This window comes from Anabaena sp. 4-3, from assembly GCF_001597745.1.
In the GTDB taxonomy this organism is placed as follows: Bacteria; Cyanobacteriota; Cyanobacteriia; order Cyanobacteriales; family Nostocaceae; genus Trichormus.
The window spans coordinates 76,451-134,121 of record NZ_LUHJ01000017.1 but is presented as its reverse complement, the minus strand read 5'-3'; the positions used below and the strand labels follow the sequence as shown (position 1 = coordinate 134,121).

At 42.3% G+C, this 57,671-nt stretch carries 56 protein-coding genes, 2 tRNA genes, 2 pseudogenes and 1 other annotated feature (2 of these 61 running past the window's edge); of the genes and pseudogenes, 37 read left to right on the top strand and 23 right to left on the bottom strand.

Annotated features, from left to right (window positions below):
* Together A3775_RS05085 and A3775_RS05080 are read left to right on the top strand one after the other, a co-directional pair.
* Positions 1-1,523, top strand: partial view of a hypothetical protein gene (locus tag A3775_RS05085; RefSeq protein WP_066378749.1) — the 3' portion only. 1,507 nt of this gene lie to the left of the window's left edge; only the last 1,523 of its 3,030 coding nucleotides appear in the window; its start codon lies beyond the left edge, outside the window; its stop codon occupies positions 1,521-1,523.
* Between the two features lie 76 nt (positions 1,524-1,599).
* Positions 1,600-3,168, top strand: coding sequence for a sodium:proton antiporter (locus A3775_RS05080; protein ID WP_066424101.1), 1,569 nt, complete (start codon positions 1,600-1,602; stop codon positions 3,166-3,168).
* A gap of 78 nt (positions 3,169-3,246) precedes the next feature.
* Here A3775_RS05080 and A3775_RS05075 read toward each other — a convergent pair whose 3' ends face one another.
* Positions 3,247-4,029, bottom strand: a complete 783-nt coding sequence (locus tag A3775_RS05075) for an ester cyclase (RefSeq protein WP_066378761.1) — start codon at positions 4,027-4,029, stop codon at positions 3,247-3,249.
* Between the two features lie 376 nt (positions 4,030-4,405).
* Between A3775_RS05075 and A3775_RS05070 the strand changes: the two genes are divergently transcribed.
* Positions 4,406-4,819: a CAP domain-containing protein gene (locus tag A3775_RS05070; RefSeq protein ID WP_066424100.1), complete on the top strand. Its 414-nt coding sequence runs from the start codon at positions 4,406-4,408 to the stop codon at positions 4,817-4,819.
* Here the strand turns inward: A3775_RS05070 and A3775_RS05065 are convergent.
* The 3 genes and pseudogenes from A3775_RS05065 to A3775_RS05055 all read right to left on the bottom strand — a co-directional run.
* Positions 4,778-5,767, bottom strand: coding sequence for a transposase (locus A3775_RS05065; RefSeq protein ID WP_231866946.1), 990 nt, complete (start codon positions 5,765-5,767; stop codon positions 4,778-4,780). The two genes, A3775_RS05070 and A3775_RS05065, sit on opposite strands and share 42 nt — an antisense overlap.
* Complete coding sequence (ltrA, locus tag A3775_RS05060) at positions 5,760-7,478, bottom strand: group II intron reverse transcriptase/maturase (protein WP_066424121.1); 1,719 nt, start codon at positions 7,476-7,478, stop codon at positions 5,760-5,762. The genes A3775_RS05065 and ltrA overlap by 8 nt, the downstream gene beginning before the upstream one ends.
* 598 nt (positions 7,479-8,076) lie before the next feature.
* Positions 8,077-8,388, bottom strand: a pseudogene (locus A3775_RS05055) (RNA-guided endonuclease TnpB family protein); the annotation flags it as partial.
* Positions 8,389-8,594: 206 nt separating this feature from the next.
* Here A3775_RS05055 and A3775_RS05050 point away from each other — a divergent pair.
* The 4 genes and pseudogenes from A3775_RS05050 to A3775_RS05035 form a co-directional block, all read left to right on the top strand.
* Positions 8,595-8,759 (top strand): annotated as a pseudogene (locus A3775_RS05050) (CAP domain-containing protein); the annotation flags it as partial.
* 103 nt (positions 8,760-8,862) lie between these two features.
* Positions 8,863-9,339 (top strand): TspO/MBR family protein, encoded by a 477-nt coding sequence (locus tag A3775_RS05045; RefSeq protein ID WP_066378772.1) that lies wholly within the window; start codon positions 8,863-8,865, stop codon positions 9,337-9,339.
* Between the two features lie 44 nt (positions 9,340-9,383).
* The gene (locus A3775_RS05040; RefSeq protein WP_066424098.1) at positions 9,384-10,511 is read left to right on the top strand and encodes an HhoA/HhoB/HtrA family serine endopeptidase; all 1,128 of its coding nucleotides are present in this window, start codon (positions 9,384-9,386) and stop codon (positions 10,509-10,511) included.
* A gap of 162 nt (positions 10,512-10,673) precedes the next feature.
* Positions 10,674-11,801 (top strand): site-2 protease family protein, encoded by a 1,128-nt coding sequence (locus A3775_RS05035; protein ID WP_066378780.1) that lies wholly within the window; start codon positions 10,674-10,676, stop codon positions 11,799-11,801.
* 7 nt (positions 11,802-11,808) lie between these two features.
* Here the strand turns inward: A3775_RS05035 and A3775_RS05030 are convergent, their stop codons facing one another.
* Positions 11,809-12,198, bottom strand: coding sequence for a hypothetical protein (locus A3775_RS05030; RefSeq protein WP_066378783.1), 390 nt, complete (start codon positions 12,196-12,198; stop codon positions 11,809-11,811).
* Between the two features lie 621 nt (positions 12,199-12,819).
* Between A3775_RS05030 and A3775_RS05025 the strand changes: the two genes are divergently transcribed.
* Both A3775_RS05025 and A3775_RS05020 read left to right on the top strand, forming a co-directional pair.
* Entirely contained in the window at positions 12,820-13,170 is a 351-nt protein-coding gene (locus A3775_RS05025) for a phage holin family protein (protein WP_066378785.1), read from the top strand.
* Between the two features lie 158 nt (positions 13,171-13,328).
* The gene (locus tag A3775_RS05020; protein WP_066378789.1) at positions 13,329-14,123 is read left to right on the top strand and encodes a superoxide dismutase; all 795 of its coding nucleotides are present in this window, start codon (positions 13,329-13,331) and stop codon (positions 14,121-14,123) included.
* Between the two features lie 9 nt (positions 14,124-14,132).
* On the opposite strand, the gene A3775_RS05015 is transcribed toward A3775_RS05020, so the two are convergent.
* The 5 genes from A3775_RS05015 to rpaB form a co-directional block, all read right to left on the bottom strand.
* Positions 14,133-14,651, bottom strand: a complete 519-nt coding sequence (locus A3775_RS05015; protein ID WP_066378791.1) for a DUF456 domain-containing protein — start codon at positions 14,649-14,651, stop codon at positions 14,133-14,135.
* 156 nt (positions 14,652-14,807) lie between these two features.
* On the bottom strand, positions 14,808-15,086 hold the full coding sequence (locus A3775_RS05010; RefSeq protein ID WP_066378794.1) for a hypothetical protein: 279 nt from the start codon (positions 15,084-15,086) through the stop codon (positions 14,808-14,810).
* Between the two features lie 4 nt (positions 15,087-15,090).
* A complete protein-coding gene (locus A3775_RS05005) occupies positions 15,091-15,597 on the bottom strand; it encodes a hypothetical protein (protein WP_066378796.1) in 507 nt (168 codons plus the stop codon).
* A gap of 268 nt (positions 15,598-15,865) precedes the next feature.
* Positions 15,866-16,510, bottom strand: coding sequence for a cofactor assembly of complex C subunit B (locus A3775_RS05000; protein ID WP_066378798.1), 645 nt, complete (start codon positions 16,508-16,510; stop codon positions 15,866-15,868).
* Positions 16,511-16,629: 119 nt separating this feature from the next.
* Positions 16,630-17,358: a response regulator transcription factor RpaB gene (gene rpaB, locus A3775_RS04995; protein WP_038087821.1), complete on the bottom strand. Its 729-nt coding sequence runs from the start codon at positions 17,356-17,358 to the stop codon at positions 16,630-16,632.
* Between the two features lie 180 nt (positions 17,359-17,538).
* On the opposite strand from rpaB, the gene radA reads away from it, so the two are divergent.
* Together radA and A3775_RS04985 are read left to right on the top strand one after the other, a co-directional pair.
* Positions 17,539-19,107 carry a DNA repair protein RadA gene (gene radA, locus A3775_RS04990; RefSeq protein WP_066378801.1) on the top strand — a complete coding sequence of 523 codons (1,569 nt, stop codon included), beginning with the start codon at positions 17,539-17,541 and terminating at the stop codon, positions 19,105-19,107.
* Positions 19,108-19,469: 362 nt separating this feature from the next.
* Positions 19,470-20,363, top strand: a complete 894-nt coding sequence (locus A3775_RS04985) for an SDH family Clp fold serine proteinase (RefSeq protein WP_066378804.1) — start codon at positions 19,470-19,472, stop codon at positions 20,361-20,363.
* An 8-nt stretch (positions 20,364-20,371) separates the two neighbouring features.
* Here A3775_RS04985 and A3775_RS04980 read toward each other — a convergent pair whose 3' ends face one another.
* A complete protein-coding gene (locus tag A3775_RS04980) occupies positions 20,372-21,130 on the bottom strand; it encodes a peptidoglycan-binding protein (protein ID WP_066424097.1) in 759 nt (252 codons plus the stop codon).
* A 433-nt stretch (positions 21,131-21,563) separates the two neighbouring features.
* Between A3775_RS04980 and A3775_RS04975 the strand changes: the two genes are divergently transcribed.
* The 8 genes from A3775_RS04975 to A3775_RS04940 all read left to right on the top strand — a co-directional run bounded on the left by A3775_RS04975 (position 21,564) and on the right by A3775_RS04940 (position 32,064).
* A complete protein-coding gene (locus A3775_RS04975; RefSeq protein WP_197480089.1) occupies positions 21,564-23,024 on the top strand; it encodes a hypothetical protein in 1,461 nt (486 codons plus the stop codon).
* Positions 23,025-23,259: 235 nt separating this feature from the next.
* Positions 23,260-23,721, top strand: a complete 462-nt coding sequence (gene rimP / locus A3775_RS04970) for a ribosome maturation factor RimP (protein ID WP_066384660.1) — start codon at positions 23,260-23,262, stop codon at positions 23,719-23,721.
* A gap of 181 nt (positions 23,722-23,902) precedes the next feature.
* The gene (gene nusA / locus A3775_RS04965; RefSeq protein ID WP_197480088.1) at positions 23,903-25,183 is read left to right on the top strand and encodes a transcription termination factor NusA; all 1,281 of its coding nucleotides are present in this window, start codon (positions 23,903-23,905) and stop codon (positions 25,181-25,183) included.
* A 147-nt stretch (positions 25,184-25,330) separates the two neighbouring features.
* Complete coding sequence (locus A3775_RS04960; protein WP_066384474.1) at positions 25,331-25,606, top strand: YlxR family protein; 276 nt, start codon at positions 25,331-25,333, stop codon at positions 25,604-25,606.
* Positions 25,607-26,072: 466 nt separating this feature from the next.
* Complete coding sequence (infB, locus tag A3775_RS04955; RefSeq protein WP_066384476.1) at positions 26,073-29,174, top strand: translation initiation factor IF-2; 3,102 nt, start codon at positions 26,073-26,075, stop codon at positions 29,172-29,174.
* Positions 29,175-29,290: 116 nt separating this feature from the next.
* Positions 29,291-29,902 carry a low-complexity tail membrane protein gene (locus A3775_RS04950; protein WP_066384478.1) on the top strand — a complete coding sequence of 204 codons (612 nt, stop codon included), beginning with the start codon at positions 29,291-29,293 and terminating at the stop codon, positions 29,900-29,902.
* Between the two features lie 6 nt (positions 29,903-29,908).
* Positions 29,909-30,088, top strand: coding sequence for a hypothetical protein (locus A3775_RS04945; RefSeq protein ID WP_066384480.1), 180 nt, complete (start codon positions 29,909-29,911; stop codon positions 30,086-30,088).
* 308 nt (positions 30,089-30,396) lie between these two features.
* The gene (locus A3775_RS04940) at positions 30,397-32,064 is read left to right on the top strand and encodes a DUF1565 domain-containing protein (RefSeq protein WP_066424095.1); all 1,668 of its coding nucleotides are present in this window, start codon (positions 30,397-30,399) and stop codon (positions 32,062-32,064) included.
* A gap of 373 nt (positions 32,065-32,437) precedes the next feature.
* On the opposite strand, the gene A3775_RS04935 is transcribed toward A3775_RS04940, so the two are convergent.
* Entirely contained in the window at positions 32,438-32,752 is a 315-nt protein-coding gene (locus A3775_RS04935) for a DUF3493 domain-containing protein (RefSeq protein ID WP_066384485.1), read from the bottom strand.
* Positions 32,753-32,785: 33 nt separating this feature from the next.
* Between A3775_RS04935 and A3775_RS04930 the strand changes: the two genes are divergently transcribed.
* Positions 32,786-32,857 (top strand) — tRNA-Thr (locus A3775_RS04930).
* 47 nt (positions 32,858-32,904) lie between these two features.
* Here the strand turns inward: A3775_RS04930 and A3775_RS04925 are convergent.
* Positions 32,905-33,447, bottom strand: coding sequence for a phycobiliprotein lyase (locus A3775_RS04925; protein ID WP_066384488.1), 543 nt, complete (start codon positions 33,445-33,447; stop codon positions 32,905-32,907).
* Positions 33,448-33,979: 532 nt separating this feature from the next.
* Between A3775_RS04925 and A3775_RS04920 the strand changes: the two genes are divergently transcribed.
* Both A3775_RS04920 and A3775_RS04915 read left to right on the top strand, forming a co-directional pair.
* Positions 33,980-35,416 (top strand): efflux RND transporter periplasmic adaptor subunit, encoded by a 1,437-nt coding sequence (locus A3775_RS04920; protein ID WP_066384491.1) that lies wholly within the window; start codon positions 33,980-33,982, stop codon positions 35,414-35,416.
* A gap of 34 nt (positions 35,417-35,450) precedes the next feature.
* Positions 35,451-38,684: an efflux RND transporter permease subunit gene (locus A3775_RS04915; protein ID WP_066384494.1), complete on the top strand. Its 3,234-nt coding sequence runs from the start codon at positions 35,451-35,453 to the stop codon at positions 38,682-38,684.
* A 104-nt stretch (positions 38,685-38,788) separates the two neighbouring features.
* Here A3775_RS04915 and A3775_RS04910 read toward each other — a convergent pair whose 3' ends face one another.
* Positions 38,789-39,733, bottom strand: a complete 945-nt coding sequence (locus tag A3775_RS04910; RefSeq protein ID WP_066384496.1) for a glycosyltransferase family 2 protein — start codon at positions 39,731-39,733, stop codon at positions 38,789-38,791.
* A gap of 212 nt (positions 39,734-39,945) precedes the next feature.
* Between A3775_RS04910 and rplS the strand changes: the two genes are divergently transcribed.
* The 8 genes from rplS to rplL all read left to right on the top strand — a co-directional run bounded on the left by rplS (position 39,946) and on the right by rplL (position 44,165).
* Positions 39,946-40,308 (top strand): 50S ribosomal protein L19, encoded by a 363-nt coding sequence (gene rplS, locus A3775_RS04905; protein ID WP_066384498.1) that lies wholly within the window; start codon positions 39,946-39,948, stop codon positions 40,306-40,308.
* A 141-nt stretch (positions 40,309-40,449) separates the two neighbouring features.
* Positions 40,450-40,522 (top strand) — tRNA-Trp (locus A3775_RS04900).
* A 194-nt stretch (positions 40,523-40,716) separates the two neighbouring features.
* Positions 40,717-40,938 (top strand): preprotein translocase subunit SecE, encoded by a 222-nt coding sequence (secE, locus tag A3775_RS04895; RefSeq protein WP_066384500.1) that lies wholly within the window; start codon positions 40,717-40,719, stop codon positions 40,936-40,938.
* The gene (nusG, locus tag A3775_RS04890; RefSeq protein WP_066384503.1) at positions 40,938-41,570 is read left to right on the top strand and encodes a transcription termination/antitermination protein NusG; all 633 of its coding nucleotides are present in this window, start codon (positions 40,938-40,940) and stop codon (positions 41,568-41,570) included. Before secE ends, nusG begins: the two co-directional genes overlap by 1 nt.
* Positions 41,571-41,576: 6 nt before the next feature.
* Complete coding sequence (gene rplK, locus A3775_RS04885) at positions 41,577-42,002, top strand: 50S ribosomal protein L11 (protein WP_066384506.1); 426 nt, start codon at positions 41,577-41,579, stop codon at positions 42,000-42,002.
* A 98-nt stretch (positions 42,003-42,100) separates the two neighbouring features.
* The gene (gene rplA / locus A3775_RS04880; RefSeq protein ID WP_066384509.1) at positions 42,101-42,817 is read left to right on the top strand and encodes a 50S ribosomal protein L1; all 717 of its coding nucleotides are present in this window, start codon (positions 42,101-42,103) and stop codon (positions 42,815-42,817) included.
* Positions 42,818-42,914: 97 nt separating this feature from the next.
* Positions 42,915-43,080: a sequence feature (ribosomal protein L10 leader region), on the top strand.
* Between the two features lie 59 nt (positions 43,081-43,139).
* Positions 43,140-43,688, top strand: a complete 549-nt coding sequence (gene rplJ, locus A3775_RS04875; RefSeq protein WP_066384511.1) for a 50S ribosomal protein L10 — start codon at positions 43,140-43,142, stop codon at positions 43,686-43,688.
* Positions 43,689-43,766: 78 nt separating this feature from the next.
* Positions 43,767-44,165 (top strand): 50S ribosomal protein L7/L12, encoded by a 399-nt coding sequence (gene rplL / locus A3775_RS04870; protein WP_066384512.1) that lies wholly within the window; start codon positions 43,767-43,769, stop codon positions 44,163-44,165.
* A gap of 378 nt (positions 44,166-44,543) precedes the next feature.
* Here the strand turns inward: rplL and A3775_RS04865 are convergent, their stop codons facing one another.
* The 3 genes from A3775_RS04865 to xth all read right to left on the bottom strand — a co-directional run bounded on the left by A3775_RS04865 (position 44,544) and on the right by xth (position 47,964).
* Entirely contained in the window at positions 44,544-46,040 is a 1,497-nt protein-coding gene (locus tag A3775_RS04865; protein ID WP_066384522.1) for an HlyD family efflux transporter periplasmic adaptor subunit, read from the bottom strand.
* 166 nt (positions 46,041-46,206) lie between these two features.
* Entirely contained in the window at positions 46,207-47,082 is an 876-nt protein-coding gene (locus A3775_RS04860) for an SDR family oxidoreductase (protein WP_066384524.1), read from the bottom strand.
* A gap of 96 nt (positions 47,083-47,178) precedes the next feature.
* Entirely contained in the window at positions 47,179-47,964 is a 786-nt protein-coding gene (gene xth, locus A3775_RS04855) for an exodeoxyribonuclease III (protein ID WP_066384526.1), read from the bottom strand.
* A 458-nt stretch (positions 47,965-48,422) separates the two neighbouring features.
* On the opposite strand from xth, the gene A3775_RS04850 reads away from it, so the two are divergent.
* The 7 genes from A3775_RS04850 (at position 48,423) to A3775_RS04825 (ending at position 53,379) form a co-directional block, all read left to right on the top strand.
* Positions 48,423-49,490 (top strand): glycosyltransferase family 4 protein, encoded by a 1,068-nt coding sequence (locus tag A3775_RS04850; protein WP_066384529.1) that lies wholly within the window; start codon positions 48,423-48,425, stop codon positions 49,488-49,490.
* Between the two features lie 53 nt (positions 49,491-49,543).
* Positions 49,544-49,729: a hypothetical protein gene (locus tag A3775_RS23400; RefSeq protein WP_082803675.1), complete on the top strand. Its 186-nt coding sequence runs from the start codon at positions 49,544-49,546 to the stop codon at positions 49,727-49,729.
* 201 nt (positions 49,730-49,930) lie between these two features.
* Complete coding sequence (locus A3775_RS04845) at positions 49,931-50,953, top strand: zinc-binding dehydrogenase (RefSeq protein WP_066424116.1); 1,023 nt, start codon at positions 49,931-49,933, stop codon at positions 50,951-50,953.
* A gap of 92 nt (positions 50,954-51,045) precedes the next feature.
* Complete coding sequence (locus A3775_RS04840) at positions 51,046-51,441, top strand: heavy metal-responsive transcriptional regulator (protein WP_066424093.1); 396 nt, start codon at positions 51,046-51,048, stop codon at positions 51,439-51,441.
* Between the two features lie 2 nt (positions 51,442-51,443).
* On the top strand, positions 51,444-51,677 hold the full coding sequence (locus A3775_RS04835) for a thioredoxin family protein (protein ID WP_066384533.1): 234 nt from the start codon (positions 51,444-51,446) through the stop codon (positions 51,675-51,677).
* 28 nt (positions 51,678-51,705) lie between these two features.
* The gene (locus A3775_RS04830; protein WP_066424091.1) at positions 51,706-52,701 is read left to right on the top strand and encodes a permease; all 996 of its coding nucleotides are present in this window, start codon (positions 51,706-51,708) and stop codon (positions 52,699-52,701) included.
* A 66-nt stretch (positions 52,702-52,767) separates the two neighbouring features.
* Positions 52,768-53,379, top strand: a complete 612-nt coding sequence (locus tag A3775_RS04825) for a hypothetical protein (protein ID WP_066384538.1) — start codon at positions 52,768-52,770, stop codon at positions 53,377-53,379.
* Positions 53,380-53,507: 128 nt separating this feature from the next.
* On the opposite strand, the gene A3775_RS04820 is transcribed toward A3775_RS04825, so the two are convergent.
* The 6 genes from A3775_RS04820 to crtD form a co-directional block, all read right to left on the bottom strand.
* Complete coding sequence (locus A3775_RS04820; protein ID WP_066384541.1) at positions 53,508-53,867, bottom strand: Dethiobiotin synthetase; 360 nt, start codon at positions 53,865-53,867, stop codon at positions 53,508-53,510.
* A 60-nt stretch (positions 53,868-53,927) separates the two neighbouring features.
* Positions 53,928-55,040 (bottom strand): transposase, encoded by a 1,113-nt coding sequence (locus A3775_RS04815; RefSeq protein ID WP_255363851.1) that lies wholly within the window; start codon positions 55,038-55,040, stop codon positions 53,928-53,930.
* A 70-nt stretch (positions 55,041-55,110) separates the two neighbouring features.
* A complete protein-coding gene (locus A3775_RS24920; RefSeq protein ID WP_231866944.1) occupies positions 55,111-56,106 on the bottom strand; it encodes a group II intron maturase-specific domain-containing protein in 996 nt (331 codons plus the stop codon).
* Entirely contained in the window at positions 56,093-56,941 is an 849-nt protein-coding gene (locus A3775_RS24915) for a reverse transcriptase domain-containing protein (RefSeq protein WP_231866943.1), read from the bottom strand. Before A3775_RS24915 ends, A3775_RS24920 begins: the two co-directional genes overlap by 14 nt.
* Positions 56,942-57,483: 542 nt before the next feature.
* Positions 57,484-57,639, bottom strand: coding sequence for a helix-turn-helix domain-containing protein (locus tag A3775_RS23395; RefSeq protein ID WP_231866942.1), 156 nt, complete (start codon positions 57,637-57,639; stop codon positions 57,484-57,486).
* Positions 57,640-57,667: 28 nt separating this feature from the next.
* Positions 57,668-57,671: the end of a C-3',4' desaturase CrtD gene (gene crtD, locus A3775_RS04805; RefSeq protein ID WP_066424089.1), read on the bottom strand. It continues 1,511 nt past the right edge of the window; the window shows 4 of its 1,515 coding nt (coding positions 1,512-1,515); its start codon lies off the right edge, out of view; the stop codon is at positions 57,668-57,670.

The window sequence follows — 57,671 nt, the reverse complement described above, 5'->3', positions numbered from 1 at the left end:
TTTTAGCCGGATTACTTTATAAGTTAGCTCCCGATTTGCAGCGTCACAGTTTAGAAGTGATGCTAGCAGCCGGTGCTAAGGCTGAATATGTCTCAGAAGTGCGGTGGTTATTAGAACGTCCTCCGGGGGTTGTCAATCCAGAAGTGTTCGCTTTAGCCTTGCGTTATGTCTGGCTAGCAGAAGCTAATCCTAATCTCAGCCTCCTAGAAGAATATTTACACTCACGACACCATTCACTCATTCGTGCCACGGCGGCGGCTGTGCTACTACGTCAAGGAACACCAATGCAAAAAGTAGCAGCAACCAAAACCCTGCGACGGATGCTGACACACAAACAAGAACAAGAACGGATGAATGGAGTCAAAGCTTTAAGAGAAGCTGTTTATCTACAAGCATTAAGGATTCACATTCCCAACTTATTGCAAGATGAATCTTTGCGGGTACGCTGCGCTGTCTTAGAAATGATTGCCGCCACTCGCATGGAAGAATATTATCCAGCATTGCTGAAAGCACTATATTACAAATCCACCCGTGCCACGGCGATGCGTGCCTTGATTAAAATGGAAAATGAAGCCTTAGATATGCTGCTACAACTGGCTACCGACGTTTACAAACCAGAAGTATTACGGATGTATGCTTGGCGGACAATAGCGCAAATCTCAACTTCAGAAGCAGTAGAAAGTTTATGGTTACATCTAGAATCTTCCTGGGGTGCGACTAGATATCATATTCTTCGTAGTTTATTGAAAATCCAAAAGCAATCAGAAATTACTAATTTAGTAGATAAATTCCAGCACAGTCGAGTAGAAATTTTAATTGATCAGGAACTACGATTTTTAGGTGAAATTTACGCGGCTTATCTAGATTTACAACCTCATTTAACTTACAATAATCATCTTACTAACCAGCGAGTTGTGATTATTCATGAGTTGCTGCAACGGGCATTGCAAGAAATAGAATGGGATGTGAGAGAAAGATTATTGCTGCTGTTGCGACTATTGTATTCACCAGAAAAAATGCAAGCTGCGGCGTTTAATTTACGGTCTGAGTCTGGGGTAAACTTAGCACGGGGGTTGGAAATTTTAGAGCATACAGTGAATTTACCCACAAAATCATTATTGTTGAATATTTTAGATCAGCGATCGCCCCAAGAAAAGCTACATTATTTAATTGAAACTGGACTGATCGAATATCAACAGTTAGCAATCGGTGATAGACTACGCCGAATGCTTGCCTTGGGGAATTTTCTCTCTGATTGGTGCTTGGCTTGCTGTTTCCATTTTGCTCAAGTTAACCGGATTCGCCTGACAATTGAAGAGATTTTGTTAGCTTTACACCATCCTACCGCCTTTGTGCGAGAAGCAGCGATCGCTTATTTAAATGTGGTTTCCCAACGTGTGCTTCAAGAACTTCTACCCTATCTGCAAAAAGATTCTCATCCTCTAGTAGCAGCACAAGTACAGGAATTAATCCAAAACACCACCAGAGAAATTTCCCCAGACTCACAAACTATCAAAGCTTAATCAAAACGTCCGTTTGCATCATTCCTGGGAAAATGTTCAGATGAGAATAGTGCAGAATTCTACCAGGAATTTTCTTATGGTAATAGAATCAGCAATTGCAGAAGAAGCGATCGCCTCTAATCTCAAGCAGTTTCTTTTAGTTCTGTCGGTATCTTTAGGGGTGGCGACTCTACCCCAAATATTTAGTTGGTTTCGTCAGATACCCTACACATTACTACTGGTAATAGTAGGTTTAGGTTTGGCGTTGGTGGATGTGCGTTTAGTCACACTTTCCCCAGCCTTAATTCTGTTCATTTTTTTACCCCCCCTATTATTTGAAGCGGCATGGAATCTCAAATGGGGAGACTTAAAGCAGGAATTTGTCCCCATTTGTCTGTATGCGGTGTTAGGAGTCTTAATTTCCATCGCTGGGGTAGCAATTGGATTGCATCAACTCGCGGGATTATCGATAACTACAGCTTTACTCATCGGTGCGAGTTTGTCTGCAACTGATCCTGTTTCCGTCACCGCTTTATTTCGGGAATTAGGTGTAAGTAAACGCCTAGTCACCCTCATGGAAGGTGAAAGCTTATTTAATGATGGCATGGCAGTAGTTGCCTTTGGTTTTTTGGTAGCCTTGCCTTTAGGAAATGCTAAATTAGGATTTCAGCCTGTCGTGCTGGAATTATTTCAAGTTGTCGGTATTGGTTTAGCGGTGGGAGGCTTGATTGGCTATGGTATTTCTTACCTCACCCAACGCTTTGATTTACCAATGGTAGAACAATCTCTGACCTTAGTATCGGCTTATGGTACTTATTTGATTACCGAAGACTTGGGTGGTTCTGGGGTGATTGGAGTTGTCACCACAGGTTTAATTTTAGGTAACTTTGGTTCTCGCATTGGGATGAATCCCCGCACCCGGATTATTGTCTCCGAATTTTGGGAGTTTTTAGCGTTTTTTGTGAATTCCATTGTATTTTTGCTAATCGGCGATCAAATACGCTTCGCTAGTTTAGGAGAAAATCTAGACACGATTTGGTTGACAGTAGCAGCAATGATTTTAATGCGCGCGATCGCCCTTTGGATTCTCAGCTACTTTAGTACCACCATCACCAAATCAGATATTTCTCTACCCGAACAAACTATCCTGTGGTGGGGTGGGTTACGCGGTTCTGTCTCTATAGCTTTAGCCTTGAGTGTACCAACAGTTTTACCACAACGAGAAAAAATCATTGCTATCGTCTTTGGAGTAGTTCTATTTACTCTCCTCGTTCAAGGATTAACTATTAAACCGCTAGTCAAAAAGCTCAATTTACTAGGTGATGCACCCCTAAAAGAAGAATATTTAGAAATGGTGGCTCGTCATCTGGCCTTAGAAAGAGTTTTGCAATATCTCCAAACAGAAGCACATCCCGGCGTTAATCCAGAGTTTGTTCGTTACCAAGGGCAACTGATCAAAGGTGAAATTGAAGATTTGCTCCTAGAAATTGACAAATTACAAAATGAGCATCCCAATCTCCAAAATTTTACCAGTGAAAAGTTTCGAGAGAAACTACTAGCAATTGAAGCCGATACCTATGCAGAATTTGTCAAATCAGGCCGATTAAATAAAGAATTAGCACCTATGCTAGAAAATGTTTTGCAACAAGAGAAACATTTAACCTAGAGGTTAGGAAGAGACAAGGGTGCAGGGTAAAATAACTTTCACCCAGTACCCAGTCACCATCATCAAGATGAACCACTTTCAGCGAAATCTAAAGTTTTTGATTAGTTTTCCCCATGACCAAAGTTTCTTCATCCAACCCCATAAAATTCGCAATATAGAAAGAGTAGTGTTTCTACCTTCTACTTGCTGCTGTGGTTGCTCAACTTTTGGTAATTTACCACCAGATTTAAGCTGTTCTAGCAACTGGTTATTGTCGTAATAATGTTCCAACGCCAGAATTTTGAAGTTCTCGTTGACATGAATCACACTTGTACCGATGATTTCAATAGTTTCACCTGTTGGTGCATAGTCTTTATATGCACCGTTAAATCTTCCCCACTGTCGCCATTTCACAACAATAGTTGGCAAACTAGAATAAACTTCCACAACTTCCCATAAAAAACCATCAGGAAATGCCAGATTTAAGAGAGGATTTGAGATGACAAACTTCTCCTCAGTAGCTGTATAATGTTTTGTGTTGCCGATAAATAGTTTATAAGTACCAGAATTAATTAAATCTGTGATGGTGTAGCCATAACCAGCATTGGTACTCATGCGAAACTTATCTTGCACAACAGAAAGCCACTGCGCCGGATTGGTTTTAAAATTCGCCTCAATTTCAAAATTCAGCAATAAATTTTGTACCAATCTTTCCAAGGAATTTTCAGGATGATTCTTGGTTCTTTCTGGGGTTAAACTTTGATGAGATTTGGTAATGTCTGGCTTTTGTCCATAACGCCAATCGATATTATTGCTGTATTGCAGAAATGTCTCTCTATCTTGTACCCAAAGATTAAGCTTACTGATGTCAATGAAAATCATAAATGCCTACGGGAAAATGACGAAATGACTGGAAATTCATGATCAACCTCAGAATTACGCAGCGATAACCCTTAGAATTTGCAGCTAGTTATACAGCTTTTTGTAGATTTCATCTCTGATTGTTTTGTAGCGTCAGAGATTTTCAAATATATCGACTTGCATCTTTTAGTATTATGCAAGTCAGTACAAAAAAAGGTGATTAATATAGTAATTTTAGATAAATTTTGGCAAGGATTTATTTACATTTTTAACAGGAATATCATAAAATAAATATGAAACTGGTAGGTTGTGTTACACTGCGTTAATGCACCAGTTATTATATAAAACTGTAATCATAATAACTAAAAAATAACTAATAGTTTATTTATATTTTGAGATGAATTACTTAACTCAAAAACTATGTTTAGTATGGGTAGCGATCGCCCTATTATCTACTGGGTGTGAACAAGTCACCAAACAATTACCATCTAGGCAACCACCACAACCGTCACTATCTCCTAAATCTGCCACAACCGCCCAAATAGAGGCAGAGATTCGCCAAGAAATTAACCAAGTACGACAAAAAAATGGTCTTCAACCATTAAAAGATCATCAAAATTTAGCGCAAGTAGCCCGTAAATATAGTCGCCAAATGGCACAAAAAAACTTCTTTAGCCATACTGGTGCAGACGGTAGTACACCACAGGAAAGAGTGCTAAAAGACGGTATTCTTTACACCGCAGTCGGTGAGAACTTATTCATGAGTAAACTACCCACACTGTACCCGCTCAGGGTCAGTGTGGGCTTTTAGTAGCCCTGAACTGTCTGTGCTGAGATGGCAACACAAACAGTTCGAGCCTCTGGGCTGGTTTACAAAAACAGCCCCAATAGCAGATATATTTTTGCTACCGTTATCATCGGCATCCCCACTCCAAGAACAAGCTTCATTAGTACATTTGAAACTCTTGTCAGAACGCAATCCAATATGTAGGCATTGATGGCAAGTTTGACTTGTCCAAGCGGGAGGAACAGCAATTATTTCTACTCCAAATCGGATGGCTTTGTATTCCAAAAAAGACCTTAATTGATAGAAAGACCAAGAGTTTGAACGTCTACGTTCTGTTTTACTTCTTGGCTTCTGGTTAGTTCTTTCACGAATACCCGTTAAGTCTTCAATTGCCAATGCTGCATGATTTTTTAATGCGTCCTGAATAATGGACTTGCTAATGTTGTGGTTTAACCATTGTTGAAATCTTCTCTCCTTGCCCGACAGCCGTTTCAAGATATTTCTAGCTCTACGTCTAGTTGACTTTGTGCCTTTCGTAGCTTTTTTCTGGAGAGAACCTCTCACTCTAGAAAACTTGTCTCTAGCATCGTTGATTTGCTTTCCATCCCATTTATCGCCATTGCTAGTTACAGCAATGTCTCGCCTTCCAAAATCAACACCAATTACATTAGTTGATTTGATTGGTTCTGGTGCTTCATCTTTAATTTGAATGTGGATGTAGTAGTTGCCATCACGATGTTTACATAGCTGCGCTGATGTAGGTTTTCTACCTTTTAATTTACCTCTTTGATAATTACCAGCATCAATTTTGATATGTTCTCTGCCATTCATCAAAGTGAGGCTAACAGTCCAGTCTTTCTCTCTAAATGAATTAAACTCAACGAGATTGTCACCAATCCCGTTGGTCTTCAAAACCGGACGTGAGACTTTCACCTCATCCGGCTCCTCAATAATGTAGTGTTTGTCACACATACTTCAAGGTACTGCTATCTCTAGCTGTCTTAGTATCATGGCAATGTCTGTGTAGAAGTTGAAGATTTTTATAATCATCCTTTCCACCTTGCGATTTAGGGATGATATGGTCAACTTCCAACACATCGTTTTCACGAATATACAATCCGCAGTAAGCGCATTTACCCTTTTGCCGTTTAAGTAGTGTAGTCACCCTCATTGGCATTTCAGGACTTTTTCCCAATCTTGTACTCCAGTAAATCAGGTTGCCGTCGTATGGAGACGATTCGCCTTTAACTTTTACATGACGAACTATGGGAAAGTCGGCATGGTCAAGTAACCGAAGAGGATTTTTACCTTCTTTCCTGGTTGCGAATACCCAATTATCGCCGCCTATAGTGTGCCAATAATTGTTTTTAATCCATTCCCACGATTTTCGCGCGTGGCGGCGTTTTGCCCAAGCAACCAGCTTTTGATACACAAGGTTATCTAAATCTGTGTAAGCTACCTTACTTACTACAGTCGCGTAATAGTTAGCCCATCCCCTGATAATGGGGTTTATATGCTTAATCAGTGTCGCTTGCGACACAGCTTTATGAGCCGTAATGACTTCCGCGATTCGGTCGTAATGTATCTTAAGCTTCTCTTTACTTGGGGTGATGATAGTTTTAAAGCCAAGTTTTTCACCGTTAGTTGATTTTCCCGTCTGATATTTTCCTACGGGATATTGTTTGATGGTGAACCCCAGGAAATTGAACCCTGGTTTTTCTTGTTGGTATTGTTTAAGTGTATGAACCAGTTTTGTTTTGCTTGGCTTTAGTACCAATCCCATATCATTTAACCATTCAGAGATTATTTCTCTGCACTTTTGGACAACGGTTATATCTTCGTGAAGAATCACAAAGTCATCGGCGTATCGGATTAGATTTAGGGAGTTTCGGTTATCCCTCTTGCTACCTGGTAAGGTTTCCGCAAATTGTTTAATCCGTTCTTCCATCCCGTGGAGGGCTATATTTGCCAATAGTGGAGATATGACCCCACCCTGCGGAGTACCCTCAAGTGTTGGAAACAACTGCTTACCATCCATCACTCCCGCTTTCAACCAAGCCTTTATTTGATGGCGAAGGGTAGGGAATGTATTTAATTTTCTCAGCAGTGCTTTGTGGTTGATACGGTCAAAGCATTTAGCAATGTCGGCATCTAACACATATTTGGCTTTATACCGGATGGCGTTAAAGATTGCTTCAACCGCATCATGACATGAGCGTCCTGGTCGAAACCCAAAACTATTAGGCTCGAATCGCGCTTCCCATTCTGGTTCTAACGCCAGTTTGACAAGTGCTTGCAGTGCGCGGTCTTTCATTGTGGGTATACCTAAAGGTCTTTTCTCATCCGTACCGGGCTTGGGAATCCATACTCGCCTAGTTGGGTTGACCTTAGAACTCAGTTTTAATTCTTTTACAAGACGCAAACGTGCTGCTGGGGATAGAGACTTTACCCCGTCCACTCCTGCCGTTTTCTTGCCTGTATTATCCTGAGTCACCCTGCGAACCGCAATCAACTTTGCATACCAGGACTTCATCAACATCTTCTGGAGTCTACGAACTGCTTTTACATCACCACGATTTGAAGCTCTGTAGATGCGCTTTTGTAGCTTGAAAACCACCCTTTCAATTTTCTTCCAGGGTATGTCTTTCCATTCCACCGTAGTCTTTAAACTCGTTTTAGACATATTTACTACTACTTGTACCTCTACAATCTGCACTATTGTGAGTCCGTCTGCATATCCCTGGCATTACTCAGGGCGTTCGCTTCTGACTCAATCTTTCCAATTCGCAGCATCCGGTTAGCACCTACTCAATCATCGACCTGACTGAGAGCATACGAATGGTTACTTCGTTCTGAGAGTTCATACTATGTGTCTTTAGAGTTCCACTTTCCACCGGGTTTGTTGGGAGTGCAGATTGGTCAAATTTTCAGTTGCCAACCCCTTTATCCTCTGACTTTTGTCTCCAGCGTGTCAGCCTGATTTCGCTGGTTTACCATAACGATGGTTCTAACGTAGATTCAGTTACCTTACTCATGGACGCTTCGCTCGACGGGTACTTACATGGGCTTGAAGTAGAGCCGCCTTTCACCCCCGCTTCAGGGATTGATGGCTAGTCGCTACCCTGGGGGACATGGTTTATAACCATGCTCTGTGTGCCGTCAACGCTGCACCTGCGCGGTAGGTCTTTCACCTACATGAAACTCTCAGTTGTCAAGGTTCAGTTTCCTTACGGGTAATCCTCCACCCATTTCAGGGTTAGTTTCTACCCAACGAATCGCACGAAAATCCTGGCATCATAATCAGCCGATGTTGGCTTGAATGCTTTAACCGGCTTGTCTTTTTGTTTGGCAGCTTTGCGATTAGCCCCAACCCTAGCGCAAGCACGCACAGCTAAATTTGCACTCAACCCAAACAAAGCACGAATCTCGTTATAGACCATGTTTTGAATAGTAGTCTTACTGGTTATCTGAGGCTTAACTTTTTGGTTAGCGTAATTACACGCCGACTCAAAAGCTTTCAATACCAGTTCGATTTCTTCTGCTTGTTTTTGAGAGGGGTTGAGTTTGCAAACTAGCGTCAATACTTGTTCCATGACTTCGACCTAATCACAGATGAACATAATACATCAAAACAATCGTGTTGTATCAAAGATTTATTTGGGAAAAGCTCCACTATCCCTCTCCCTAGCTTCGCTCACGCTCAGTATTGGTCAAGGGATGTTTCGCTTTTCCCCCGCAATTCCTCTCGACACTGACCCTATCGGGTGAGCGTGTGAGCCTCCTTACGGAAATAGGTGAAAATATACCTCAACCAGTACCAACCGCCATTGATGGCTGGATGAAAAGTCCCGGACATCGAGACAATATTCTGCGTCCCATATTCACTCAAACAGGTGTAGGAGTCTGGCAAGAAGGTGATAAATACTACATTACTCAATTATTTTTACTGCCATTTCCGTTTTAGGGAGGAGGGTAGGAAAGATTTTACTCTCATCCCCAGATAGGTGCAGCGATCGCCTGAAATTATCTACACTGCAAATATCAGGCCACTTTAACAGGAAACCATCGTGAAAGCTAAATGGATAATTACAGCAGTTTCAGCAGCATTATTTTTTGGTGGTAGCCTGTTTACCTCATTACGCGATCCTTGGTTTCAGAACTTGCAACGTCCCGACTGGTTAACTTTTGAGTTAATCATCCCATTTATTTGGACGTTAATTTGGGCTTGTCTCACCATCTCAGCGATTATTGTCTGGGAAAAACGCACAAAACAAGGTTTTAGACCTGGAAATTTAATGATGATTTACGCGGCGATCGCTCTACTCACATCCGCTTACAGCCCCATCGTAGTAGAACTTCGCAGTCTCACAGGTGGAATCATTATTGGTGGAGTAGCTACCCTTCTCGTCTATATCTTGGCGTTTATCGTCAAACCCATCTCACAAACAGCCGCTTGGCTGTTCCTGCCCTATGCTCTCTGGGGCCCCTTCGGTACATACTTAACTTGGTTATTACTGCAACTCAATCCTGGCGTAGCTGGTTAAAAGATTGCACCACAAAAAAAACTGTGTAAGCCACCGCCAAAACCATGAAACGACTTGTTCTACAACCTGCACTGTACCTAGCTTTTTTGATAACTGGATGTATTGCCACTCCAGGAGCTAGGAATACTCAATCCTTACCAGCAAACCAACCACTAATTCCCCATAATCCCACAGATCCTAACTATGTAACACGAGTTGTTCAGCAGGTAGGCCCCGCAGTAGTGCGAATTGATGCCACTCGCACCGTATCCGTATCCCCTAATCCTGTATTAGAGCGGTTTTTTGGGGAAGATTTGCCCAGTCAAGAACAAGTACAACGGGGTATAGGTTCCGGGTTTATTACCAGTGCTGACGGATTAATTTTTACCAATGCTCATGTAGTCGCAGGTGCGGATAATGTTTCCGTATTATTAAAAGACGGTCGTCGTGTTCAAGGTGACGTTTTAGGAGTTGACCGGGTTACAGATGTCGCCGTCGTCAAAATTCCAGCCTCGGACTTACCAGTAGTAAAATTAGGTAACTCTGATAATCTGACACCAGGACAGTGGGCGATCGCTATTGGTAATCCCCTCGGACTAGATAACACCGTCACCCAAGGCATCATCAGTGCTACTCAGCGTTCCGTCGCGGATTTAGGTGTACCAGCCGAGCGCGTTGACTTTATCCAAACCGATGCCGCTATTAACCCCGGCAACTCTGGCGGCCCTTTGCTCAATAGTCAAGGCGAAGTTATTGGCATGAATACCGCCATTATCCGAGGAGCGCAAGGCTTAGGTTTCGCGATTCCCATTAATACAGTGCAACGTATCGCCACACAACTAGCCACCAAAGGCAAAGTAGATCACCCCTACATTGGCGTTCAAATGGCTCAATTGACACCTGAATTGCAATCAAAAATTAATCAGAGTGATGCTGGCGTGAAAATTAACCAAGATTCAGGTGTAATTATTCTGGGAGTTGCCCGTAATTCTCCGGCTGCTCGTGCCGGCTTGCGTCCTGGTGACATTATCGAAAGTATTGATGGCGTTGCTATCACAGATACACAGCAAGTACAACAACAAGTAGAAGCCACCAAAATTGGTGATGCTATCCCATTGACTATCAATCGTAATGGTAATCAGCAAACAATTACAATCCGACCCGCCGCTTTACCCCAAAAAGAACCAACTTAAAGCCAGCAAATAAAACACAAAAGTTCTCATCTTTCTTCGGGTGCATATCTGATTAACACCTTTCTATCATTTGCTAGAGGCAACAATAATTACCATTGTCTATGCTTTTGGTGATTTAGCGTTAAGCTTTTTCACTCAAATTGCTGGAAACAATAACAAGTTATGCAAGGCTTTCGCATAGGTTCGATTTTCGGGTTTGAAATCCGAATAGATTTGTCTTGGTTGCTCATATTCTTTCTCGTTCTCTGGACTTTAAGCGCGGGTTTATTTCCAGAAAATTATCCCGGATTAAGCAATGCTACTTATTTTGGGATGGGTATAGTAGCAACATTGCTGTTTTTCGTTTCATTACTCACTCATGAACTTTCTCACTCGTTTGTAGCTAGAGCTAAAGGCATACCTGTAGAGGGAATTACGCTGTTTATTTTTGGTGGAGTTTCCCGCACTCGCATGGATGCAGAAACCCCAGGCGATGAGTTTCAAATTGCCGGAATTGGGCCTCTGATTAGTGTGGTACTTGCTGCCTTATTTGGTGTGTTGTGGTATGTAGGTAAAAATGCAGGGTGGAGCGTTGTAGTTAATGGTGTGACTTCTTATTTAGCCTCTATTAACTTGGCATTGGCTATTTTTAATATGTTACCCGGATTTCCTTTAGATGGCGGGCGTGTTTTTCGTTCTCTAGTGTGGAAATACACGGGTAACATCAAAACAGCGACAAAAGTTGCTTCTACAGGCGGAAAATGGCTTGGTTATTGCCTGATTGCGGTTGGTTTGTTGCAAATGTTCGCTGGTGCAATTATAGGCGGACTCTGGTTTATCCTGATTGGTTGGTTTTTGAATAACGCCGCCACTGCTAGTTATGAGGAAATTTTGCTACGTACCAGTTTAGAAGGAGTACGAGCCAGAGAAGTGATGACACCCTATCCAGAAACCGTCAACGCTGACTTAACACTCCAAGAATTAGTGGATAAATATTTTCTCAGTCGTCGCTATCAATCTTTTCCAGTCATTCAAAATGATAACCTGATAGGAATTATTACTTTAAATCAGGTGAAGGATATCCCGCGAGAAGAATGGATGTACCGCACTGTTAAAGAAACTATGATTCCCTCAGAACAAGGAGTAACCACGCGCCCAGAAGAACAGATGACTCAGGTACTACAAAAAATGCAAGATTCAGGGGTGCGGCGCGTGTTAGTCACTCAAAATGGTTTGCTCAAAGGTATTATCACCGCTAATGATATAGCTAACTGGCTACAGCGACGACGAGAATTTGGTGAGGTTACTTAAGTATCTCTTATTTAAAAATATTTTTAGGAGAGAATTTATCATTTTTGGGGGAATAATCCGAGCAATCTTTAGCTTCTTCTGTCATCACAATAGAAGGTTGCACAGCACACTTCATATAGTGGTTATTTGCATAAAATCGACAGTTTCTACAAGGTAATTGATTTATTCCTTTAACTGTCTCTACCATCTTATATTCTAAAATCGACCTGATTTTTCGCAAGATCAGGAAAAATATCACCCAACTAAAAACTAAACCGATAGGAGTTAAGGATATAGCTATATTAGGTATGTCTAAGTTATTAACTTGCGGTTGGTTGTTTTTAACTTCATTCTGAATCACCTGCTTGATAGATTGATTCAATGTTAATTTATTGTGCATTCCTTGATTAAATGACATATTGATTAGCCTGAGTTATATATATTGACAAGTTGAATGTTTGTGAAAAATGCGTGTTGTTTTATGAGCAAAATATTTCATGTGTCTGTGAGAATATATGCTAAAAACAGCGTGAAATAATCTATTATTTTTTTATAGAGAAAAATTTGGCTTTATGATGAATGGCTGTGTATTTAAACCTTAACATTTGGCTTATGTAGTCATTACCCTAACTAGCTTATTAATTTATTCATACTGAAGCTTTAATAATAATTCAATTATATATAGGTTTAGCAAAACTCTATATGTTCCATCTCTGCCAATAGTTTTGCTTGCATGATTTATTTATATATCCAAAGGAATATATTTAAGACATAAATTTTCTCTGATTATTTATGTGCTAGAATTTGCAAGTAAGAGAAGTTTAAATCAACTAAAAAGTCCAGACAAATTGTAATTTGTGGCAAAAAGATAGAAAATTAAAAGCTGATAAAAATAAGGATTTTGGATGATAATAAACTTGACTAAACTGAAAGTGATTAATTTAGGGTGTTCACGGTAATAATCCTCATAAAAGGCAAAAGCAGAGGATGATTATTTTAAAATTAGTAAATTAATAAAATAGTGTAAGCAATCATTGTTATGCTCAACCTGATTTTAACTTGGCTAGTTACCAGCATCAGCTTTTTAATTATTTCCAGGCTACCATTAGGGATTGAAATTGATGGTTTTGGGAAAGCGGCGATCGCAGCTGCTGTTTTCGGAATTTTGAACGCCTTACTCTTACCGATTCTGAGTGTGCTAACTTTCCCATTTATTCTTCTGACTTTCGGATTATTCTTTTTCGTATTGAATGCAATAATTTTTGCCTTAGCAGCCTATTTAGTAGAAGGCTTTCGTCTGCGCTGGGGTTTTTGGAGCGCATTAATCGGTTCTATAGCTTTGGCAATTATTAATTCTATTCTTTTAAGTATTTTGTCACCATTGACATAACAATTGCAGCAGTTAGTCATTAGCCATGAGTTGTTCTCCTGCGCTTCCTCAGCTTTCTGGGCTTTGAAAGTTCCCATACACCGATTGATTTGTCGGATGAGATCAGAGAAAATCAATCTTGTCAACCAATTAAAATCTTGATTTTGAGGTATTACTTGATGTTGAAGTATTTGCAAAAAACATTTGCTTTATTGCTAACAGTTGTTTTGCTGTCAACTCTGTTAATGGCTTGTGATACAGTTACCACTGCTGAGTCGGAAACTGCCACCGCTTCATCAACTGCTGCCTATTCTTCTCTACCCGTAGCTTACACTGACAAAGAACTAAGTGCTTCTCCTGCCAAGTTGCCGCCATTACCTTATGACAACACAGCGTTGAGTAAAGCCATTGATGCAGAAACGATGAAATTGCATCATGACGCGCATCATGCTGCTTATGTGAACAATCTCAATGATGCGTTGAAAAATTTCCAGAATCTCCAAAAAAGAAGCGTGGAAAGTTTACTGAGGGATTTGAACAGTGTACCGGAAGATATTCGGACGAAGGTACGCAATAATGGCGGAGGACACTTAAACCATACAATGTTTTGGCAAATCATGAGTCCTGAAGGTGGTGGAGAACCTACAGGAGAACTGGCGCAAGAAATTAACACAACTTTTGGCAGCTTTGATCAATTTAAACAACAATTTAACCAAGCTGGTGCTAGCCGCTTCGGTAGTGGTTGGGTTTGGCTAGTGCGTAATCCCCAGGGACAATTACAAATTACAACTACTGCTAATCAGGATAACCCCATCATGGAAGGTTCATATCCGATTATGGGCAATGATGTTTGGGAACACGCCTATTATTTGAGATATCGCAACCGTCGCGGGGAGTATTTAAATAATTGGTGGAATGTAGTTAATTGGCCAGAAATTAACAAGCGATCGCAACTTTCATTAAAGCAATCATAATCCGATTTTCTAACCAGCAAACACTTGCGGCCAAGTTGTATAAACAAACACTGCTACAGAAGCGATCGCTAATAATCCCTGAATCAAATTTCCTACTACTGTTCCCACCACAATACCCACACCAGCCTTAATTGCCAATCCTAATTGCCGACAATAAATATACTCGGCAATAATTGCACCTAACAACGGCCCGAACAAAATCCCCAACAACGGGCCACCCACAGGTAAAGTTGGTAGTAATCCGAAAAACCCTAGCAAGAACCCGACAAATGCACCAATTTGTCCCCACTTGCTAGCACCAGCTTGTTTTGCTCCCCAATAACCAGCTAAAAAATCAACGCCAATACTCAAAATTAAAACAATCGCTGTCACAATCAAAGGGATTTTAATAGCTACAAAGGAATGACTGACAATTCCCCAGATAATAATTGCCACTAAAATTAAACTCGTTCCAGGTATAGCAGGTACTACAGCACCGATAATACCTACAACCATCAAAGCCACAAGTAGCCAATAAATAATTTGCATAATTCTTAATGAGTGTCAGCAGTTGGGGTTTTTAATTTGGCAATGATTCTTATACCTTAAATATTGAGTATTATCGTCAGATATCTTACCCCTTACTCTAAAAGAAAGTAGTAATTAGACAAAGATAATACTCAATAAAACAGGCTATGGGTAGATTTAAAAGTATTGTTGATAATATGCTTCTACCGCACCCACAGCTTTGAGTAATGGCGCATCCAAAGAATCAATCCAATCAGCCACCTCCCGCGCTAGACCAAGAGTTGAATGTCCTGCTGATGGTTCAAGCTGACCATTGATTGTCTTGTGTTTAACAGATTCGAGAACACTGATCAGATTATTTAAACGCTGTGAGTGTCCAGAGTGATGACGCATCTGTTCAGCAATTTCAACCGATTTGTCGATGAGCTTGATAAAATTTTCTGTTGGAGTTGCCATAAATTTATTCACAAGTAAAATCTTCTACAGCCATATTGCCGTCCTCAGACCATTTAATATTGGGATCTCTGGTAGATTCAATAAAGGTCTGTTGACCACCACCGGGATAGCATAATGCGGGTGTTTGAGGTGCGACAGTGCCTTTATAAACTGTTGTTCCTGCTGGTAAAGTCACTTTTAGCCGCATAGTGGCTTGATTCCCCCAAGATTGATTGAGAGCTAAATTCCTAATTACTTCTGTATTTTTCTCATATTTATTAGTTGTGAGATACCTACCATATTTGTTGCCACTGCTACTATAGTAGCGATAAAAAGTTTGAGGTTCATTGAGTTTTACAGCCTCACATTTAGAGTTCTCGAAAGTAACAGCAATTTCAGCCGGCAAAGGACAAGATGAGCTAACTTCTTGAGCAACAACTTGGGGGGAATTGAATATCAGACCTGGAGTGACTGAAATTAAGTTACTGAGAACACCTACGCCAATACTAAGGGATACTGACTGCAATTTCATGTTGACGCTTCCTTTCAATACTTGGTAAATTGTTTTACCCGTATTGTACAGGTTATTTATGTCCCTTGTATATTAACTAACGTTTAAATATATGTATATAAAATAATACCTGAATCAAAACATAATCCAAAATGTAGGGTGCGTCAGTACGAGAAACCCTAGCCATACCAAGAAAATATTCATACTGACGCACCCTACTAACAGGTGTTCCCTGATGTGAAGTTGCACTTATCTGTCTTTATCCGCGTTTATCTGCGTCCATCTGCCTTCAATAATGTTCTGCGAGAGTAACTGCTAATTTATCAGCAATCCCAGATATCCAGTTTTCATCTTGTTTTGTGTAACTTCTAGGCGCATTTGCTCCTAAAATCAATACACCTTGATTACCCAGAGGCTGACAAATTACCCCTTGTGTATTTTCTGGTAAATAATCAAATTCAAATCTGCCTGGGTAGACATTTAACGCTACCAAATAAACAGGCTGTTGTTTTTCTAACACCCGTTTAACAATTGCGCCGGGAACTACTTCTGATTTTTTGCCCAGAATGCCGCGACGTAACAAAACTTTACCTTGATAGAAAACTACGAGCGATCGCGTTACCGTATTAGTTAAAAGTAAATGCGAAGCCCAGGCTAATTCTGTTTTCACGGCTTCTGGTAAATCAGGTGCTAACACAAAACCTTCTTCACCAATTAATTCTACAGCTTCAGGCGATCGCGGCTGTACTTGTTGCCAAATTAACCCGGTTAAAATTAGCACTGCACTCAAAATTACACCCAGCACATCACCCCGCGCTTGGGAATCTGTAAGTTCCGGTGTTAACAAGCGATTAATCAACAACAGGGTTGCGCCTAGCCCACCAACTACCAAAGGTAAACGCCGTAAAACTCGATTGGGATCAGATTTAGTCATTAGTCATTAGTCATTAGTCATTAGTCATTGGGGAAGGTTGATGGTTGACGGTTGACTGGGTAAAAATTTTTCTCCCTCCGCTTCCTCCGCTTCCTCCGCTTCCTCCGCTTAAGAACTTTTTACTCTTCTCCTGGTTCAATTATCCGTTGAAACAAATAACCTGTACCGCGTGCGGTGAGTATCAACTCTGGGTTACTGGGATCATCTTCTAATTTTGCCCGTAAGCGGGATATGTGTACATCAACTACACGAGTATCAACATGACGTTCTGGTGTATATCCCCAAACTTCCTGCAAAATTTCCGAACGAGAAAAGGCTTCACCAGAGCGACTGACCAGTAACTCTAGTAAACTAAACTCCATGCCTGTTAATCTAATCCGTTCATCACCTTTGTAGACTTGCCGCTTGTTAGTATCAATTTTGATATTACCAACATGAATTACCCCAGAACTAGGGATACCAGACGCGCCAGTTTTGTCTACCCGTCTTAAGACTGAACGAATTCGCGCTTCTAACTCTTTGGGTGAGAAGGGTTTAACTACATAGTCATCAGCACCTAATTCTAACCCGGTGATGCGGTCGGCTACGTCTCCCAAGGCTGTTAACATAATAATCGGTACATCCGATTCTTTACGTAGCTCTTGACAAACACCGTAACCGTCGAGTTTTGGCATCATCACATCCAAAACCACTAAATCAGGATCAGCTTTGCGAAACGTGTCTAAAGCTTCTTCTCCATCACCAGCCGTGACTACATCGTAGCCAATCATCGAAAGGCGCGTTTCTAAAATCCGGCGAATGCTGGCTTCATCGTCTACTACCAGGATTTTTTCTTTATGACTTTCCAAGTTTCTCAACGCTCCTTAACAACTAAAAATTTTTCATGATTAATTTTTAATACCATAATATTAAGATATCATTCCCTCTATTAATTTGGAAAAAGCGGTAAAGCCGCTATGAATCAGATTTTCAACTACAAGAAAACTTAAGCAAAAATTAAGATAATTCATATTATTTAAGATTTAAGAATGCCAAAGCCCAAAACCTTTTACATTTGTAACGAATGTCGAGCCGAGTCGTCCCAATGGTTTGGTAAGTGTCCCAATTGTGGTACTTACAATTCTTTAGAAGAACAGATTAGCATCCAATCTTCCGTAGATATACTCAGTCGTGGGGGAGTCAGTGGTTGGCATTCCACTCAGATTAACGGAAAATCGCCAACAAAGCCAGCAAAACCACGAGCAGCCTTAACATTTGACCAAATTAGCGATCGCCAAGTCACCCGTTGGGAATCAGGTTATGGTGAATTAGATCGAGTGCTGGGTGGTGGAGTAGTTCCCGGTTCGATGGTGTTAATTGGTGGTGATCCCGGTATTGGCAAATCTACCTTATTGTTACAAGTCTCTAATTTATTAGCGCAGAGATATCGCATCCTCTACGTTTCCGGGGAAGAATCAGGACAGCAAGTCAAGTTAAGAGCCTCACGTTTAGGTGTCTCCAAGCCTTGTAGTATAGAGGAAGATGCTCAGGATAATACAACAGAAGACACACCTGAATCAAAACCAACAGAGGAAACAACAGCCGAAAATCAACAGCAACCAGAAGCCTCTGAAGGTATAGGCGCAGATTTGTACATATTACCAGAAACAGATTTGGAAGAGATTTTGCGGGAAATCGATTCCCTAAAACCAAATGTGGCGGTGATTGATAGTATTCAAACAGTGTTTTTTCCGGCGTTAACATCTGCACCGGGTTCGGTAGCGCAGGTGAGGGAATGCACGGCGGCGTTGATGAAAGTGGCAAAACATGAAGATATTACCATGTTAATTGTCGGACACGTCACTAAAGAAGGAGCGATCGCCGGGCCGAAAGTTTTAGAACACTTAGTAGATACAGTATTGTATTTTGAAGGCGATCGCTTTGCCTCCCACCGCTTGTTAAGAACTGTCAAAAACCGTTTTGGTGCGACTCACGAAATCGGTATTTTTGAAATGGTGCAACATGGTTTGCGAGAAGTACCTAACCCCAGTGAGTTATTTTTAGGTAATCGTGATGATCCCGCACCAGGAACAGCGATTGTAGTGGCTTGTGAAGGTACACGCCCGATTGTAGTAGAGTTACAAGCCTTAGTCAGTCCTACGAGTTATCCCTCACCGCGACGGGCTGGGACTGGTATAGATTATAACCGATTAGTGCAGATTCTCGCCGTGTTAGAAAAGCGGGTAGGGATTCCGATGTCGAAATTAGATTCTTACGTAGCTTCGGCTGGGGGGTTAAATGTAGAAGAACCAGCCGTAGATTTAGGAATAGCGATCGCCATTGTAGCGAGTTTCCGCGATCGCATAGTTGATCCGGGTACAGTCTTGATTGGTGAAGTCGGGTTAGGGGGACAAGTGCGAGCCGTGTCTCAAATGGAACTGCGGCTAAAAGAAGCAGCCAAACTGGGATTTAAACGAGCGATCGTTCCTAAAGGTCAGAAATTTCCTGACCTTAACATTGAGATTTTACCAGTTTCCAAAGTCATTGACGCGATTATTGCCGCCATCCCCCATCAAACATTAGAAGACAGCGATTTCGAGCCAGACGAAGACGAGTAAACACACATCTTGCACCTGTTTCTTGATAATAATGTTTGTAGGCTGGGCATTGCTTGGAAGTTGCTCAAAGCTGTAGTTTTACGTTGTTAGGTGTGCATCGCCTTCAGCTTATTGAGAATGGTGCAAGATATCAGTTGCCCATTCATGTACAGACGCGATGAATCGCGTCTCTATTATGACTAGCTTTATTTGCTCCTAATTTTGCGAATCAAGAAAAGCAATACAACTTGCAGAACGTTTGCGACAATTAGGGATTAATCCTGATGAGTTGTAATTGCGAGATAAACCCGTAGATAGAAATGCGATCGCCTGAAAATTGTCACAATGATGGCATCACAATTTCTCTCAGCATAAATAACATTATGGGCTTTGGTATTGGAGACTTATTCTGGATTTTTCTTCTCCTCTCATCCCTACAACCCATCTGGCAAAAACGCCAAATCGAATATAGACGCTTCCGCAGCATACAAGAATTTCAAAAACAACGGGGCAGTCGTGTAATTTTATTAATACACCGCCAAGAGTCCATCAGTTTATTAGGTATTCCCATTTCTCGCTACATCACCATTGAAGACTCAGAACAAATACTCAGGGCAATTCGTCTTACCCCCTCCGATGTCCCCATTGACTTAATTTTACATACTCCCGGTGGTTTGGTACTAGCCACTGAACAAATTGCTAGAGCCTTAATTCGTCATCCATCCAAAGTCAGTGTCTTTGTACCTCACTATGCCATGAGTGGCGGTACAATGCTCGCACTGGCAGCAGATCAAATCATCATGGATGCTAACGCCGTTTTAGGCCCAGTTGATCCCCAACTGGGTAACTTACCAGCCGCCAGCCTTCTCAAAGTCGTCAAAGATAAACCCATCAGTGAAATTGACGACCAAACTCTCATCATGGCAGACTTAGCCGACAAAGCAATTCAGCAAGTACAGCGATTTGTACGTACTCTGCTCAAAGATAATATACCAAAACAAAAAGTTAACCCAGAAAATATAGAACCCATCATCGAAGCTTTAACCACTGGACGTGTCACCCATGATTATCCCATCACAGTTGAGGAAGCCACAGAATTGGGGCTGCCCGTAACAGTCGGACTGCCCCGTTGTATATACGAACTCATGGACTTATATCCACAACCACAAGGCGGAAGACCCACTGTTCAGTATATACCTTTACCTTACGATGACCGTCGTCCCCTTTTACCTACACCCAAGGGTAGACCAATGGAAGAACCAAATCAAAATAGTTAAAGTAATGCTTACGGTGTAGCCGTTGGTGTAGCCGTTGGTGTAGCTGTTGGTGTGGGTGATGGTGTCGCCGTTGGTGTCGCCGTTGGTGTCGCCGTTGGTGTGGGTGATGGTGTAGAAGTCGGTGTTGCCGTTGGTGTCGCCGTTGGTGTCGCCGTTGGCTTTGGTGACGGTGTAGAAGTCGGTGTTGCCGTTGGCTTTGGTGACGGTGTAGAAGTCGGTGTTGCCGTTGGCTTTGGTGACGGTGTAGAAGTTGGTGTTGCCGTTGGCTTTGGTGACGGCTTAGTAGCTGGCTGATTAATAATTTCCTTCGCTTCTTTGTCTAGCTTTTGACGTAGTGCCAAATTAGCAATACCAGTTTCTTCTAATTGATTCTTTTTCTGATACTCTTTAACTAACTCTTCCGTTCTATGGGTGTAAAATTGGTCACGCGGGAGGGGAGTCTTAGGTTTCAGTACAGCATTTAAATTACCTTGAAGGATCTGCACGATGGTAGCCGCAAAATCTTGGGTTTGTGGCCCTGCTACGCCATCAACTTTTAACTTGTAACCTGTTTGAAATTCACGAATTGCTTTTTTAGTTTCCTCATCAGTGAGGGGTGCGTTTGTCACTTTGACGTTATAGCCCAAACCCCGCAACACAGCCCGGAATTCCTCCGGTGTATAGTTACGTTGACGAGCTGCAAACGTTGTATGAGAAATCATTACACTAGCAGTAACTACACAAGCTGCACCTATAATCATGCTTGATTTTCCGAACCCACACCACATATTTAACACTCCTGCGGATTAAATAAACTGCATTATAAAGGGTAACGGACACAACTTATAATTCTTGAGACTGATATCTTGCACCATTCTCAATTATCGTAGGGTGGACAATCCCAACAACTTAACAATCCGACTGTTAGCCCATTTTCAACATTGCCCATCGTCCTTTAATTGCGGTAAGGTAGGGGCGGGTTTAAAAATATCATCAATATATGAATGATCAGCGCGGTGAATCCACTCCTACGGATGCTAGATGTAAATCAAGCTTTTTTTAAATAATTAATGATGTTCGATTTACCAAATTCATACTAATAAACATTTTGAACCCTATCTTAAATGGTAATTTAATAAAATTAATTATTAAATAAAATTATAAAAGAAAAATTTTTCATTAAAATTTCTAATTTAACAGGTGTAACAATTAAAACTAAATATGGTGAATCTAAAAACAACAAAAAAGCGAAACTTATACTTTGAAAGACTGATGGCAACAATTGCCACAGTCAATCTGTGCTTAGTTGTCTTTGATTTAACTTACGTACCCTGGCGAGATTTCTATTTACGCAGAATTCCGCAAATTACTCAGATTTATGACCCGGTTAAAGGTATTGAACCTCACAGAGAAACCAAAAATTACTTAGAAGCAGTCAATGCACTAGAAGAACAAGTTAGTCAGACAGGTTTAACATCGCCACAAGTCAAAACTCAGTTAGAAGAACTGAGACGGCTGAGTGTTGAGATGATTGATAGTAATCCCTTTGCAGCCGTTGGTAAAAGTGGAACTTTAGAAAAAATTAAAAACCGGATGCGCGATCGCATCGGTAAAGAATCCGCCAAACAATCCTTCGCCACCTTTTGGAGTCAGCCTTATTTATCTCAGCAAGGCTGGCTACAAGAAATGATTTTTTTTAATCAACAAGTCAGACCTTTAATAGCTACCAACTACTACCGTCAAATTGGTGATACTGGTGAATTTATTGATTTATTTTGGTTAATCGATTTACCCTTTATCCTGTTATTTAGTGTAGAGTTATTGACCCGTGTCATTTATATCAAACGTACACATCCTAATTTTAGTTGGTTAAACTCTATATTGTGGCGTTGGTATGATTTATTTTTACTGATCCCCTTTTGGCGATGGTTACGGATTATACCTGTAACTATTCGTTTAGACCAAGCAAAGTTATGTAATTTACAACCAATAAACAAGCAATTGCATACAATAGTTGTAAGTAATTTTGCGGAAGAAATCACAGAAATTGTAGTAATTAGAGTAATTAACCAAATTCAGATTTCGATTCAACGGGGTGAATTAACGCGGTGGTTATTGCAAAAAGAAAATCTCCGCCCCTACATAGATATTAATAATGTGAATGAATTAGAAGCGATCGCCGGGCTGTTGGTACAAACCATCGTCTATCAAGTCCTGCCCAAAATTCAACCAGAACTCGTTGCTATTTTACACCACAACATTGAAACCGTATTCCATCAAGTCCCCCTGTCTCGTAACTTGCAAGTATTACCAGGAGTAGCCAAAGTTCAAACTCAACTGAGCCAACAACTAGCAACTCAACTCACAACTAATCTCTACAATGCGTTAGTTAACGCTGTAGAAGACCCCGTTGGAGCCAAACTTACTACTCAACTGGTAGAAAGATTTAGCCAAGCTTTAGGTACAGAAATACAGCAACAGCAAGTAATTAACCAAATCCAAAGCTTACTCGTTGATTTCTTAGAAGAAGTCAAGCTCAACTACGTACAACGTTTATCCCAAGAAGACATCGACCAAATTCTCGAACAAACCCAAAAACTCAAAACCCAAACATCCATCCAGCCAGTAGTTGAACAACGGACTAATCTGCCAGAGATTCGTTACCAGCATCGTCAAAGGTAAAGCAACTGGGATCAGGAAGCGGAGGAAGCGGAGGAGAGAAACTAATGACCAATGACCAATGACTAATGACTAATGACTAATGACCAATGACCAGTGACTAATAACTATTGACGCTGAAAAAATGCGCTACACTCAAATTAGCGGCGAACCATCATTGGTTCGTCACAAGACTTCTTGGAAGATATCCCTATCGCAGGAAGTGGGTTGATGCCCACTTTTTTTATTGATTTTAGACATGGTTCATCCTCTAATCCCACAAATTACAGAGTTGGCAATACCAGTAGCAGAACAACTGGGCTTGGAAGTTGTTGGCATTGTTTTTCACACCAACCAACGTCCACCAGTATTGCGGGTAGATATCCGCAATCCCCAGCAGGATACCGGGTTAGATGATTGTGAGCGCATGAGCCGTGCTTTAGAAACATCCTTAGATGCTGCGGAGATCATTCCAGATGCTTATGTCTTGGAAGTGTCTAGTCCTGGTATTTCGAGGCAACTTGTAACCGACAGGGAATTTATTTCCTTTAAAGGATTTCCTGTCATTGTCTCCACTTCCCCACCCCACGAAGGACAACAAGAGTGGAATGGTCAATTAATTCGCCGGGATGAGACAAAAGTTTACATCAATCAGAAAGGTCGTGTCATCGAAATTCCTCGCTCCCTCATTACCAGGGTGCAGTTAGATGAGCGTCGATAAACGACCAGCGAGGAACTAGAGGCTAGGAACTAGAAGCTAGGGACTAGAAATTAGGGACTAGAGTCCAACTTTTCTCTAATCCCTAGTATCTAATGCCTAGTTTTTAATATTTACTTAATTTTCCATCCCCAAAACCCAAGTTACCCAACTTTTAAGCCCTAATTTATAAAGGAGATTGCTTATGTCAATGGTGAGTTTACCAGGATTAAAAGATTTAATTGAAAATATTAGTCGGGAGCGTAATTTACCTCGATTAGCCGTACAATCAGCCATTAGAGAAGCATTGCTCAAAGGTTATGAACGTTATCGTCGCGCTCAAAACTTAGAACGCCGACAGTTCGATGAAGATTACTTTGATAACTTTGAAGTCGAACTCGATATTGATGGAGAAGGTTTTCGTGTTCTTTCCACAAAAACTATTGTGGAACAAGTGAATAATTCCGACCATCAAATATCTTTAGATGAAGTACAACAAGTAGCTCCTGAAGCCCAACTTGGCGACTCTGTAGTTTTAGACGTTACCCCAGATCAAGGGGAGTTTGGGCGCATGGCGGCAATGCAAACCAAGCAGGTGCTAGCGCAAAAACTCCGGGATCAGCAACGCCAGATGGTACAAGAAGAGTTCCAAGACTTAGAAGGGACTGTACTACAAGCAAGAGTTTTAAGATTTGAACGCCAGTCAGTAATTTTGGCAGTCAGCAGTGGCTTTGGTCAACCAGAAGTAGAAGCAGAACTACCAAAGCGGGAACAACTTCCCAACGATAACTATCGTGCCAATGCTACATTCAAGGTATATCTCAAAAAAGTTTCTCAAGGACAACAACGGGGGCCACAACTTCTAGTATCTCGTGCCGATGCTGGTTTAGTAGTGTACTTATTTGCCAACGAAGTACCAGAGATAGAAGACGAAGTAGTTAGAATTGTTGCCGTAGCACGGGAAGCCAATCCTCCCTCCCGATATGTAGGGCCACGTACTAAAATAGCAGTAGACACCCTAGATCGAGATGTAGACCCAGTAGGTGCTTGTATCGGTGCTAGGGGATCACGAATTCAGGTAGTAGTAAACGAATTACGCGGTGAAAAAATAGACGTAATTCGATGGTCTCCAGACCCAGCAACATATATTGCCAATGCTTTAAGTCCAGCCAGAGTAGACGAAGTGCGGCTGATGGATCCGGAAACCCGACAAACTCACGTATTAGTAGCAGAAGATCAATTGAGTTTAGCTATTGGGAAAGAAGGGCAAAATGTCAGATTAGCAGCCCGCTTAACAGGTTGGAAAATAGACATTAAAGACAAAGCTAAATATGATCATGCAGCCGAAGATGCCAAATTTGCTGCTGCCCGCGCCCAATATACACCAGAGACAGATGACATAGAACTAGAGGAGCTAGAGGATGAAGAAAATCAAACAGAACAGTTAGAAAATGAAGTTTTAGATACCAACTATCACGAAGAGTAATTTATGAGCCTGATTAAGTTCTGGTAGGATGGACATCAGTATCAGTCTTCACGATGACTGAAAATCAGGCAGCGTTGTATGAATAGAGATTGGCTTAACCAACTTTATGATTACCAGCAACATTTCTGTTAAATACTCAGAAAACCGATGAAACCCAACTATCGGCGTTGTGTTAGTTGCCGCAAAGTAGGCTTAAAAAAAGACTTTTGGCGGATTGTCCGAGTATTTCCTTCTGGAGAGGTACAATTGAATCAGGGCATGGGGCGTTCAGCTTACATTTGCCCAAAAGATAGCTGCTTACAAGCTGCTCAGAAAAAAAATAGATTAGGGCGATCGCTACGTGCAACGGTACCAGAAACACTGTACCAGACATTGTGGCAACATCTAGCCCAAAACAATCCCCAAAATCAAAATTTAGGTTGAAAAGCATTCTTGGCGGTAATCCGCAGAGCAATTGTGGTAAAAGCCGCCATATTCACGCGATTACACACCCTCTGCATTTATTGAGGTTAGTGCCAAAATAGTAAATGGGTGTAGTTAGCAAAAGGCTCTCCCAAAATTAACAGGAGCAAAGCAGTACTCCCAACAAATTTAACTAGATGTGTTGTGGAAGACTCAGAATCAGCCAAACAACAAACCACAAAATGGCAACCTGGTAGCGCTCAGGCGCAGAGCGGCATCACCAGCAACTATAAAAAATCTTTATGGTTGCCTGTAAACCACAGTTCTCTATGGAGATGCCAGCATTAAACCGAAACATCTCTCTTTCCTGATTGGAGGCACCGGCAAAATTACCAAGGGCAACCTAAAAACAGTAACCGAAGGATGGAGATGTCGCACTTCCAGGCAACCATCCGCAAAAAAACTGTAAATTCAAGGGGAAGAGTGGATGAACAACGGCAAAGTCAGAATCTACGAATTATCAAAGGAATTGAATTTGGATAACAAAGAGCTATTAGCAATTTGCGACCAGCTCAACATTGCGGTCAAAAGCCATAGCAGTACAATTTCAGAAACAGAGGCAGAAAGTATCCGGGCGGAGGCTGAAAAACTGGCAGCTACAAATGGAACGCCCAAAAAAGAATTAGGTACAATTAGTCATAAACCAAATTCAGCACAGAGTGGCTCGCGCAACCGACCTGCGCCACCTCAAAAACAGCAACAAATTTTGGAAATTCGCAAACCCAAAATATTGAAAAATCATACCTCTAACGCCTCAGATGCCTCAGCTGCGTCTGAAGTCAATCCTCCCTCACCTCCAAAGCCCGCTACACCAGTCTCACCCATGAAGCCGACGGCACCAACTCGACCTGTACCACGGAATCAATCGGAGAGTCCTCAACAACCTGCTGCCACCAATCCAGAGCCAGCACCTAAGCCACAGGCATCTGAAAAGACAGCAGCACAGAAGCCTGAAAAAGTAGCTCCTGCTAAACCAAAACTGGAAAAACCCCAAAAACCGCAATTGGCAGCTCCGCCAGCAAGACCAGTGGCAGAAAAGGCAGAGGTACCTCAACAACTGAGTACCGCAGAAAAACCCATCCTCAAACGAGAACGCCAACGGCGCAGCGAGGAAGAACGGGAACAACCCAAACCAAGAGCCTCTAGACCTACACAAACAGAGGCATCACAAGGTACTGGACAAAAACAGGGTCGTCCCCATCCTGGCCCTACAAAACCAGAACATCGTGGTCAGAGACCAGGCGCGCCTGCCGCAGATGGTCAACGTCCCACTAGACCAGCGCGTCCGCCTGAAGTAGCAGCAGCCATACCAGTGGCAACGCCGCCAAAACCAATGGCAGAGGTATCGAAGAGAGGAGAAGCTTCTGATACTGTTGTTACGCCTGACTTACTGGATTTGAAACGTCCAACGCCACCTCGTCCACCTAAAGGGGGCAAGAAATGGCAGGAAGAAGAAATCATTGACGAAATTAAAGAAAAATCTAAAACCGTTAAGGGTAAGCGCGTCAAGCCCATATTGGAAGATGATTTTGAAGATGATGAATTCCTAGAGGACGGCAGACTGGAAATACCAGCAGCAGTTCAAGTCAGCCTCTCCATCGCTCGTCCTCCCAAACCGAAAGCAGCCCGACCAGCACAGCCAGCTAGTGCAAACGTGGCTACTATTACGCCAGCCAGCAAAAAGAAAAAGTTTGGCCCTGCTGCCCGTGAGCAAAATCGTCGTCAACAAGAAGTCGAGGAGAAACGGGAGCGTCCCACCAAATTGGTCGTTACCGGGCCGATGACAGTGCAGGAAATCGCTGATGGCTTAGTCGTAGCTGATACAGAGATTGTGAAAATCCTGTTCATGAAAGGCATGGCGGTGAGCATCACTCAAAATCTGGACATCCCGACCATTACTTTAGTAGCCAAAGAGCTAGAAGTAGAAGTCGAAACCGCCGAACCGGAAGCAGAAGCCCGCAAAGTCACGGAAATGCTGGATGTAGACGACCTGGAAAATCTGCAACGTCGTCCACCGGTAGTGACTATTATGGGTCACGTAGACCACGGGAAAACCACATTACTCGACTCGATTCGCAAAACGAAAGTCGCAGCCGGCGAAGCGGGTGGGATTACCCAGCATATCGGTGCTTACCACGTTGATATCGAACACGAAGGCAAAAAACAGCAGATTGTCTTCCTAGATACCCCTGGTCACGAAGCCTTTACTGCCATGCGAGCTAGGGGGGCGAGAGTAACAGACATAGCGATTTTAGTAGTAGCTGCGGATGACGGTGTACGTCCCCAAACCATCGAAGCTATTAGCCATGCACAAGCGGCAGAAGTGCCGATTGTGGTCGCTATTAACAAAATTGACAAAGAAGGCGCACAACCAGACCGTGTGAAACAAGAACTCACCCAGTATGGTCTGACCCCAGAAGAATGGGGCGGTGAGACAATTATGGTACCAGTCAGTGCCATCAAAGGTGAAAACCTCGATACACTCCTAGAGATGATTCTCTTGGTGGCAGAAGTAGAAGAACTCTCTGCTAACCCGGAACGTCTGGCTAAAGGAACTGTAATTGAGGCGCATTTGGATAAAGCTAAGGGCGCAGTTGCTACCTTGTTAATTCAAAACGGTACTCTGCACGTAGGAGATATCCTAGTGGCAGGTTCAGCCTTTGGTAAAGTCCGAGCTATGGTTGACGATCGCGGCCACCGCGTTGATGTAGCTTCTCCTTCCTTCGCCGTTGAGGTACTGGGTTTAAGTGATGTACCAGCCGCCGGTGATGAATTCGAGGTGTTCGACAACGAAAAAGAAGCCAGAGCGATCGCCTCAGACCGTGCAGACAAACAACGCTTATCTCGTCTGTTACAAGGACGCGTTACCCTCACCACCCTATCGGCACAAGCTCAAGAAGGCGAGTTGAAAGAACTCAACCTGATCCTGAAAGCCGACGTACAGGGTTCTGTGGAAGCGATTGTGGGATCACTCAAACAAATACCCCAAAACGAAGTCCAAATTCGCATGCTCTTGGCTACAGCCGGGGAAATTACCCAAACAGACATCGACCTAGCCGCAGCCAGTGGTGCAGTCATTATTGGCTTTAACACCACCTACGCCAGTGGAGCTAGACAAGCTGCTGACGAAGCCGGTGTAGATGTACGGGAATACAACATCATCTACAAACTTTTGGAAGATATCGAAGGCGCAGTCGAAGGTCTGTTAGAACCAGAGTTAGTAGAAGAACCTCTGGGTCAAACCGAAGTCCGTGCCGTCTTCCCAGTTGGTCGCGGTGCTGTCGCTGGTTGCTACGTTCAATCTGGTAAACTGGTTCGTAACTGCAAAGTACGGATACGTCGTGGCGGTAAAGTGATCTACGAAGGTGTACTGGATTCCCTCAAGCGGATGAAGGAAGACGTGCGTGAAGTTAACGCTGGTTACGAATGCGGTGTCGGCCTTGATAAGTTCCATGATTGGGCTGAAGGTGACATCATTGATGCGTACCAGATGGTAACTAAACGCCGTACCCTGGCGTTAGCAAGATAGTGCTGAGTAACGAGTGTTGAGTAATGAGTCCAGATAGATGAGTATAGAGTTATGAGCATTACCTCAGATTCCTATACTCAACTGGAAACCAAAACTCAGCACTCAAAATTTTAATTATGCGCTCATTTCGCTCTGAACCTATTTTGTGGATTCATGTCGCTGGATTGGCGACATTGCCTATTTTTCTGCTCCTGTGCTTATTGTTTCTGTCCGTCGGCAAACCGCTTTTGCCTGTATGGGTAGAAATTTTGCTGGTAGCCACAATTGGTGTAATCCCGCTTTTGTGGATGCAACTACGCCGGCCTTTTTACATATTTGCCATTTTGGGAGTAGCACTCAAGCCAGAACATCTGACTGAGCAGCAAAGAAAAATTCTCTGTTTAATTAATACAAAATTAAATCGTGTGCTGGCACTGCTAGCAGCCATTCTATCAATTGGTATATTGTGGCAACTTTATCAAGCAACTCCATTGGTGGCTAATTTAGCAAGTTTTTTACCCCAATGGCGGATTCTGGCATTACTGATGGCTGGATTAACTTTTTTGGCAAGTAATTTGTTTCTGCAAATTCCATTAAGTGTAGCACGAGTTTTGGTGACGAATGACACAGAATTTGCAGCCATAGAACCGTTACCTTTAGAAAAGATTAACCAGGATTTCACAATTTTAGGGGTGCGGGTGAATAAAATCTTGCCCCAGTTGACTGTGGAAGTTGAAACTGAGGAATAAATAACTATGGTGAAAATTACAGCTTCTCGTAATCCTGAAATTTGGCAAAATCTGCAACACGCGATCGCAGCTAGTTCAGGTTTTCAACGTTGGCAGCTAGAAAGCTATACCCAACTACAAGAACTACGCCTAGAACAACAGGTACAGCGTTACTTGCGGGAAACTTTAGAAACTTTAGCTTATTAAACATCCCATAAATTTTGAGTCCGGCTGGCAAGCAGCTAAGTTGACGGGAAGCATTCTCTGTACCTTCTCCGTCAACTTCAACATCTGGATCAGTTATTTCTCCTATTGTTGAGCGGATAGCTTGACTGTTCCAATTTGTCAAAGAGAACTTGTCGTGGAAATCGCAAAAAATTATGTAATTTCTTGCGAAACTTAGCTGTTTATGTGTTAGTCATTCAGTATAGTTTGGCATGGGTTTTGTAGCCAGATACTTTCTACATCAACCATACTATACCTAACCAACATTCAGCTAAACACTACAGATAAAAATGAGACATCAGGGCTTTAATATTTTTTCAGCAAAGCATATTCTTTCCATTGTATCCGTACCAACTGGAATCACCGCTTTACTATTTGTGATTGCTGGTTTTATGCTCACACCCAGTCAGGTAAATGCTGGTACTGCAAACCAAAAAGCGATCGCTCCCACTGTCACAGCCCAAGTTCCCACAACTGCACCAGTCATTTACGTCAACCCAGAAACGGGAACAGATACAACCGGTGCCGGTGCTACCGCCGCCACACCTTACAAAACAATTACCTTTGCTCTCAATCAAGCTCAACCCGGCACAGTCATTCAACTAGCACCGGGAACTTATAATCGTGAAACTGGCGAAAAATTTCCCCTCATCCTCAAGCCAGGGGTAACACTGCAAGGTGATCAATCCACTCAAGGCCAAGGAATATTAATTATAGGTGGTGGATTTTATACCAGTCGCACCTTTGCCAGACAAGACATTACCATTTTGGCTAACGATAATACTGCGATCGCAGGTTTAACCGTCACCAACCCCAATCAGCGCGGTACTGCTGTCTGGGTAGAATCCAGTAATCCCACCATCAGAAACAACACCTTTACTAACAGTGTCAGAGATGGGGTTTTTGTTACAGGTACAGGAAATCCCAAAATTGAAAACAATATTTTTGTGAAAAACACGGGTAATGGCCTTTCTATAACCAAATCTGCCCAAGGCGAAATTCGCAACAACTTATTTCAAGACACAGGTTTTGGTTTAGCAATTGGGGGTAATTCTACACCTTTAGTCATAGAAAACCAGATTGTGCAGAACCAAGACGGGCTGTTCATCTCAGAATCAGCCCAGCCCATCCTGCGTCAGAATATCATTCAAAACAACAAGCGAGATGGCATTGTTGCCACTATTAATGCTCAACCCGATTTAGGGACTAATGAAAATCCCGGTGGTAATTTGATTCGCAGTAATACCCGTTATGACGTAAACAACGCCACCAGAAGCAATCGGATTCTGGCTATCGGTAATGATATTGACCAGAAAAAGATTTTTGGTCAAGTTGATTTTGTCGCCGCCACCGTTGAACAACCAGTTTCAGGCACAGGATTTACAGATGTAGCCGCAAATTACTGGGCTAAAAACTATATTGAAGCCTTGGCTGCACAAAATATTATTGCTGGATTTCCTGATGGTTCCTTTAAACCTAATGATCCTGTAACCCGCGCCCAATTCGCCACCATTATCACCAAAGCCCTGACACCACCAGCTAAACGCGCCCCCATTGATTTCAGAGATGTCAGCCGCAATTTCTGGGCTTACCCTGCCATTCAAGCTGCATATAGCAGTCAATTTGTTTCTGGTTATCCTGATGGCACCTTCAAACCACAACAAGAAATTCCCAGAGTTCAAGCTTTAGTTGCCCTCGCCAACGGACTAGGCTTAACTGCCGATAATCAAAATATTATTTCTATTTATGCTGATGCGGCTCAGATACCCAATTATGCAGTAGGGCCAGTTGCCGCCGCTACTTCCAAGCAACTGGTGATTAACTATCCTAACATTAACCAACTTAATCCCAATCGCCCCGCAACTAGGGCAGAAGTTGCAGCCTTTGTATACCAAGCATTAGTCAATGCTGGACGCGCTCAACCACTGCCCTCATCCTATATCGTCAGAGTTCCATAAATTCCCGGTTGCAAAAATAGCCTGCGCCAGACCAAGATTTTACTTGTCTGGCGCAGGCTATTTTTCGGTTTTTATTATGCCTAGGGTCTTTAAATATATGTGACCCCATTGATATTGCGGCTTTATATTCAGGGTCTTTATATTGGCTGACCCCGTTTGAACAATTACCAGTGTCTCAGAAATTTTCACATTTCCTGATTTCCTAATATTTTCTTTATGTTTTCTCTCTTTATATTTCGGAATGTATCAAAATATAAAGTAATTTAAGAAACATAAAGTTTTGCAACAACTATGTTGGTTAGTTGACGAGACAAACAAGCATTTATACTTAAGTAATTTATTGTGAGATTTTTTGCATCGGATACAAGCTACATTATTTATCGGGTTCGTAATTTTGAATTTTGGATTTTGAATTTTCAATTCCCCCTAGGGGTTGACGCTGTTCCCAACGCCAGAGAAAAATCATCAGTGCTACAATTCCTACTTGCAGAGCAAAGTTAGGTAAAGCGTGTTCAACATCTCTGCCCGCCAGCAGTTGAAAAAAGAAGACGAACACACCAATGAAACCAGAAGCACCCACACCGAGATAGATAAATTTTCGCAAGCCACGGTAAGGAGCTACCATTTCAGCTTTCAGGCGATTATATTGTTCAGGGTTAAGGCGGTTTTGAGGATTTGGTTCTACCATAGGGGAATTATGCTATAATCTTTTATCGTGTGCGCCGATGTGGCTCAGTGGTAGAGCAGCTGATTCGTAATCAGCAGGCCACGGGTTCAAATCCCGTCATCGGCTTGGAAAGTTTCTCAAGATAACGGGACTACCTGGTTAGGAGTGAAACACTAACTCCCTAATCTTTTTTCTAAATATTGACCAATCATCAACTGTTCCCCAGCACGAGAAATAATTGTTTGTCTGGTGCGGTATTTATTGCCAATTAGCTTTAACTCTTCCTCAAACACGGAATTGTTATATTCAGTTCGCAGAGATAGGGTGTTGGGATTGGTAAAAGCATATTTGGCTGTGACTGGTTTGGATGTGGCAAAACCGCGATCGCGATACAATATACTGCCTAACGCCCCAAACAGTGTCGTACCTTGCGACTCTTGACGATTTTTTAGCACATCTGTACTACACCAATTCACCTCAGCACCACAAATGAACCTCACCGACTCAGGTAAATCATGTATCTGAGCCAACTTTTGTAATTCATCACATCCTTGATCTAAAAATCGGATAGTGATGATACTCTCCATCTCTTTAGTTTCTCCGGCTGGGAGAGTATAGTAACGCCTTTCCGAACGCCACTGACCCACTGATTGTTGAAAAAATTCGATGATTTGGGATTCATCTGTAGTGTGTGCAACTTTTAGGGGTGATGTCACTCGTAATTTTCCTCACCTACAGGGCATAAAATTGGCATTGTGCATATAATACATTGTGCCGAAAGACAATTATACTTTACCATTTTTAATAAATTTGTTAAACACCGACAGTTGACAGTAACTTAGCTGGTGTTTTTGTTACTATAATTGTATGTATTCTTAACAAAACTAAATATGATGATTTACGACTGTTTGTTGTACCAATAAGCAGATAAATTCACTCTCAATCGGTTTTTATCTGGGTTTTATACCAGACTTTTTGTAAAAATAAATACAAAAATTGTGATTACAGAGAATGTCAAAGATGATTCTGTTTCTGTGTCCCCAGAGTAGCAGTAAAAATGACTTTGACATTATTTGATAAACGTAGTAAGGTTTGACACAAAAAGTCTTTACCAAAACTTTTTATATTCTTTATCTTTCTCATCTGGCAATACTTACGGAATTGCTGAGATTAAAAAAGCTATTATGCCCAAAAAGAGATTATTAAAAGGAAATAGATGATTTTAAACAAAAAAAACGCAAAAAAGCAATGAAAAATCCAAATTACACAATTTCAAGCCAGTTCTTAAAAAAACAGTTAAGTTTATGTGTAAAAATTAATACTTTAAAAGATAGATTTTTTTCTTACCCAAGGTGGAAATCTATCTCATTGATAGTTTGTCTATTGAGTATGGGAATCCTCACAACCAGTTGCGGCTCTCTACCCAGAGAATCGGCGACAGCGCAATCTCAGCAACGCAGTAGAGGAGAGCGTGGCGGAACGACACCTGTAGATGTAGCGATCGCCCGCCTAGATAAGTTACAAACACTACCAGAATACACAGGCACAACCACACCATACCGTACCGTCTCAGTGCGATCGCAGGTAGAAGGCAGACTATTATCTTTAAACCTAGATGTCGGCGACACAGTTAAAAAAGGGCAAACCGTCGGACAACAAGATGATATCCTGCTATTAACCAACTTGAAGCAAGCCGAAGCCGAACTAGCAGCATTACAATCAGAAGTAGCTAGAGCTACAAATCAAGTCAGTAATACCCGCACAGAAGTAGAACGGGCGCGGTTAGAACTAGCACAAGCGCAATCAGACGCTCAACGCCAACAAAAACTCTTAAAAGAAGGTGCGATCGCCCAACAAGCAGCCGAACAAGCCAACACCCAAGCCAAAACAGCAGCCCAAGCCCTCAAAGCAGCAATAGAACAAGTCCGCACCGCACAGCAAGCCGTCGCCGCCGCTCAAGGTAGAGTATTAGCTCAAAAAGCAGTAGTAGCCCAAGCAAAAGAGCGCAGATCCTACACACGCCTCACATCTCCCATCACAGGCGTAGTTACCGAAAAACTCACCGAGCCAGGTAATCTCCTACAAGCAGGTGGCGAAGCCTTAAAAATCGCCGACTTTAGCCGTGTGAAAGTTGTCGTCCAAGTTTCCGAACTAGAATTAGCTCAAATACAGGTAGGACAATCTGTACAAGTACGCTTAGATGCTTACCCCCAGGAAAAATTAATTGGTAGAATCACCCGCATTTCCCCAACTGCTGATGCAACGGCTCGTTTAATCCCAGTAGAAATAGTCATACCCAACATTAATAACAACATTGGTAGCGGACTGTTAGCTAGAGTTAATTTTGAAACCGAAACACCACAGCGAGTAGTGGTGTCACAAACAGCCATACAACAGCCAACCAAATCCCCAGAGGCTTCTGCCATCACCACCACAGCAGCCACAGAACCCCAAAACGGCAAAATCTACGTCGTCACAGACTCAGCAGGTAAAACAAAAGTCACAGCCCGCCCTGTCACCCTCGGTAAAAAAGCTGATGGCAAAGTAGAAATTTTATCCGGCTTACAACCAGGAGAACGCTATGTAGTTCGTAGTGGTAAGCCATTAAAAGATGGGGAAAATGTCCGCCTTTCTATACTTTCAGAAACACCAGAGGATAATTCTAATTTCAAAAGACCAGAGTAAAAAATAATTTTTGAATGTTGAATTAACGACACTCATGCAGCAAATAAATCAAAGCGGTGGATTTAGTATCAGTGCTATCTCTATTCGCCGCCATATCGGTACACTCATGCTTACCCTAGCAGTCATAGTGCTAGGCGTATTTTTCATTATTAAACTACCCGTAGATTTGCTACCCTCAATTACCTATCCCCGCATTGGGCTAAGAATGGAAGCACCCGGTATTTCTCCAGAGGTAGCAATTGATGAAATCACAAAACCTCTGGAAGAAGCTTTGTCTGCCACTGAAGGCGTGATCCAAGTGTTTTCCCAAACCCGTGAAGGACGAGTCAGTATAGATTTGTACTTCCAACCAGGAGGAAATATTGACCAAGCCTTAAATGATGCTACAGCAGCCTTTAATAGAGCCAGAAGTGCCTTACCAGATACCATAGAATCACCACGCTTATTTAAAATCGACCCTTCCCAACTACCAGTCTATGAAATGGCTTTAACCTCACCCTCCTTAACAGGGGTGGATTTGCGCGTGTTTGCCGAAGAAGAACTAGAACGGGAATTAGGAGTTGTTCCCGGAGTGGCTGCGGTGAGTGTGTCGGGAGGTTTGCAAGAAGAAATTCGAGTTAATCTGGACTTAGATCGGTTGCAAGCTTTGGGTATCGGTTTAACCGATGTCCTAGATGAATTGAGAAACCGTAACCAAGACATTTCCGGTGGTAGGATCTTAGGAGTGAATTCTGAACCACTGACTCGGACTGTAGGACGGTTTAAAAATGCGGATGAAATTAGAAACTTATCCTTTGAAGTTGCCTCTGGTTCTAATTCATCAGTTCCCAGTCGCCGCGTCTATTTAAGAGACTTCGCCGAAGTCATCGACGGTTCAGAACAACAAAGAATTTATGTGTCACTGAATGGACAACCAGCAGTTAAAGTCAGTATTCAAAAACAGCCAGAGGCGAATACTGTCAATGTTGTCGATGCGGTGAAATTACGGTTAGAACAATTGCGAGAAGGTGGTGTGATTCCTGAAGGGACAATTATCACACCTACCTTAGACGAATCTAAATTTATCCGTAATTCTATCTCTAATGTGACAACTTCCGGGTTGATTGGTACAGGGTTAGCGGCGATCGCCGTCCTATTATTTCTCGGTTCTCTACGCCAAACCTTAATTATCGTCCTTGCTATCCCCTTAGCCACCTTAACAGCAATCATCTTAATGGGTTTATTTGGCTTATCCCTCAACGTTTTTAGCTTGGGTGGTTTAGCCTTGGGCGTGGGTATTGTCGTAGACAACTCCATCGTCATGTTAGAAAATATTGCCGAGGGCGTAGAAAATTCCAAATCCAAAATACAAAATTCAAAATACTCATCCTTCAACCGGTTAATTATTCAACAAGCAGAACAAAGCAGCCGAGAAGTAGAATCAGCCTTAATCGCCTCTACAAGCACGAACCTAGTAGCAGTATTGCCGTTTTTGCTGATTGGGGGCTTGATTGCTTTATTATTCAACGAATTAATTCTGACAATTAGCTTTTCCGTCGCTGCATCCATATTAATAGCAGTTACCGTAGTACCGATGCTGTGTTCACGGATGTTAGCATGGCAATTTTCTAGTTATTTGAGCAAATTTTGGTTATTGCGCCAGTTTAACCGCAGCTTTCTAGCCGCTACCGGGATGTATGCTGGCTTTTTGAGGATGATATTACGCTGGCGAATTGTAGTAATTGCGATCGCCATTATCCTCTTTGGTGGCAGTAGTTTATGGATGGTTCCACAAATACCTCAAGAAATTCTCCCCCGAATTAGTACAGGGCAAGCCAACCTATTCGCCCAATTTCCCCCAGGTACACCCTTAGAAACTAACCGCAAAGTCATGAATGCGGTAGACGAAATCCTCCAGCAACAACCAGAAACAGAATATGTCTTCTCTACCTCTGGCGGTATATTGTTTGGAACAAATACCAGTGCAAATCCCCTACGTGGTACGAGTAACATTACCCTCAAACCCGGTACAGATATCGATGCTTACATCGAACGAGTCACCCAAGCATTTAACAAATTAAATTTAGCAGGAATTCGTCTCCGCCTAGCCCCTGGACAAGTCCGAGGTTTAATAGTTAATAACTCCCCAGTTCGCAATGCTGACGTTGACGTTATTCTTCAGGGGAACAACTCAGAAGCTTTAGAACAAGCTAGTCGTCAAGTTCTCACCGCCTTAGAAGAACGTGTCACCCTCGCCAGATTCCGCCCTGATGCAGATGACAGACAACCAGAAATCCAAATTCTTCCCGACTGGGAACGAGTAGCAGCCTTGGGATTATCTACCCAAGATATCGGCAATACAATTCAAACAGCAATTGAGGGAAGCGTACCCACCCAACTACAACGCGGTAATCGTTTAGTAGATGTCAGAGTACAATTAAATGAATCTTCAGTACAAACACCTTCACAATTAGAAAGATTACCTTTATTTGTCGATGATCATCGCCAAGTGCGTTTAAGCGATGTTGCCCAAATAGTCGAAAGTCAAGCCCCAGGTGAAATACAGCGCATCAACCAACGCCAAGTAGCCATTTTTGCAGGTAACTTAACAGAGGGTGCTAGCCTGAGTGCAGCCTTAGCACAGGTAAACACCGTTATCAAAAGCTTAGAATTACCAGAAGGTGTGAGTATCTTACCCAGTTCAGCCGCCGCATCCAATCAACAACTACAAGGTTCATTGCAACTGTTAGGCGGGTTAGCCACCTTTCTAGTATTTGTAGTCATGGCAGTGCAGTACAATTCACTCATCGACCCGTTAGTAATTATGTTTACCATACCTCTAGCATTAGCTGGCGGTATTTTCGGACTTTATATCACTGAGACTGCCATTGGTGCAACTGTCGTAGTCGGTGCTGTATTACTCGTGGGGATTGTGGTTAACAACGCTATCATCATGGTGGAATTAGCCAACCAAATCCGGGAACGGGAAAAAATTGACCGCAAAACCGCTATTTTGCAAGCTGCACCTCAACGCTTACGTCCAGTTTTAATGACTACCATCACCACAGTTTTAGGGATGTTTCCCTTAGCATTGGGAATTGGTGAAGGCTCAGAATTTCTCCAACCCTTGGGTATAGTGGTATTTTCCGGTTTATCCTTAGCCACACTACTGACCCTGTTTATTATCCCCTGCTTTTACACCTTACTTCACGATGTACTCGGTGGAAGTTGGATAAAAACTGTGTTAATTTGGCTGCGTTTATGGAAGAAAAAGTTAAATAAAGCCTAATCTTAGTAATGAATGCTGAGTGTACTGCCAAACTAGACATCTGGTGAAAAATCATCTAGAGACGTAGCAGTGCTACGTCTTTTGTTTAATCAAAACATTATTGATTAAGTCTCAAGTAAAATACATTTATCAATCCGAGAATTGTACATATTTGAACGCCGAGAATAAATCACATTCCAGAAAAACTTCCAAGTAGAAACATTCAGAATTGATTGATCTAGCATTTGTGAAAAGCTTTGTAAATCTCGTTTTTTTAACGCCACTAAAGTCCAATGCAGTCTCAGGTAATTTTTAATTTCTTGCAAAGATGGTAAGTAAGATAGATGCTTTTCATTGATGAAATTGTAAATTTTTTCTTTCATCAAGATATTGGTATTGAGACGCTGGGTAAAAGAAAATTTCTGATTATAAGCACCAGTCCAAATTGTCCGATAAGCAAGGCATTGATTGATAAAAATACCATGCCCAAACTGAGCAATGCGAATCCACGAGTCAATATCATCACAGTTGGTGTCTAGTTGAGAATCCCAACCACCAGACTGTAAAAAAGCATCTCGGCGGCAAGCAACCTGAGCAGGTGTACCAAATGGTACTAATTCCATAAGCATACCATAGTGAATATCTGCTTGGGGGATATAAAAAGCTAAACCAGGCCCAAAGCGAGGAGTGCGACTCAATTCCACTTCTGTCTGATCGACTTGAGCCGCAATGCAAGAACAAATGACAGCATCAGGACACAGTGCGATCGCCTTGGTCATTTGTTCAATACAATTAACATCTAAATAATCATCATCATCTAAAAACTTAATCCAATCACCGCTAGCTTTCTGCACCCCAGCATTAACCGTAGCTGCATGACCTTGATTGACTTGATTGCGATGATAAACCACCACATCACCTAAACTCTTAACATAAATTTCTGTTTCGTCAGATGAGCAGTCATCAGCCACCACTACCTCGCAAGGAATCGTCTGTTTCAGTGCCGAATCAATAGCACGGCGTAACAAGTCTAAGCGGTTATAAGTAGAGATAACAATACTAAATTTCATAGATTTGCAGAAAAAAACCATATTTTGGCAATATAGCTTTCAACCGTAGGTAATCGTATCAGTAATATCATCAGTTTTGTGGGACTACTGACCTATAGCCAAGACAAATTGCTGCAAAAAAAAAATTCTGCCATCCTGCACCGCAACCAGTGGACTGAAAGATGAGTTTCGATTTATGATGGATGATCGTGAGTTTTTTAAGCAGACTAGCTATGAACGCGCAAGAAATTATTCGCTCCATTGAAGCGGAACAACTAAAATCTAACCTGCCCCAAATCTATGTGGGTGACACCGTGAAAGTCGGCGTAAAAATCAAAGAAGGCGATAAATACCGTGTACAGCCCTACGAGGGAGTGGTAATTGCCATGCGTAACGGCGGTATTAACGAAACTATTACAGTTCGTCGTGTCTTCCAAGGCGTTGGCGTTGAACGGGTATTCTTATTACATTCCCCCCGCATTGAAAGTATTAAAGTCGTGCGTCGTGGTAAAGTCAGACGCGCTAAACTCTACTATCTGCGTGGTCGCGTTGGTAAGGCTACCCGGATTAAGCAACGCTTTGACCGTGCTTTGTAGGTGGTTCAGAGTAGGGAAAAATCCTAGTCAGCAGGCGGCATCCGCCGCTAGTTTGCAAAAAAAAAAATTTGTGATACAATAGCATTTGTGCGTTAAACTAAAAAAAGTTTCAGCACAACAAACAAACCCAACCCAGCTTGTGCGCTCTTAGTTCAGTTGGTAGAACGCAGGTCTCCAAAACCTGATGTCGGGGGTTCAAGTCCTCCAGGGCGCGCTCGAAAGTAAAAACACAGCCCGAATCAGTAGTACGTCTGCTAAGATAGCAGATAATGCTATTGATTTCGGGTCTAGTTGTTTAATACTTGCAGCTTTTTGGTTTCCAGTTCATTTGATGGAGTTAAAGCTGTCAACCTGGATGAAAACTAGCAGAGTATAGCTGTATTGAAAAAGATGGGGGGATAAACGACCATGGCCAAAAAAAATGAGGCAGAAATCGCGGAAAACTCTAGTGGGTTTAACTTTCTCAACTTTTTTCAAGGAACCAGAGAAGAACTAGAGAAAGTGGTTTGGCCTAGTCGCAAGCAACTGGTAAGCGAATCAGCCGCCGTGTTGCTAATGGTGACACTCTCCGCTTCTTTAATCTATTTGGTTGATGGATTGTTTTCTTGGGTAGCAAAACAGGTATTCTGATGACTTTTGCAACAGACGAACCAATGGACTCGGCGTTGCAGTCAGAGGAAACAGCAATAAAAGCCTCTAAAGAAGCACGCTGGTATGCAGTACAAGTAGCCTCCGGCTGTGAAAAGCGAGTTAAAACAAATTTAGAACAGCGCATCCAAACCTTTGATGTCGCTGACAAAATTATTCAGGTAGAAATTCCCCATACACCAGCAGTGAAAATCCGTAAGGATGGAAGCCGCCAGCACACAGAGGAAAAAGTTTTTCCTGGCTATGTGCTAGTAAGGATGATGATGGATGATGATACCTGGCAGGTGGTAAGGAATACATCCCATGTGATTAACTTTGTGGGAGCAGAACAAAAACGTGGCAGCGCGAAAGGTCGCGGACACGTTAAACCAGTACCCCTGAGCCACTCAGAAGTAGAACGGATATTCAAACAAACCACCGAACAAGAGCCAGTAGTCAAAATAGACATGGCAACTGGTGATAAGATAGTCGTGCTTTCTGGCCCATTTAAGGATTTTGAAGGCGAGGTGATTGAAGTTAGCCCAGAACGGAGTAAACTAAAAGCCTTGCTCTCAATTTTCGGGCGAGACACACCAGTAGAACTGGAATTTAATCAGGTAGAAAAACAGAGCTAAATATCAATGGCAAAGAAAGTAGTAGCGGTCATTAAACTGGCCCTGAATGCTGGAAAAGCCAACCCAGCACCCCCAGTTGGCCCTGCACTGGGTCAACATGGTGTTAACATCATGATGTTCTGCAAAGAGTACAACGCCAAAACAGCAGACCAAGCTGGGATGGTGATTCCTGTAGAAATTTCGGTGTATGAAGACCGGAGTTTTACATTTGTACTCAAAACCCCACCAGCATCAGTATTGATTCGCAAAGCCGCAAAAGTTGAAAAAGGTTCTAACGAACCCAACAAAAAGAAAGTCGGTTCCATTACTAAGGCGCAATTAAGAGAAATTGCCCAAACTAAACTACCTGATCTCAACGCCAACGACATAGAAGCGGCGATGAACATTGTGGCAGGAACCGCTAAAAACATGGGCGTAACCATTACTGATTAGTCGAGAGTGTGAGTCAAAAGCTCAACTCTCAAGACTATTGATAACTAAAAATATGCGGGGGAGAAGTTTAGCTTCGCCATCAACCCCAGGAGAAAAAAATGACAAAAAAAGTATCACGCCGCTTGCGAGAATTGCAAGCCAAAGTAGAAGATAGAGAATACGCGCCTCTAGATGCTTTAAGCTTGTTGAAAGAGACAGCAACAGCAAAATTTTCTGAAGCTGCGGAAGCTCATATCCGTTTAGGTATTGACCCAAAATATACAGACCAACAACTGCGTACTACAGTAGTTCTACCTAAAGGCACAGGGCAAACAATACGAGTAGCTGTAATTGCCCGTGGTGAAAAAGTTACAGAAGCCTCAAATGCTGGTGCTGACGTAGTTGGTTCTGAAGAACTGATTGACGAAATCCAAAAAGGCAGAATGGATTTTGACAAGTTGATTGCTACACCTGATGTGATGCCACAGGTAGCAAAACTTGGTAAAATGTTAGGCCCCCGTGGTTTAATGCCATCACCAAAAGGTGGAACAGTCACCTTTGACATTGCCAGTGCGATCGCCGAATTTAAAGCAGGTAAATTAGAATTCCGGGCTGACCGTACAGGCATCGTTCATGTTATGTTTGGTAAGGCATCCTTCTCGCCAGAAGATTTATTGGTAAACCTGAAGGCGTTGCAAGAGACAATTGATCGTAACCGTCCTTCAGGTGCTAAAGGCCGTTATTGGCGTTCAATTTATGTGTCTGCCACAATGGGGCCATCCATTAGAGTCGATGTTGCTGCTCTGAGAGATTTTAAACTGACTGAAGCTGCTTAATTAGGGACTGGTGATTGGGGACTGGGGACTGGGAATTAGGAAAAAGAAGAAAATAATTACCTCTTTGCCTCATACAAATGCCCGATGCCCAATACCCAAAATTAAATAAGCAAAGCCGGAGACAGCAGGTGCTAATAGCTTAATATCCTGCCGAGGTAAAAACTCTATTGCCGAAAGTAGCACGTAAAATCGTGTGTCATTACGGCAGCCAGAGTCTTGATACTCAACCCCGGCTCAGATAGCTGGGGTTTATTGTTATCCGGTAGTCAGAAGAAATTATCTCCAGAGGAATCGACAATTGTTTTGAGGAGGTGAAACCGATATGGGTAGAACACTAGAAAACAAAAAAGAAATAGTCGCAGAACTCAAAGAAACTTTGAGCGAGTCAAGTTTAGCACTCGTAATTGAGTACCAAGGTTTGACAGTTTCCGAAATTACCGACTTACGGCGGCGGTTGCGTCCGAGTGGTGCTGTCTGCAAAGTGACTAAAAACACTTTGATGGGTATTGCCATTCAAGACGATGAAAAATGGCAACCAATGTCTGAGTTGCTCAAAGGTTCTTCTGCCTTTTTGTTAGTTAAAGAAGATTTCTCTTCTGCAATTAAGGCTTATCAAGATTTCCAAAAAGCCACCAAGAAGACAGAACTTCGTGGCGGCGTAATGGAAGGCCGCTTGCTGAAAGAACCGGATGTCAAAGCTTTAGGAGATTTGCCATCCAAAGAGCAACTTATGGCTCAAATTGCTGGAGCTATCAACGCTTTGGCGACAAAAGTGGCCGTTGGTATCAACGAAGTTCCCAGTGGTTTGGCGCGTGCTTTGCAAGCTGTCGCTGATAAAGAAAATAGTGGCGGTGAAAGTGCCAGCGAGTAATAGGTAACAGGTTTTTTCAAACTAATTGCCAATTACTAATTATCAAATACCAAATCAACAAATTCAGGAGTAAGATAAATGTCTGCTGCAACCGATCAAATTTTAGAACAATTGAAATCCTTAACTCTGTTAGAAGCTGCTGAGTTAGTTAAGCAAATTGAAGAAGCTTTTGGCGTAAGTGCTGCTGCACCTGCTGGTGGAATGATGATGATGGCTGCTCCTGGTGCTGGTGCTGGTGCGCCTGCTGAAGCAGCAGAAGAAAAAACCGAGTTTGATGTAGTTCTGGAAGCTGTACCAGCTGATAAGAAGATTGCTGTACTGAAGATTGTACGCGAAATCACTGGTTTGGGTCTAAAAGAAGCTAAAGACTTGGTAGAAGCTGCTCCTAAGCCTATCAAGGAAGGTATTGCTAAGGAAGCTGCTGAGGACGCTAAGAAGCGGATTGAAGAAGCTGGTGGTAAAGTCACCATTAAGTAATTCAGGCAGAAGGTAGGAGGAGAAATATATTTATATATCTTTCTTCTCTGCCATCCCATGCTTCAGTTTTTTACTTATTAAAAAAGAGCCTCATAAGGCTCTTTTTTAATGAGGTTTGTAGTGAGGACTTTAGTCCTCTCTTTTAATTCGTACATAAGGGCGGGCTTTCCTGCCCAATCCACAAGAGTTAGGATATTAAATATGTACTGCATTAACTGACAAAGTGCTGTATCTACAGTTAAGAATAAAGGGCATCTTTATCAAGGAATGGGATAAGGTGGGCAATAGTAAAAATTCGCTTCAGCCCTGATTTTTATTTTGGGTAAATTGCCCACCCTATGGTTATTAAAAAGGACTAAAGTCCTGACTAAGAAATGGTTATCTGACAGAGAATGCTTCGCTGAATCTGCGAGTTACAGGTTCAACGATGAAAGTCAAAATTGATTTCTTACGAGTTACTATTTCACCAGTTGCCACCATTCCTGGCGTAAATTCTACTTCTTGACCTCGCACAGTCAAGGCGTGTTTATTTAATTTAATTCTGGTGGGAAATACTAAGCCTAAATCTTTATCGACAACTGCATTGGGGCTGACTTGCACAACTTCGCCTTCAATTGTGCCGAATTCTTGGAAGGGAAAAGTTGCCATTTTTACTTTTGCTTTCATCCCTTTTTGGATAAAACCAATATCACGGTTGAGGACTTTTACTTCTAATAGTATTTCTTCCCCTTCCGGTAAAATTGACAGTAATTCTTCTCCTGCTTGTACTGGCCCTTTTGTTGCTTTAATTTTATAGATAGTTCCGGCTACGGGAGCTTTGATAGTTTCTCCTTCTTTTTGTTTTCTGGCTTGTTCTAATTGTCCAGTGACATTTGTGAGTTCTTCTCGACGCTTGTTAATTTGGGTTAAAATTTCGCTTTGGCGTTCTGATGCTATACGTTGAGCTTGATTCCAAGCTGCTTGATAGGCTGCTTGAGCTTGGCGAATTTCTTCACTTTGTGCAGCTATATCTTTTTGTAGGGATGTAACTCTGTCTTTGGCTTCTGTTAACCGATTTTGAGCATTTGTTACTTCGTCTTTAGCTCTGGTAATTTCTGTTTGGGTGCGAGTTAATCTTTCTTGTGCTTCTAGGTAATCTACTCTAGGGACTGCACCGGGAGTAATCAGGGTGCGGAGATTTTCTTCTCGACTTTGAGCGATCGCTAAATTGCTTTCAACTTGATCACGGATGCTTTCTGCATTCACAAGATTAGTTTGAGCATTAGCTACACTTTTTTCCGCACTAGCTAAATTATCTTGTAACCGCGTCAGTCGCACTTTTGCCTGATCTATGAGTGCTTTTTGACGATTTGCTTCGGCTTCTGCGGCTGCTTGACGGGCTTGGTAGTCTCGCAAACGCGATTTTAATAGTTCATCCTGTATTGCAATACCAGTGTTATTACCACCGATGCGTTCTGCTTGTAAACGTTGTAAATCTTCTTGAATTAATTTATTCGCTTTGGCTAGGCGTGTAACATCAGTTTGTTTGAGATCGGAATCACGCTGAATCAGGACTTGATCTTTAGTGACGCGATCGCCTTCTTGGACTTTAATTGCTACAATCGATCCATTACCCAAGGATGTGACTGGTCTAACTTGGGTAGACGCGATTAATTCTCCTTGCGCAACCGCTACCTCATCGATTTCCGAAAAATGCGCCCAGGCGATCGCACCAAATACTACTAAACTAATCGTTCCTGCTAATAATCTAGTATACAGTGCAGGTAATTCTTTAACTGCCTTACCTAATTCATAAGATAATTGGTCTTCTGGTCTAGCAAATTGCTGTTTTGTTTGCCGTGCTTGAGCAGCGTTAGCTGATAGGGAATATTTCATCATGAGGTACTGGGGATTGGGTACTGGGTACTGGGGACTGGGGAAGAGAGCAAGACGAGGGAGATTTTTTCCCCACAATTCTTTAATGCAAGAATTTTGAATTTTGTAGCTTGCTTCTCCCTAGGAGTATTTTGAATTGATTGATCCCCAGTTTCTAACTTCTACTTCAAACTGCTAAATAGCGTCGTAAAAAACTTTCTAGGGTTTCTAATTCTAAATTGAAAGTTTGCTCTAAAAGAGCTATTTCCTCTTTTCTACAGAAAAATTCTTCAGACAGTAACGTTCTAAAAGTTCCCAACGCTTTTTGTGTTTCAGGATTAATTATTCCCAACACACTCCGCAACCCATCAACCGCTAATAAAGGTAAGTTAATCACTATTGGTTCTTGATTAAAGATACGGCTGAAAATTTGGGGAATATCCTCACGCAACAAAATCTCTGGCCCTCCAACTGAGAAGATTTGGTTACAAGCACCTGCAACCGTCACTGAATCTACAGCTATTCTGGCTAAATCATCTGTACTCACAATAGAGGTGCGATTTTTAGGATCACCAATCAAGAAATATAACCCTGTTTCTCTGAATCTTTCTGCCAAAGGCAGCAAATTAGATGCTAATCCAGCCGGACGTAAAATAGTGTAATTTATGCCACTAGCAGCTAAATAACGTTCTACAGCTCGTTTAGCTTTGAATACGGGAGCGTCTTCATACCCTCGGTCAGCACCTAGTACGGAAATGAAAACAAAATGCTGCACTCCCATAGCTTTAGCTTGATTAATCAGTTCAATATTAGCACGGTAGTCTAAAGCCAGGGCATCATTATCAGAACCGTGCGCGCTGATTATATATTGCACACCCTGACAAGCTTGGGCGATATCTTTGTCATACTTTAAATCACCGATGAAGATGTCTGCACCTCGGTGTTCTAATTCGCCATAACGAGAAGTAAGGCGGACAAATGCGCGCACAGACTCCTCCCGTTGGCGTAAGAGTCGCACAACTCGCCGACCAATGTCTCCCGTTGCTCCAGTTACTAAAAACATAATGATTGGGGATTGGGGATTGGGGATTGGGGACTGGGGAAGTTTTTTCTTCTCTACTTTCTCTCAGTACCCCATATCTAATTTAAAATCTCCAGTTTAAAATTCCACAATCACTGGTGTATGGTCGCTGGGTTGGGGTAACTTTCTAGGAGAGATATCAATAGTGCAGCTTTTAGCTTGTGCGTATAAAACAGGTGTGAGATAGTGATGATCAATCCGCCAACCGAGATTGCGGCGAAAAGCGGCGGTGCGGTAGTCCCACCAGCTAAAGTGTCCGCCTTCGCTAGTAAATTTACGGAAAGCATCGGCAAAACCTAATTCTAGAACATCTCGTAAAGCTTGACGCTCGGCTTCAGATGCCATGATGTGATTTTCTAGATTTTTAACTTGTTCATGAATATCTTTGTCTTCTAGGGCGATATTAAAGTCACCACACATACAGATAGCAGCTTGCGATCGCAATAGTGTTTGCAAATACTGCCGCAGCACTGTCAACCAGCGTAGCTTATATTCATATTTCTCACTACCGACGGCTGAACCATTGGGAACATACAGGTTCACAATCCGAATTCCATCGAATATACCCGTAATTACTCGTTTTTGTTCATTCCAGAGCGGATCAATATCTGGCAGAATCGCTGCAAAGCCGCTACTCACATCCTCAAGGGGTTTGAGGCTAATTAAGGCTACTCCGTTATAAGCTTTCTGCCCTGAAAAATAAACATGATAACCTAAGTCTTCTATAGGCGATCGCGGAAAATTAGCATCTATAACTTTGGTTTCTTGCAAACACAGAACATCAACAGGATTTTGCCTTAACCAATCAATCACCTGTTCTAAACGAGTCCGAATCGAGTTGACATTCCAAGTGGCTACTTTCATTAGTGGCTTGATAGTTCGTAAATGAATAATGGATTTTTTGCGGTTTTTTTTACGATTGTTTAATATTTACCAGTTTTCTTGGTTTTTTACCATTTTCTCGAAATCGGCACTATAAAAAATTGATCCCTTACAGATTTTTAGTATTCTAAACTACAAAATCTATATTTTTGTCAGATATGCTACAAAATATATAACTTAATTATGTTTCCCCAGGCAGATGTAGCTAGAAAAGGTTAGCTTTATCCTAGAAAGAGTGGGACAGTGACTAGAGTAACGGTTTCTCATATATCTTTGATATCCGTAATTTGTTTACGGTACTTTTAACCGAGATGGCGTTTTTAGATGTTAGTTAGGTTAATTTAGATTTCAAAACAGTAAGTAATAATTTTTCTCCTCATACAATGAAGACGGAAATCTGAATTGTGAGGAGAATTTGATCGGCTGAACCAAAACAATTTATGAAAATCGCTCAAGTAGCCCCCTTATGGGAACGAGTTCCACCTCCTACTTATGGAGGTATTGAATTGGTAGTGAGTCACTTGACTGATGAGTTAGTGCGTCGCGGTCATGAAGTAACATTATTTGCTTCTGGTGATTCTCAAACATTGGCTCGTTTAGCAGCAGTTTACCCGCGTGCATTACGTTTAGAACAAACCGTCCAAGAGTATGCTGTATACGAGATGCTAGAACTTAGCCAAGTTTACCAACAAGCGACGGAATTCGATATTATCCATTCTCATGTAGGGATTTCGGCATTACCTTTAGCGAGTTTGGTATCCACTCCCACAGTGCATACACTGCACAGTAGTTTTACCAAAGATAACCGTAAAGTATATAGTCACCACCAACAACAACCATACATTAGTATTAGTAACGCCCAGCGTCAAATTAACCTCAACTATATTAGAACCGTTTATAACGGGATTGAGCCAGCAGATTATCCGTTCATCGCCGAACCGAAAGCACCGCCCTATTTGGCGTTCCTCGGTCGCTTTTCACCAGAGAAAGGCCCACAATATGCCATAGCGATCGCTAAACAAAGTGGTTGGCGGTTGAAAATGGCAGGAAAAGTTGATGTAGGAGATTTAAAGTTTTTTGAACAAGAGATTGCCCCCCATATAGATGGTCAGCAAATAGAATATTTAGGTGAAATTAACCATACTCAAAAAGCTGAACTTCTGGGCAACGCTGCCATTACTCTTTTCCCAATAAATTGGCAAGAACCTTTTGGGTTAGTAATGATTGAATCAATGGCAACAGGTACACCTGTGATTGCGATGAATCGCGGTTCTGTGCCAGAGGTAATAGAACAAGGCAGAACGGGTTTTATCTGCCAAAGTTATGAGGAAATGCAAGCAATGATTCCGGCGGCTTTGGAATTAAATCGTCAAAGCTGTAGAGAATATGTAGAAACCAAATTTAGTGTTACGAAAATGGTTAATGAATATGAGGCGGTTTATGCAGAAATTCTCAAAAGCCGCATCAAATTAAATGGTTACATCCATGCAGCGACAATTAGATTTTAACAAGCAAGTTTTTCTCACACTTTTGTGTAAAATTTTTTAAGGAGGACATTGGTATGAGTATGCGAACCAACAATTGTCCATGTTGTGGCGGTTCTCTCCTGCGCCATGTCCGCCACGGCGAACTATATTGGTTCTGTCTGTCTTGCCGACAAGAAGTCCCATTATTAACTGTGAATCGTTTAGCGAATGTCGATACTCGCCATTCTGGTGTAGTTTCTCAGTCTGCTGTCAAGTCATAAATTAGGTCATATTTTACACCATTCTTAATCAGCGTCAGCCGATGCACTGCTTGAGATTTGCTGAATATTTCTTTGTGCAAGTTAGTGGCAATGCCCACCCTACAAAAAATCTGATCACGTAACTCTGGCAAGATATGTGTGATCAGAAAACTAGCTCTACCTGATACAATCAGGTGGAGCGAATTTTATAGGTTTAAGGCTGTGCTAGCAGCATTGTTATATGGTCAGGAAGATTTACGCTTAGAACAAGTTGCTGACCCCTCTCCAGAGGTGGGGGAAGTGGTGATTAAAGTAATAGCAGCGACAACTTGTGGAACAGATTTAAAGGTCTGGCGGCGTGGTGGTCATGCAAAGATGCTGAAACCGCCGACTTTGTTCGGTCATGAAGCCGCAGGTGAAATTATTGCAGTCGGTGCAGGTGTTACGGGTTGGCAAGTAGGCGATCGCATCGTGGCGAATAATTCTGCCCCCTGCATGAAATGCTTCTTTTGTCAACACCAAGAATATTCTCTTTGTCCGCATTTAACCTGGAATAACGGCACATTTGCCGAATATTTAAAAATTCCTGCGCCTATCGTTGAGCATAATATGTTGCGCGTGCCGGAAGAATTGCCCTTAGAATTGGCAGCAATGACAGAACCCTTGGCTTGTGTATTACATGGGGTAGCCCGTTCTCATGTCAAACCCAGAGATAAAGTAGTTGTTTTGGGAGATGGCGCGATAGGATTGATGTTTGTGGCAACTTTGGCGGAGACTGCGGAAGTCTTGCTATGGGGAGGTAACAACCATAGACTAGAAATTGGTGAAAAACTGGGTGCAGCGAAGACCTTTAATTATCATCAAATTTCCGATATTCCGGGAGTGGTGAAAGAACTTACCCAAGGTTGGGGCGCAGATGTGGTGATAGAAGCGACGGGTGTACCTAGTGTTTGGGAAACTGCGATCGCTTGCGCTCGTCCTGGTGCTACCGTTAACTTATTCGGTGGTTGTCCACGAGATACCACCATCACCGTCAACACAGAACAACTACATTACAGCGAACTCACCTTAAAAGGCGTATTTCACAATACACCGAAATATGTCAGGGCTGCGCTGGCATTGATAGCTAGCCGCAAAATCCCATTTGAATTATTGATTAGTGAACAAAGACCTTTAAAAGAATTAGAACAAGTTTTTCATGACATGAAAGCGCGGAAAGTCATTAAGGTAGCGATGACACCTTAAGAATCCGCATTACAAAACTTTAGCATTTCACCCTTGACCTTATACCAAAGTATAAGGTTTAGGATAAACACACTCGGATCGAGGGAGTGAAGATGCTACAAGTTGGTGAAATCTCCCGTCAATTAGGACTAAATCCCCAAACTATTTACTTTTATGAACGGATTGGGCTGATTCCTCCACCGCAGAGGAGTGAATCAGGTTATCGTCTGTTCAGTCAGCTAGATGTCAATCGCCTAGCTTTTATTAGTCGGGCGAAAGCGTTGGGGTTAAGTTTGGAGGACATTAAAAAAATATTAGTCCTTAAGGATGGGCGATCGCTTACCTGCAAAGCTATGTATGACAGACTTAACCAAAAATTGCAGGAAATCGACGAGCAAATTCAACAACTCCAGAAATTGCGTGATGAACTTGTACCGCTAGTTGAACGCTGCGGCGAGAAATTGACACACCCCGATCCTAGTTATGAGTGTGTTGTTTTAGAGAATTGATTATGCTCAAAGTTGAGATTTTGGGAAAAGGTTGTCAGAAATGTCATCAACTAGAAGCGAATACAAGGGAAGCGATCGCTACTCTAGGAATTGATGCTGAACTCACCCATATTACCGACCCGATTGCAATAGCGCAACGGGGTATCATGACAACTCCCGCCTTAGCTATTAATGGCAAAGTCGTCAGTAAAGGTCAAGTTTTACCACCCACTCAAATCCAAACACTGCTGCAATGAACACTAATGACAGTGGGAGGATATTTTCATGTTTGACCCATTTTATCCCTTTGACTGGCTAGCAACCCAAATTGTGACGCGACTCTTGGGACTATCAATAGAATCTCATTTGGGAGCGAGTTGGCATTTCTTCTTGTATGATGTTCCCAAAGTATTAACCTTATTGGTAACGATTAGCTTTGTAGTGGGTACGCTGCAAAGCTTCCTCCAACCGGAACAAGTGCGTTTTTGGTTAGGTGGCAAACGTACCTTAATCGGTAATATCATGGCGGCAACAGTAGGAATTTTCACCCCTTTTTGTTCTTGTTCAGCAGTACCGTTATTTATCGGATTTTTAGAAGCTGGCGTACCTTTAGGGGTAACATTTTCTTACCTGATTTCCGCCCCGATGGTGAATGAAGTAGCTGTAGTCTTACTCTGGGGCTTGTTTGGGCTAAAAGTGACATTGCTGTATATTGGCTTTGGCGTAGGGCTAGCGATCGCCGCAGGTTATAGTATAAGTCTGCTGAAACTAGAAAAATGGGTAGAACCCTTTGTCTGGAAACTGCAACAAACCAGACGAGAACAACCGCAGCATCAAGAAGAATTTGAGCCAATTAGATTCACCTGGCGGGATAGATGCCAACAAGGACAGTTTCAAGCCAGCGAAATTTTTAAATCCGTTTGGATATATGTCATAGTTGGGATAGCTGTAGGTGCTGGTATTCACGGCTACGTTCCCACAGAAATGATCAACCGTTGGGCTGGTGCAGAAAATCCTGTTGCTGTTCCCATTGCGGTGATTTTAGGCGTTCCTCTCTATGCGAATATTGCCGGAGTTCTGCCCATTACTGAAGCCTTAGTTAACAAAGGAATGCCACTAGGAACAGTGCTATCATTTACAATGGCAGTGACAGCTTTATCATTTCCTGAGATAGTGATACTCAGAAAAGTATTAAAACCCCAACTGCTGATAGTGTTTATTACACTGGTGACTGTGGGTATTATCAGCATCGGGTATTTGTTCAACTCAATTTTAATTTGACATATCTTTCAGTAAAACGGGAATCCTAACCATAAAGAAATTTCTTGGTAAGTCCCCTATAGAAAAATGCTCAAAACAACTCGGCTCAACTGTTTGATTTATGCTTGTTCTCTAGCTTCTGCGCTAGGCTTAGGAATGCTGTTTAATACCAAAGCCAACGCCTTACCAGGACAAACTACAGAAGAAGTAGCTACTTGGATTCAAGCCCATCCCACCCTACGCCCTCGCCGTGGAGAAAAATTCTTTATTCAAAAGAGTGACACAGCCGCCCAAAGATTCACCTTTCAAGCTTCCGTATTACCTCCTGGTAGAGTACAATTCACCAGAGACAGAAGTAAAATTCGCTACGAGCGTCTAGCGATGTATGATGCCATTAACGGCATGACATTACAACGCCTACAAGAATCATTGCGGATAATTTACGGCTTAGATATTTACCAAGACTTTAGAAACGCACAAGTCATTTATGAATATCCAAACCAAAGCGCAATTAATGCCGCCAGAATGGCTAAAACCCCAATTAGAGAAGCCTTAAAAGGAGAATTGCGAGTAGGCGATCGCTACGCCTATTGGGTAGAAATAGCCAAACCACGCGACAGTAAAGCCTTTGCAGGACAAATGACAGTATTCCTCAAAACCGACCTAGACAAACTAGAAGCAGAACTACGAAATCGTTAGTTTAAAACATGACGATTTTAATCAACCTTGTAAACACCACATCCCCGACCTTCCCAAACAGCCGGGGACTTACTCCTAAAAAAACTCCGCGTACCTCCCCGCACCTCTGCGTTAAAACTCCTCACTCCCTATAAACTCCCAGCAGGAGGAGTTTGCCAAACACCAGAAAAAATACTTTCAACAGCAAAAGCAATCCTCAGCAAATCTTCCTTAAGTAAAGGCGGCCAGTCCACACCAGCCCGCCGCCCCGCCACAAATAACTGTTGACTTTTGACACTTAATTCATAAAGAGCAAAAGCCAACTCTCTATCGAGACTAGGGGATGGTTTCAAAGCTTCAAAAACAACTTTTAAAGCCAATAAAATCGACGTAATTTGACCCGGAACAGGTGGTTTTCCTTGCTGCATCCGCATCAACAAAGCATCAGGGTTTTCCTCAATTGCTATTGTTTGCCCTACTAGGAGTTTGCGAGCGGTTTCGTAATTCATTTATACAGCGCGGGGTAGGTTTTTACACAACATACGCAGTTGGTTATGCGCTAGACTTTCCTATCTGGTATGTAAGTCTAGGTTGACATACTCACGCCCGGTAGAACGGGGCGTGATTCTTGACAGTTCACAGTAACTTGCTACCGAAGTAGTCTGAGAGTCACTCCCTGTCCGTTTAAGGTCGTGCCGTTCGCGTAGCGTGCCGAAGGCATGCCCCATGCCGACCATTTCTATATTTCTAGATGCGTTTTCATCCCTTTCCTGCTCAGTACCGCAACTTAAACAGAGTATTGAGCGAACTCTAAGGTCAATTTTACCCCAACGAAAACCACAGCATGAACATACTTGACTTGTTGGTTGCCATCTATCTATTACTCGAAAATCACGATTAAACTTTTCTGATTTAGCTTCACAAAGGTTTCTAAACTCTCGCCATCCCTGCAAACTAATTACCCTAGATAGTCTAAGGTTTTTAACCATTCCTGATACATTCAAGTCTTCCAAGACAATTACTTGGTTATCGCTAACTATTTTGGTTGACAACTTGTGCAAAAAATCTTTTCTAGTATCAGTAATTTGGTTATGTAGTTTAGCAATTTTAACGCGAGTATTATTTCTCCTTTTTGAATCTTTTTGTTGCCTTGCTAATTTCCTCTGTAGCTTACGAATTTTACGGTCAGATTTTGAGTAGTCTGGACTTAAAGATTTTTCTCCATTACTCATGACTGCAAATATTTTTAGACCCAAATCAATACCTATGCTTTGGTTTTTAACAACAGTATTATTAGGTTCGACTTCTACAACAAAGCTAAGAAAATAGCGGTTAGCACAATCTTTAATAACCGTGACTGAACTAGGCTCAGATGGCCACTCTCTTGACCAAATTGGTTTTATTATCCCAATTTTAGCCAAATAAACTTCTCCAGTTTTTACAGAAAAACCTGCTTTGGTAAACTCTGCTGATTGTGAGTTGGTTTTCTTCTTAAATCTAGGAACACCAACCTTTTTACCCTTTCTCTTGCCCTTAAGGGAATTGAAAAAGTTTTTGTAAGCTACATCTAAGTGTCTAAGAGACTGTTGTAGTGGCACTGAAGAAACATCAGATAGCCACTTTCTTTCGTCAGTCTTTTTAGATTGGGTAAGCATTGCTGAGAGTTTGTTGTACCCTGGCAATTTTTCAGATTGCTTACAGATAGCTAAAGCATGTTAAACTAAGCGATTCCCTCACGAGAACCGCTCGTCTTCAAAACCGGACGTAGACTTTCACCTCATCCGGCTCCTCAGTAATAAGGCTCTTTTCATGAGTATCTCTGTTACCCGATTTGACGGGCTTAGGCTTGGCACTATTGCAGCCAAATTTGGTGCCAGAACTGCCATCACTAGCAGTCTTTTTATCGTGGCAATGACGGTGAAGTAGCTGGATATTTCTCATTTCATTCTTTCCACCTTGCGATTTGGGAATGATATGGTCAATTTCCATCACCGATTGTTCTGTAAAGTACAGTCCGCAGTAGGTACACTTACCTTTCTGTTGCTTCAGAAGTGTTGCCACTCCTTTGGGTATTTCCGGGTGTTTCCCCATTCTTGAACTCCAGTAAACTAGGTTGCCGTCATAAGGACTAGCATCGCCTTTAACTTTCACATGGCGGACAATTGGTGTCTCGCTATGTTTTAGTAACCGCAACGGGGTTTTCCCTGACTGCCTGGTTGCGAATACCCAGTTATCACCACCTATGGTTTGCCAGTATTTATTGGCTATCCATTTTCCCGATTTGTTTGGGTGGCGGTTTAGTCCCCAGCTTTTTAGTTTTTGGTATATTTTGTGACCTAGTTCGGAGAATGTTTCTCCACTAACCACAGTGCTGTAATAGTTAGCCCACCCTCTGATAATGGGGTTCAAATGGGTTATGAGTGCCGCTTGGGGGGCTGCTTTATGCTGTTCTATTACCTCGGTGATGCGGTCGTAATGTACCTTGACTTTTTCCTTGCTGGGTTTGATGAATGTCTTGAATCCAAGTGGTTTCCCGTGGGTATTACAACCCGTGTTGTATTTTCCTACTGGGTACTGCCTGATGTAAAATCCCAGGAAGTTAAACCCTGCGTCTTGCTCCTCATGCTTAATTAATGTGTGAGCAAGACGTGTTTTACTTGTTTTCAGTTCAAGTCCTATGTTATTCAACCACTCGGAGATGACCTCTTTACATCTCTGGACAACGGTTAAGTCTTCACACGAAGTCATCGGCGTATCGAATTAAGCTTAAGGATTCGCGATTACCTCGCTTGCTATGTCCTCTGGGGGTTGGTAGTGTATCTGCTACCTGCTTTATCCGTTCTTCCATCCCGTGAAGGGCAATGTTAGCCAGTAGGGGAGAAATGACCCCTCCTTGTGGCGTACCCTCAGATGTGGGGAACAACTCTTTTCCGTCCATCACTCCCGATTTGAGCCAAGCATTTATCTGGCGTTTAAGTGTCGGAAATGTATTCAATTTTCTTAGTAGTTCCCTGTGGTTGATGCGGTCGAAGCATTTGGCAATATCGGCATCTAACACATATTTGGCTTTATGCTTTATTGCGTTGAATATTGCCTCGACAGCATCATGACATGAACGTCCTGGTCGGAAGCCATAAGAGTTAGGTTCAAATCTTGCTTCCCACTCCGGCTCAAGCACTAATTTAACCAATGCCTGAGTAGCTCTATCGTACATCGTGGGAATTCCAAGTGGACGTTTTTTGTCTGTTCCTGGTTTGTCTATCCATACCCTTCGGGTGGGTTTGGATTTCCCCTTTAGCTCAAGATTTTTCACCAGTTTTAGCCTTTGGATGGGCGAGAGTTTTTTAACTCCGTCTACTCCGGCTGTACTTTTGCCCTGGTTATCTTGCGTCACGCGACGTACCGCCAACATTCTTGCCGACCAAGACCTCATCAATGTCTTTTGGAGTCTGCGAACTGCCTTCAAATCACCACGACTAGAGGCTTGGAATATTCTCTTTTGCAGCTTGTAAACCCTACGTTCCAGCTTGCGCCAGTCTGTTTGGCTCCATTCCACCGTCTGATTGTTCAGCGTATTAGACATATTTACTGCTACTCGACACTATTCCTTCCTTATTACCGTGAGTCTGTCAGCCTATCCTTACTATTACCGCAAGGCGTTTGCTTCTGACTCAATCCCACCCATCCGCAGTATCCGGTTAGCACCTACTCAGAGTATTCGACCTCTCTGAGAGCTTACGGAGGGTTACTTCGTTCCGAGTGACCATACTATGAGTCTTTAGAGTTCCACTATCCACCGGGTTTATTTAGAGATGCTGTTGGTCGAGGAACGATACGCCAACCTATTATCCTTTGCCTTTTGGCTCCAGCTAATCAGTCCTTTTTGCTGGTTGTCGTTGACGATGGTTTAAACGTGTCTTCAAACCGAAGTTTTACTCATGGACTCTCTGCTTGCCCCGCACTACCTTGGACTAGGAGTGTGGAAGGGCTTTTAATCCCGCTTTACGGATTGATGGCTAGTCGCTACCGTAGGGAATATGCTTTCACCTGGCATCTACAGGGGAGGGATTTACACCCTCATGGTCACTCAGTTGTCAAGGTTCTGTTTCGGGATTATTCCCTAATTTACCTTGCTGCTAATCCCCCAAAACCCTTACAGGATTTGGTTTCTAGCAAACGAATCGCACCATTCCAGACAACCCGAACACATCCAAACAACTGAGCTAAACTCCGTTGTTGTTGGTCTGTTGGGTAGAATCTATACTGATACCTAGCTTTCATAAATATATATCTATTGTTGTGTATGGCGTTAA

Coding starts and splice junctions, on each gene's coding strand:
- A3775_RS05080 (WP_066424101.1), top strand. CDS start 1,600: ATGGTAATAGAATCAGCAATTGCAGAAGAAGCGATCGCCTCTAATCTC.
- A3775_RS05065 (WP_231866946.1), bottom strand. CDS start 5,767: ATGTGTGACAAACACTACATTATTGAGGAGCCGGATGAGGTGAAAGTC.
- nusG (WP_066384503.1), top strand. CDS start 40,938: ATGACTTTTGCAACAGACGAACCAATGGACTCGGCGTTGCAGTCAGAG.
- A3775_RS05075 (WP_066378761.1), bottom strand. CDS start 4,029: ATGATTTTCATTGACATCAGTAAGCTTAATCTTTGGGTACAAGATAGA.
- A3775_RS04820 (WP_066384541.1), bottom strand. CDS start 53,867: ATGAATTACGAAACCGCTCGCAAACTCCTAGTAGGGCAAACAATAGCA.
- radA (WP_066378801.1), top strand. CDS start 17,539: ATGCCAAAGCCCAAAACCTTTTACATTTGTAACGAATGTCGAGCCGAG.
- A3775_RS04960 (WP_066384474.1), top strand. CDS start 25,331: ATGAAACCCAACTATCGGCGTTGTGTTAGTTGCCGCAAAGTAGGCTTA.
- nusA (WP_197480088.1), top strand. CDS start 23,903: ATGTCAATGGTGAGTTTACCAGGATTAAAAGATTTAATTGAAAATATT.
- secE (WP_066384500.1), top strand. CDS start 40,717: ATGGCCAAAAAAAATGAGGCAGAAATCGCGGAAAACTCTAGTGGGTTT.
- rplA (WP_066384509.1), top strand. CDS start 42,101: ATGACAAAAAAAGTATCACGCCGCTTGCGAGAATTGCAAGCCAAAGTA.
- rplJ (WP_066384511.1), top strand. CDS start 43,140: ATGGGTAGAACACTAGAAAACAAAAAAGAAATAGTCGCAGAACTCAAA.
- A3775_RS05020 (WP_066378789.1), top strand. CDS start 13,329: ATGTTGAAGTATTTGCAAAAAACATTTGCTTTATTGCTAACAGTTGTT.
- A3775_RS05030 (WP_066378783.1), bottom strand. CDS start 12,198: ATGTCATTTAATCAAGGAATGCACAATAAATTAACATTGAATCAATCT.
- A3775_RS24920 (WP_231866944.1), bottom strand. CDS start 56,106: ATGACTTCGTGTGAAGACTTAACCGTTGTCCAGAGATGTAAAGAGGTC.
- A3775_RS04980 (WP_066424097.1), bottom strand. CDS start 21,130: ATGTGGTGTGGGTTCGGAAAATCAAGCATGATTATAGGTGCAGCTTGT.
- A3775_RS05010 (WP_066378794.1), bottom strand. CDS start 15,086: ATGGCAACTCCAACAGAAAATTTTATCAAGCTCATCGACAAATCGGTT.
- rimP (WP_066384660.1), top strand. CDS start 23,260: ATGGTTCATCCTCTAATCCCACAAATTACAGAGTTGGCAATACCAGTA.
- rplL (WP_066384512.1), top strand. CDS start 43,767: ATGTCTGCTGCAACCGATCAAATTTTAGAACAATTGAAATCCTTAACT.
- A3775_RS04865 (WP_066384522.1), bottom strand. CDS start 46,040: ATGAAATATTCCCTATCAGCTAACGCTGCTCAAGCACGGCAAACAAAA.
- infB (WP_066384476.1), top strand. CDS start 26,073: ATGAACAACGGCAAAGTCAGAATCTACGAATTATCAAAGGAATTGAAT.
- A3775_RS24915 (WP_231866943.1), bottom strand. CDS start 56,941: ATGTCTAATACGCTGAACAATCAGACGGTGGAATGGAGCCAAACAGAC.
- A3775_RS04985 (WP_066378804.1), top strand. CDS start 19,470: ATGGGCTTTGGTATTGGAGACTTATTCTGGATTTTTCTTCTCCTCTCA.
- A3775_RS04850 (WP_066384529.1), top strand. CDS start 48,423: ATGAAAATCGCTCAAGTAGCCCCCTTATGGGAACGAGTTCCACCTCCT.
- xth (WP_066384526.1), bottom strand. CDS start 47,964: ATGAAAGTAGCCACTTGGAATGTCAACTCGATTCGGACTCGTTTAGAA.
- A3775_RS04935 (WP_066384485.1), bottom strand. CDS start 32,752: ATGGTAGAACCAAATCCTCAAAACCGCCTTAACCCTGAACAATATAAT.
- A3775_RS04910 (WP_066384496.1), bottom strand. CDS start 39,733: ATGAAATTTAGTATTGTTATCTCTACTTATAACCGCTTAGACTTGTTA.
- A3775_RS05025 (WP_066378785.1), top strand. CDS start 12,820: ATGCTCAACCTGATTTTAACTTGGCTAGTTACCAGCATCAGCTTTTTA.
- A3775_RS04915 (WP_066384494.1), top strand. CDS start 35,451: ATGCAGCAAATAAATCAAAGCGGTGGATTTAGTATCAGTGCTATCTCT.
- rplK (WP_066384506.1), top strand. CDS start 41,577: ATGGCAAAGAAAGTAGTAGCGGTCATTAAACTGGCCCTGAATGCTGGA.
- A3775_RS04835 (WP_066384533.1), top strand. CDS start 51,444: ATGCTCAAAGTTGAGATTTTGGGAAAAGGTTGTCAGAAATGTCATCAA.
- A3775_RS05000 (WP_066378798.1), bottom strand. CDS start 16,510: ATGACTAAATCTGATCCCAATCGAGTTTTACGGCGTTTACCTTTGGTA.
- A3775_RS05005 (WP_066378796.1), bottom strand. CDS start 15,597: ATGAAATTGCAGTCAGTATCCCTTAGTATTGGCGTAGGTGTTCTCAGT.
- A3775_RS04825 (WP_066384538.1), top strand. CDS start 52,768: ATGCTCAAAACAACTCGGCTCAACTGTTTGATTTATGCTTGTTCTCTA.
- A3775_RS04945 (WP_066384480.1), top strand. CDS start 29,909: ATGGTGAAAATTACAGCTTCTCGTAATCCTGAAATTTGGCAAAATCTG.
- A3775_RS04830 (WP_066424091.1), top strand. CDS start 51,706: ATGTTTGACCCATTTTATCCCTTTGACTGGCTAGCAACCCAAATTGTG.
- A3775_RS23400 (WP_082803675.1), top strand. CDS start 49,544: ATGAGTATGCGAACCAACAATTGTCCATGTTGTGGCGGTTCTCTCCTG.
- A3775_RS04975 (WP_197480089.1), top strand. CDS start 21,564: ATGGTGAATCTAAAAACAACAAAAAAGCGAAACTTATACTTTGAAAGA.
- A3775_RS04920 (WP_066384491.1), top strand. CDS start 33,980: ATGAAAAATCCAAATTACACAATTTCAAGCCAGTTCTTAAAAAAACAG.
- A3775_RS05035 (WP_066378780.1), top strand. CDS start 10,674: ATGCAAGGCTTTCGCATAGGTTCGATTTTCGGGTTTGAAATCCGAATA.
- A3775_RS04860 (WP_066384524.1), bottom strand. CDS start 47,082: ATGTTTTTAGTAACTGGAGCAACGGGAGACATTGGTCGGCGAGTTGTG.
- A3775_RS04950 (WP_066384478.1), top strand. CDS start 29,291: ATGCGCTCATTTCGCTCTGAACCTATTTTGTGGATTCATGTCGCTGGA.
- rplS (WP_066384498.1), top strand. CDS start 39,946: ATGAACGCGCAAGAAATTATTCGCTCCATTGAAGCGGAACAACTAAAA.
- A3775_RS05015 (WP_066378791.1), bottom strand. CDS start 14,651: ATGCAAATTATTTATTGGCTACTTGTGGCTTTGATGGTTGTAGGTATT.
- A3775_RS04940 (WP_066424095.1), top strand. CDS start 30,397: ATGAGACATCAGGGCTTTAATATTTTTTCAGCAAAGCATATTCTTTCC.
- A3775_RS05070 (WP_066424100.1), top strand. CDS start 4,406: ATGAATTACTTAACTCAAAAACTATGTTTAGTATGGGTAGCGATCGCC.
- ltrA (WP_066424121.1), bottom strand. CDS start 7,478: ATGTCTAAAACGAGTTTAAAGACTACGGTGGAATGGAAAGACATACCC.
- A3775_RS23395 (WP_231866942.1), bottom strand. CDS start 57,639: ATGAAAGCTAGGTATCAGTATAGATTCTACCCAACAGACCAACAACAA.
- A3775_RS04840 (WP_066424093.1), top strand. CDS start 51,046: ATGCTACAAGTTGGTGAAATCTCCCGTCAATTAGGACTAAATCCCCAA.
- A3775_RS05040 (WP_066424098.1), top strand. CDS start 9,384: ATGAAACGACTTGTTCTACAACCTGCACTGTACCTAGCTTTTTTGATA.